A 56728-nucleotide genomic window follows, 5' to 3' on the forward strand; every position below is an offset into this window, starting at 1 on the left:
GGGAACGAGATCCTGGTGCCGGCGCCGGACTACCCGCTGTGGACCGGCGCGATCACGCTGTCCGGCGGCACCGCGGTGCACTACGACTGCGACGAGAGCAACGGCTGGAACCCCGACCTCGCCGAGGTCGAGTCCAAGATCACCGAGAACACCCACGGCTTGGTGATCATCAACCCGAACAACCCGACCGGCGCGGTCTACAGCGAGGCGACGGTCCGGGGCCTGGTCGACATCGCCCGGCGGCACCAGCTGGTGGTCTTCGCCGACGAGATCTACGAGAAGATCATCTTCGACGACGCGGTGCACCACCACGCGGCGACGTACGCCGGCGACGACGTGCTCTGCCTGACGTTCAGCGGGCTCTCCAAGGCGTACCGCGTCTGCGGCTACCGGGCCGGCTGGGTGATGATCTCCGGCCCCAAGGAGAACGCCCTGGACTTCATCGAGGGCCTGACCCTGATCGCCAACATGCGGATGTGTGCGAACGTCCCGGCCCAGCACGCGATCCAGACCGCGCTCGGCGGCTACCAGTCGATCGAGGAGCTGATCGTGCCGGGTGGGCGGTTCTACGAGCAGAACAAGCTCGCCGACAAGCTGCTCAACGACATCCCCGGCGTCAGCAACGTCGCGCCGCGAGGCGCGCTGTACTGCTTCCCGCGCCTGGATCCGGCGGTCTACCCGATCGAGGACGACGAGTCGTTCGTGATCGACCTGCTCCGGGCCAAGAAGATCCTGGTCACGCACGGCACCGGCTTCAACTGGCCCCGCCCCGACCACTTCCGGCTGGTCACGCTGCCCGACGTCCACGTCCTGGAGGAGGCGATCGGCCGGATCGCCGAGTACCTCCAGGTCCGCTACTGAGAGCGAGTCCCGTGCGCGACCTGACCTACCCGCCGGTCATCTGGACCGCGAAGACCGCCTTCCGCGTGCTCGGCCAGCGGTTCCACATGACCGGCGTCGAGCACGTCCCGCGCTCCGGAGGCGTGCTGCTCGCCTACAACCACATCGGCTACGTCGACTTCGTGTACGGCGGCCTGGCCGCGAACCCGTCGGGCCGGCTGGTCCGCTTCATGGCCAAGCGCGAGCTCTTCACGCACCGGTACACCGGACCGCTGATGCGCTCGCTGCACCACATCGAGGTGGACCGCGGCGCGGGCGAGGCGTCCTACCGCACCGCGGTGGAGTACCTGCGCGCCGGTGAGGCGGTGGGCATCTTCCCGGAGGCCACGATCTCCCGATCGATGGAGCTCAAGGAGTTCAAGACGGGAGCGGTCCGGATCGCGGCGGAGGCCGGCGTCCCGCTGGTCCCGGTGATCCTCTGGGGCACCCAGCGGATGATGACCAAGGACCAGCCGAAGGACTTCTCGCGCGGGAAGACGATCGCGATCCGGGTGGGTGAGCCGCTGCACCCGACCGGCGCCGACCCCGTCGCCGAGACCGCGGAGCTGCGCGCCACGATGGCAGCGCTCCTGGACACCGCGATCCGCGAGTACCCCGCCGACGAGCAGCCGCCCGGCTGTTGGTGGCTGCCGGCCTCCTACGGCGGGTCGGCGCCCACCCCCGACGAGGCACTCCGCCTGGACGCCGAGGAGAAGGAGCGCCGGCGCCGGTAGGTCGGCGAGTCGCTTTGTCGACATACTGACTTACCGGTTTATCGCTCGCTGGCCTCTGGGTCAGATCGGCCGGTCGCTGCGGTTGCGCGGATCCATGATGTCGACGATGCGCTGGAGGTCGTCCAGCGAGGCGAACTCCACGGTGATCCGGCCCTTGCTGCGCCCGAGGTCCACCTTCACGCGGGTTTCGAAGCGGTCCGACAGTCGCTCGGCGAGGTCCACCAGGCCGGGCGCCACCGGCTTCCTGCGGGCCACCCGCGGGGCCGGGGAGCCCGGGTCGCGGACGGCGACGATCTCCTCCAGGCCCCGGACGCTGATGCCCTCCGCGACGACCCGCTGAGCCAGCCGGTCCTGCAGGTCCGCGTCGTCGATGGAGAGCAGGGCGCGGGCGTGGCCGGCCGAGAGCACCCCGGCGGCGACCCGGCGCTGGACCGCCGGTGACAGGTTGAGCAGCCGCAGCGTGTTGCTGATCTGTGGCCGGGACCGCCCGATCCGCGACGCCAGCTCCTCGTGGGTGCACCCGAAGTCGTCCAGCATCTGCCGGTACGCCGCGGCCTCCTCGAGCGGGTTGAGCTGGGAGCGGTGCAGGTTCTCCAGGAGCGCGTCGCGGAGCATGTCCACGTCGTCGGTCTCGCGGACGATCGCCGGGATCGTCTCCAGCCCGGCCTCCTGGGAGGCGCGCCACCGGCGCTCGCCCATGACCAGCTCGAAGTCCTCCGGGCCGTGGCGACGCACCACCACCGGCTGCAGCACGCCGATCTCGCGGATCGAGTGCACCAGCTCGGCCATCGCGTCCTCGTCGAAGACCTGCCGCGGCTGCACCCGGTTCGGCGTGATCTGGCCGACCGGCACCTCCGCGAAGTACGCGCCCTCGATCGGCGCGAGGTGCTCGGTCTCCGCCGCACCCACGGCGGCCGCGCTCGCCCGGGGGGCGTCGTCCGCCGGACCGGTGGGAATCAGGGAGCCCAGCCCGCGACCGAGCCCGCGGCGCTGCGGCGGGCGGTTGGCGGCGTTCACGCGGCGCTCCCGAGGCGAGGTGAGCGGAGCGCGTGGTTCGCTGGCGTGATCATGACGGTGCTCCCTTGATCGCGATCTCGCGCGCCGCCTCGAGGTAGGACAGCGCACCGGGCGATCCGGGATCGTAGGTCATCACGGTCTGGCCGTACGACGGCGCCTCCGACACCCGCACCGAGCGCGGGATCGTGGTCTTGAGGACCTGGTCCCCGAAGTGCTCCCGCACCTCCTCCGCGACGCCCGCGGCCAGGCGGGTGCGGGCGTCGTACATGGTCACCAGGATCGTCGACACGTCGAGCCCGGGGTTCAGGTGCGCCTTGACCATCTCGACGGTCTCCAGCAGCTGGCCCAGCCCCTCGAGGGCGTAGTACTCCGCCTGGATCGGGATCATCATCTCGTTGCCGGCGACGAGCGCGTTCAGCGTCAGCAGGCCGAGCGAGGGCGGGCAGTCGATCAGGACGTAGTCGAACCGGTCCTCGCCCGCCTCGGCCGCGGCCCCCACCTGCGGGTGTCCGTGGATGGCCTTGCGCAGCCGGCTCTCCCGGGCCACCACCGACACCAGCTCGATCTCGGCACCGGCCAGGTCGATGGTCGCGGGGACCACCATCAGGTTGTCCACCTCGGGGCTCGGGCTGGCGACCTCGGCGAGCGGGACTCCGTCGACGAGGGCGTCGTAGGTCGAGGCCACCCCCCGCCGGTGCTCGACACCGAGCGCGGTGGACGCGTTGCCCTGCGGATCGAGGTCGACGACGAGCACCCGCTGGCCGAGCTGGCCGAGCGCGGCGGCGACGTTCACCGTCGAGGTCGTCTTGCCGACCCCGCCCTTCTGGTTCGCCACCACGAAGATGCGGGTCCCCTCCGGCCGGGGCAGGGCCGGCCGCATCCGGGCGCCGTGCCGGGCCAGCACCACGTGCTCGGCCGCCCGCGCCAGCGGGGTGGAGTGGTCCTCGTCGAAGTGCGACGCGGCCACCGCGATGTCCTCCGCGGTGCGCACGCTCGGCGCGTCCGACGGCCACCCGGTGCCCGTTTCACGTGAAACATCGACCTGTGGAGGAACATCGTCCGTCTGTGGATAACTACGCTCAGGAGGCGTCCCGCCACCGGTGGAAAACTCGCTCAAGGCCGACGCCTCCGCTTCGACTTGCTCTTCGGTTCGGGTGCCGTAAGCGGCCAAGATACCCGGCCGGGATCGGCCCAGGCCACCCGGACCGCGACCGTGGTGGACGGCACGACGCCCTCCCCCAGGACCAGCACCTCCGGTTCGGCGCAGCCCATCTGCTCCAGCACCGGGCGCGCCCCCTCGATCTCCTCGCGGATCGACGAGCCCTTCATCGCCACGAGGGCACCGGACGGTTCGACCAGCGGCATCGACCAGCCGAGCAGCCGGTCCAGGGGCGCCACCGCCCGGGACGTCACCACCGCGAAGCGGCGGCGCCCGTGCAGCGCGTCCGCCCGGCCCCGCACCACCTCGACGTGGTCGAGACCGAGCGCCTCGACCGCCTCCTCGAGAAACGTCGTCCGGCGCAGCAGCGGCTCGACCAGCGTCACCCGCAGGTCCGCCCGCGCGATCGCCAGGACCAGGCCGGGGAGGCCGGCCCCGGACCCGATGTCGCAGACCGTCGAACCCGGCGGGAGCAGGTCCGCGAGCAGCGCGCAGTTCACCAGGTGCCGGTCCCACAGCCGCGGCGCCTCCCGGGGGCCGATCAGGCCACGGACGACGCCGTCGGTCGCGAGCAGCTCGGCGTAGCGCTCCGCGAGCGGCATCCGGTCAGACGGAAACACCCTCCGCGCCACCTCGGGCACGGAGGGCGTTTCACGTGAAACATCACTCATCCAGGATCACCCGGGGAGCACCACCACGTAGCGCCGGGGCTCGACGCCCTCCGACTCCGAGGTCAGGCCGGCGGCCGCGACGGCGTCGTGCACGACCTTGCGCTCGAACGGCGACATCGGGGACAGTGAGACCGGCTCGCCCGACTCCCGGACCCGGGCCACGGTGTCCTCGGCGAGCTTCACCAGCTCCGCCCGGCGCTCGGCCCGGTAGCCGGAGATGTCCAGCATCAGCCGCGACCGCTCACCGGTCTCGCGGTAGACGGCGAGCCGGGTGAGCTCCTGCAGCGCGTCCAGCACCTCGCCCTTGGCGCCCACCAGCTGGGAGAGGTCGGCGCCGACGATCGAGACCGCGGCCCGGTCACCGTCGACGTCCATGTCCAGGTCGCCGTCGAGGTCCGCGATGTCGAGCAGCTCCTCGAGGTAGTCCGCCGCGATGTCTCCCTCCTGCTCGAGCTGCTGGATCCGCGACCCGGCCGCGACCGGGTGGTCCTGCTCGTCGCCGTCGATCTCGGCGGTCTCGGCGGTCTCGGCCTCGGCGGTCTCGATGTCGTGCGGGGCGTCAGTCATTCGTGCCTCCCTCGGGCTTCGGGGCGGGCCGCGGCCCGCTGGACTTCTTGCGCTTCTCGCGCGACTGCTTCTTGGGCTGCTGGCGCTGCTGCGGCCGGCGCTCCGGCTCGGGCTCCTCGACCGGAGCGGCCTCCACGACCTTGCCGTGCTTCTGCGCCTTCAGCCGGTCACGCTCCTCCTTGGCCTTCGCGGCCGACGTGCCGGGGGCCGGGTTGTTCCGGATCACGTAGAACTGCTGACCCATCGTCCACAGGTTGGAGGTGGTCCAGTAGAACAGCACGCCGATCGGGAACGCGATGCCACCGACGGCGAACACGACCGGGAGCACGTAGAGGAGCAGCTTCTGCTGCTGCGCGTACGGCCCGGTGAGCGCGTCCGGCGGCATGTTCTTGCTCATCAGCTGGCGCTGGGTGGTGAACGTCGTGGCCGTCATCGCGACGACCAGCAGCGCGGCCACGACCTGCACGGCGATCGACCCGCCGCTCTGCAGGAAGGTCGCCTTCAGCGGGATCACCCCGAACAGCTCGGCGCTGCCGAAGCTCTTCGCCAGGTCCGTGGTGAGGAACGCGATCCCGGAGCCGTTGGCGGCGTGGTGGTCCAGCAGCCGGAACAGCGCCAGGAAGATCGGCATCTGGATCAGGATCGGCAGGCAGGAGGCGAACGGGTTCGTGCCGCTCTCCCGGTACAGCTTCATCGTCTCCTGGGCGAGACGCTCCCGGTCGTGGCCGTACTTCTTCTGCAGCTCCTTGACCTTGGGCTGGATCAGCTGCATGTTCCGGCTGGACTTGATCTGCTTCACGAACAGCGGGATCAGCGCGGCGCGCACGGTCAGCGTCAGGCCGATGATCGACAGCACCCACGTGGCGCCGCCGTGCGGGTTCATCTGCAGGATGTTCGTCAGCGCCCAGTGCCAGGCGACGAGGACGGCGGAGATGGCGTAGTACAGCGGCGTCATGATGAAGTGGCCGATGTCGCCGAGGAATCCCACGGATCAGGCTCCTTGCTGGGGTGAGGGAGATGAGCCCGCGCGCAGGCGGGAGGGCCGAGGCGGGACCGGGTCGTAGCCGCCGGCGGCCCACGGGTGGCAGCGCGCCAGGCGGCGGACCGCCAGCCAGGTCCCGACCACGCTGCCGCGCTCCGTGACCGCCTCGAGCGCGTACGCCGAGCAGGACGGGTGGTAGCGGCAGACCTGGCCGTAGAGCGGGCTGATCAGCAGCCGGTAGGTGCGCAGGAACCCGATCAGTGCCCAGCGCAGCGGGTCGTACCTCACGCGTCCACCTCCTGGACCTGCACCCGACGGAGGCAACGTGCGAGGTCGGCGCCGAGTTCCGCCGCCGAGGCGGACCCGGCGGCCGGGAGGGCCCGGACCACGAGCACGGCAGAGCCCGGGAGCGACGAGACGTGCTCCCGGGCCAGGTGTCGAAGTCGGCGCTTCACGCGATTGCGGAGGACGGCGTTCCCCACGGCCTTGCTGACCACGAAGCCCACCCGCGGCGGCCCGTCCCCCGAGGGAGAGGTCGCCAGATGCACCACGACGGTGCGCGTCCCGCTGCGCCGGCCCGTGCGGACCGCTTCGCGGAACGACGCACCGTCGGTGAGGCGGTGAGCCGGGGGCAGCACGCGGCTGGCCTGGGTCCGGCCTGCCGGGCCGTCAGACGGCGAGGCTCTTGCGGCCCTTGCGGCGGCGCGAGGACAGGATCGCGCGGCCGGCGCGGGTGCGCATGCGCAGGCGGAACCCGTGCACCTTGTGACGGCGGCGGTTGTTCGGCTGGTACGTACGCTTGCTCACGAGCTTCTCTCCATGGTGTTGTCAGGGCAGCCACACCGGGCCGGAGCGGCGGCGCTCAGTCGGGCCCCGAGGGGGCCCTTTCGGCTGGCACCGCGCACCCACGAACGACCGCGCTGAGGCTGCTCTGTCGTGGACATGCGGCACCGGTCGACACCGGGTGACCGAGCAACGGTACGCGCAGCCGATCCACAGGGTCAAACCGGCGTGCGGGCCCTGTCAGACTACCTGTGGATGACGGGTTGCCGCGGCCCGCGGCGGCTTGTTACGTTCGCCGGCAACGAGGTTCCCCGCCACCCGGGGAACGGCCCGGGACACCAGCGGTTGTGACGACCGACACACTCGCGCCGACAGGCCGCTGACCTGCAGGAACACCCGTCCCGGACGCTTCCGACGGTGGTCTCGGACCGGTCTCTTCCACAGCGGGGAGGTCGGGTTCACAACCTGTGGACAAAGTTGTGGACGTACGACGGAGCCCCCGTCGCCCCGGAACTCGCACGGTTCTCCTGCGCGAGGGGCGGCAGGTCCCGGACGATGTCGCCATCGTCGGGGCCGACCGGGCGCCGAACGACCAGCACTGACCAGAAAGCGGGAACGGTGGAGCAGAGCACCTCGGACCTCAGCCCGGACCTTCAGACCGCCTGGCGCGGCGTGGTCGACGATCTCCAACCGAACCAGCGCGCCTGGCTGCGCGCCAGTGAGCCGGTGACCCTCCACGAGAGCACCGCGATCGTCGCCGTCCCCAACGACTTCACCCGCAACCAGCTCGAGGGCCGGCTGCGGGCCCAGCTGGAGGACGCGCTCACCGTGCGGTTCGGCCGCGAGATCCGGATCGCGGTCACCGTGAACCCGGCGCTCGAGGACACGGCGCCGCCGGTGCCCGTGCCGGGACTCGAAGAAGTGACAAGTCGAGATGTCAACATGTCGACAAATGCGGTGCCCGAGGTTCCGGCCCGGCCGACGCCGCCCAGCCCCGTCGAGCCGCCCCTCGACGCGGTCGGCACCCGGCCCACCGCCCTGGAGACCCGGCTCAACCCCAAGTACACGTTCGAGACCTTCGTCATCGGCTCGTCCAACCGGTTCCCGCACGCGGCCGCCGTCGCGGTCGCCGAGGCACCGGGCAAGGCGTACAACCCGCTGCTGGTCTACGGCGACTCGGGGCTCGGCAAGACCCACCTCCTGCACGCGATCGGCCACTACGTCCGCTCGCTCTACACCGGGGCGAAGGTCCGGTACGTGTCGAGCGAGGAGTTCACCAACGAGTTCATCAACGCGATCCGCGACGACCGGCAGGACCGCTTCAAGCGGCGCTACCGCGACGTCGACGTGCTGCTCATCGACGACATCCAGTTCCTGGAGGGCAAGACCCAGACCCAGGAGGAGTTCTTCCACACGTTCAACACGCTGCACAACGCGAACAAGCAGATCGTGCTGACGTCCGACCGCGCGCCCAAGCGGCTCGAGGCGCTCGAGGACCGGCTCCGCAACCGGTTCGAGTGGGGCCTGATCACCGACGTCCAGCCGCCGGACCTGGAGACCCGCATCGCGATCCTGCGCAAGAAGGCGGCGATGGACCGGCTCACCGCTCCCCCGGACGTGCTGGAGTTCATCGCCTCGAAGATCCAGACGAACATCCGCGAGCTCGAGGGCGCGCTGATCCGGGTCACCGCGTTCGCGAACCTGAACCGCCAGGAGGTCGACATGACCCTGGCCGAGATCGTGCTCAAGGACCTGATCCCCGAGGGCGGCGAGCCCGAGATCACCGCGGCGCTGATCATCGCCCAGACGGCGGCGTACTTCGGGCTCTCGATCGACGAGCTGACCGGTCCCAGCCGCGGCCGGCACCTGGTCATGGCCCGCCAGATCGCCATGTACCTGTGCCGCGAGCTCACCGACCTGTCGCTGCCGAAGATCGGCGCGCAGTTCGGCAACCGCGACCACACGACGGTCATGTACGCCGACCGCAAGATCAACCAGCTCCTCGCCGAGCGCCGCGCGGTGTTCAACCAGGTCTCCGAGCTGACCAACCGGATCAAGATGCAGGCCCGCCAGGTCTGACCGCCGAACCCTCCGGACGCTGTGGAGGACGTGTGGTTCGCCGACCGCCGGCCCGGGAGAGCCTGTGGACGAAGCAGCACACGAATCCGGCGGCCCCACGCCGCTCCACACGCCGCGCGACGTCCTCATTTGTCGTTCCACAGCCCCTGTGGAACCCGAATCGCCCGACTGACCTGCGAGAACACCGGTTCTCCACAGTGTCCACCGACGCTATGACTCCCACGTACCTCCCACCAGATCGATCGCCCGTGAACATCCATCCGGGCCCCTTCCTGGGGACAACTCCCGCCCGTCGGTCCCGCATGGCAGGATTCGCATCCCGAGAACTCGTGTCGTGCTCCCCGACGACAGACCCGACATTCGACCCGAAGGAACCATCGTGAAGTTCCGCGTCGAGCGTGACGTGCTCGCCGATGCCGTCGCGTGGGCTGCCCGCAGCCTCCCGGTCCGTCCCAGCGTCCCGGTCCTCGCCGGCCTGCTCATCGAGGCCAGCGACGACGGCCTGGTGCTCTCGACCTTCGACTACGAGACGTCGGCCCGCGCGACGCTCAGCGCCCAGGTCAACGACGAGGGCAAGGCCCTGGTCAGCGGCCGCCTGCTCGCCGACATCTGCCGCAGCCTCCCGGACAAGCCGGTCGACATGGTGCTCGACGGTGCGCGGGTGTCGCTGACCTGCGGATCCGCCCGGTTCAGCCTCCAGACCATGCCCGTCGACGACTACCCGTCGCTGCCGGACATGCCCTCGGCCACCGGAACCGTCGACGCCGAGGAGTTCGCCCACGCGGTCGCCCAGGCCGTCACGGCCGCCGGCCGCGACGACATGCTGCCGGTGCTGACCGGCGTCCGGATCGAGATCGACGGCAGCACGATCTCGCTGCTGGCGACCGACCGGTTCCGGCTCTCCCACCGGGAGCTCCCCTGGAACCCGCGCACGCCCGACGAGTCGGCCGCCGCGCTCGTTCCGGCGCGGGTACTCGGCGACACCGCCAAGTCGCTCACCGCCGGTGGCGAGGTCACGATCGCGCTCGCGACCACCGGCACCGGCGAGGGCATCATCGGCTTCGAGGGCCAGGCACCCGGCGGCGTCCGCCGCACGACGACGCGGCTGCTGGACGGTGAGTTCCCCAAGGTCCGCAGCCTGTTCCCCAGCGAGCACCAGACCACGGCGCTCGTCGACAAGGCCGCGCTCGTGGAGTCGGTCAAGCGCGTCTCGTTGGTCGCGGAGCGCAACACCGCGGTGCAGCTGGCGTTCAGCGACGGTGTGCTGACCCTCGACGCCGGGTCCGGTGACGAGGCTCAGGCGTCGGAGTCGATCGAGGCGACCATCGACGGCGAGGACATCACGACGGGCTTCAACCCGCAGTTCCTCCTCGACGGCCTGACCGCGATCGACCAGCCGGTCGTCGAGCTGGCGTTCACGCAGGCCTCCAAGCCGGTCGTCATCAGCGGCCGCGCCGACGGCGGCGAGGACGCGCCGTTCCGCTACCTGCTGATGCCGCGCCGGCTCCTCTCCTGACCCAGACGTCTCCCACCTAGGCTGGCCGGTATGGACATCGGACTCGTCGGACTCGGCAAGATGGGCGGCAACATGCGGACGCGGCTGCGCGACGCGGGGCACACGGTGGTCGGCTACGACCGCAACCCCGACCTCGCCGACGCCGACAGCCTGGCGGTGATGGTCGACCGGCTGCCCTCCCCGAAGGTGGTCTGGGTGATGGTCCCGGCCGGCGACCCGACCCGCGACACCATCCGCGAGCTCGGCGAGCTGCTCGGGGAGGGCGACCTCGTGGTCGATGGCGGCAACTCGAAGTGGACCGACGACCAGGCGAACGCCGCGATGCTCGCCGAGAAGGGCATCGGCTTCGTCGACTGCGGCGTCTCCGGCGGCGTGTGGGGCCAGCAGAACGGCTACGCGCTGATGTGCGGCGGCTCCGACGAGGACGTCGCGAAGGTGCGGCCGGCGTTCGACGCGCTGAAGCCGGCCGAGGGCGGGTTCGTGCACGCCGGCAAGAAGCCCGGCGCCGGGCACTTCGCCAAGATGGTCCACAACGGCATCGAGTACGCGATGATGCAGAGCTACGCCGAGGGCTGGGAGCTCCTGGAGAAGGCCGACCTCGTCGACAACGTCGCGGAGGTCTTCGACTCCTGGCGCTCCGGGACCGTGATCCGCTCCTGGCTGCTCGACCTGCTGGTGGCCGCGCTGGAGGAGGACCAGCACCTCGACAAGATCGCCGGGTGGGCCGACGACTCCGGTGAGGGTCGCTGGACGGTCCAGGCCGCGATCGACCTCGCCGTACCGGTGCCCGCCATCGCCGCGTCCCTGTTCGCGCGCTTCAGCTCCCGCCAGGACGACAGCCCCGCGATGAAGGCGGTGGCCGCGATGCGCAACCAGTTCGGCGGCCACGCCACCCGCACCGAGCCGCCGGTCGGAGGAGATGCAGGTGCCTGATGCGGAGAGCTGCGCGCGAGCGAAGCGAGCCAGCGCAGCCGTAGCCGAGTCGGTGGAAGCGGAGCGCAGCGACGCGAGCACCGCATGGCGCCGACTCGGCAGGCGCTAGAAGCCCGGAAGCCGACCACCCTGTGTACGTCTCGCACCTGACCCTCCACGACTTCCGCTCGTACGCGTCCGCCGACGTCGCGCTCGAGCCGGGGGTCACCGCGTTCATCGGGCGCAACGGTCAGGGCAAGACGAACCTCGTCGAGGCGATCGACTACCTCTCCCGGCTGGCGTCGCACCGGGTCGCGACCGACGCACCGCTGATCCGCGCCGGGGCCGACCAGGCGGTGGTCCGCGCGGCCGTGGTCCGGGACGGGCGGACGGCGGTGCTCGAGGTCGAGCTCAACCCCGGGAAGTCCAACCGGGCGCGGATCAACCGGTCGCCCCTCCCCCGGGCCCGCGAGCTGGTCGGCCTGGTGCGGACCGTGGTCTTCTCGCCCGAGGACCTGACCCTGGTCAAGGGCGACCCGAGCGATCGACGGAAGTTCCTCGACGACCTGCTGGTGCTGCGCACCCCGCGGCTGGCCGGCGTCCGCTCCGACTACGACCGGGTGCTCCGGCAGCGCAACTCGCTGCTCAAGACCGCGCGGCTGAGCAAGGGCGCGCTCGACACGCTCGGCGTGTGGGACGCCCACCTCGCGCGCACCGGCGCCGAGCTGCTCGCCGAGCGGATCGCGCTCGTCGACGCGCTGCGCCCGTACGTCGGCAAGGCGTACGAGACCGTCGCCCGCGGCGCCACCCGGGACGACGCCGACGTCGAGTACAAGCCGTCGTTCGACCTCGAGGGCCGCACGGAGCGCGACGACCTGACCGAGGCGCTGCTCGCAGAGGTCGAGCGCCGGCGCGGCGACGAGCTGGACCGCGGGATCTCGCTGGTCGGCCCGCACCGCGACGAGCTGCTGCTGCGGCTCGGCGAGCTCCCGGTCAAGGGGTACGCCTCGCACGGGGAGTCCTGGTCGTTCGCGCTGGCGCTGCGGCTGGCGTCGTACGACCTGCTCCGCGCCGACGGCGACGACCCGATCCTCATCCTCGACGACGTGTTCGCCGAGCTCGACACCGAGCGGCGCGCCCAGCTCGCCGACCTGGTCGCGGGCGCCGAGCAGGTGCTGGTGACCGCGGCGGTGGCCGCCGACGTGCCCGCGGCGCTGGCCGGTGTGCGGTACGCCGTCGCGAACGGCGAGGTCGTCCGTGAGCAGTGACGAGCCCGGGATCCCGGAGGCACCCGAGCACCGGGACGACGGCCTCGACCTGGCGCGGGCGCTGACCCGCGCGACGGCCAAGGCGTCGCCGGCCGCGCGGAAGAAGCTGCGCAAGAAGGACACCCCGCGGCGTGGCCGGGTCTCCGGCGCCCACCCCGACGACCGCGACCCGCAGCTGCTCGACGCCACCGTGAGCCGGCTGGTCGACGACCACGGCTGGGACCTCGACCTGCGGGTGCACGGCGTCTTCGGCCGCTGGGGGGAGCTGGTCGGCGGCGAGGTGGCGCAGCACTGCACCCCCGAGACGTTCGCCGACGGGCGGCTGGTGGTGCGCACCGACTCGACCGCGTGGGCCACCCAGCTGCGGCTGCTGACCCCCACGCTGGTCCGCCGACTCAACGAGGAGCTCGGCCACGGGACCGTGACCGTGATCGACGTCCAGGGCCCGCACCTGCCGACCTGGAAGAAGGGCCCGCGCTCGGTGCGCGACGGTCGCGGCCCGCGCGACACCTACGGCTGATCCGCTGACCGCGCCGGAGACGATCTGACGGCCGCTCCGACGTACAGGGCCCTGTCCGCACCCCTGTTCGTCCGCGTGAGCGGCGCGCAAGAGCCGCTCCGGGCCGGATTTCCTCCACAGACGCCCCACTCCTGTGGGGCAGGACGTGGAATCCGGCGTTCTGAGGGCTATCATGGACGTTGGCCGTCCAGCCCTCGTGCTGCGGCCTTCTCCATGTCAGAGGCCCGCAAGAAGAGGTGCGCGTGAGCGAGGACGGCAAGATCGAGACCCCCGCCGGAGAGGTGCAGTACGACGCCTCCGCGATCCAGGTGCTCGAGGGCCTCGAGGCGGTCCGCAAGCGCCCCGGCATGTACATCGGCTCGACCGGTGAGCGCGGCCTCCACCACTTGATCTGGGAGATCGTGGACAACGCGGTCGACGAGGCGCTGGCCGGTTACTGCGACCGGATCGTGCTGACCCTCCAGGCGGACGGCGGGATCCGGGTCGAGGACAACGGCCGCGGCATCCCGACCGACACCGCGCCCGGGCAGGAGCTGCCGGCGCTGACGCTCGCGCTGACCGTGCTGCACGCCGGTGGCAAGTTCGGCGGCGGCGGCTACAAGGTCTCCGGCGGCCTGCACGGCGTCGGCGTCTCGGTCGTCAACGCACTGTCCACCAAGGTGATCGCCGAGGTGAAGAACCGCGGGCACCTGTGGCGCCAGACCTTCTCGATCGGTGTGCCGGACGGGCCGCTCGAGGAGGTGCGGCCGATGGAGGACGGCGAGCGCACCGGGACCACGATCACGTTCTACGCCTCCCCCGACATCTTCGAGACCACGACGTACTCGCTGGAGACCATCACCGCCCGGATCCGCGAGTACGCGTTCCTCAACAAGGGCCTGGAGATCGTCGTCCGCGACGAGCGTCCCCAGGCCGACGAGCTCGCCGACGCGGTCGAGGACGACACGGTCTCCGACACCGTCGACTCCAACCGGCACGACAGCATCAAGCGCGGCGAGACCGGCGGGGTCGAGCAGGTGTTCCGCTACGACCGCGGCCTGGTCGACTACGTCGAGCACATCAACCGCAAGAAGCAGGCGGCCAACCCGTCCATCATCTCGTTCGAGGCCGAGACGCCCGACGGCGTCGAGAACCACATGAGCCTCGAGGTCGCGATGCAGTGGAACACCTCGTTCACCGAGTCGGTCCACACCTTCGCGAACACGATCAACACCCACGAGGGCGGCACCCACGAGGAGGGCTTCCGCGCCGCGCTGACCTCCCTGGTCAACAACTGGGGCTCGGAGTGGGGCCTGATGAAGAAGCAGGAGGACCGGGTGTCGGGCGACGACATCCGCGAGGGCCTGACCGCGATCATCTCGATCAAGCTCGGCGAGCCGCAGTTCGAGGGCCAGACCAAGACCAAGCTCGGCAACACCGAGGCCAAGGGCTTCGTGCAGCGGGTGGTCAACGACCAGCTCGGCGCCTGGCTCGAGCAGAACCCGGCCGAGGGCCGCGAGATCATCCGCAAGGCCCAGGCCGCGGCCCAGGCCCGGATGGCCGCGCGCAAGGCGCGCGACCTCGCGCGCTCGCGCAAGGGCCTGCTCGGCGGCGGCGGCCTGCCCGGCAAGCTGTCGGACTGCCAGTCGACCAACCCGGCCGAGTGCGAGGTCTTCATCGTCGAGGGCGACTCGGCGGGCGGCTCGGCGCGGCAGGGCCGGGACCCGCGGATCCAGGCGATCCTCCCGATCCGCGGCAAGATCCTGAACGTCGAGAAGGCCCGGATCGACAAGGTCCTGGGCAACCAGGAGGTGCAGTCGATCATCTCGGCGCTCGGCACCGGGATCCAGGACGAGTTCGACATCGACAAGCTGCGCTACCACAAGGTCGTGCTGATGGCCGACGCCGACGTCGACGGCCACCACATCAATACGCTGCTGCTGACCCTGCTGTTCCGGTTCATGAAGCCGCTGATCGAGGGCGGCTACGTCTACATGGCCCAGCCCCCGCTGTACCGGATCCGGTGGAGCAAGCCGCACGAGCACGAGTTCGTCTACTCCGACGCCGAGCGCGACGCCCTGCTGCGCGCCGGCCAGGAGGCCGGCAAGAAGCTGCCGAAGGAGAACCCGGTCCAGCGCTACAAGGGTCTGGGCGAGATGAACGCCAAGGAGCTGTGGGAGACCACCATGGACCCCGAGCAGCGGCTGATGCTCCAGGTGACCCTGGACGACGCGGCGCACGCCGACGAGATCTTCTCGATCCTCATGGGCGAGGACGTCGAGCAGCGCCGCTCCTTCATCCAGCGCAACGCCAAGGACGTCCGATTCCTGGATATCTAGGTGTCTAGCGACATCCCTAGATTCCGGTAGAAGCGACCAGAAAGATCAATCGTGACCGAAACCCCCACTGACGGCGGCACTCCCCCGCAAGGCCCCGGCGGCCGGATCGAGCCCGTCGAGCTGCAGACCTCGATGCAGCGCGCGTACATCGACTACGCGATGGCGGTCATCGTCGGCCGCGCGCTGCCCGACGTCCGCGACGGCCTCAAGCCGGTGCACCGCCGGGTGCTGTACGCCATGTACGACGGCGGCTACCGCCCCGACCGCGGGTTCTCGAAGTGCTCGCGCGTCGTCGGCGACGTCATGGGTCAGTACCACCCGCACGGCGACACCGCGATCTACGACACCCTGGTCCGCCTCGCCCAGCCGTGGGTGATGCGCGCGCCGCTGGTCAACGGCCAGGGCAACTTCGGCTCGCCGGGCAACGACGCCGCCGCGGCGATGCGGTACACCGAGTGCCGGATGGCGCCGCTGGCCATGGAGATGGTCCGCGACATCGACCAGGAGACCGTCGACTTCCAGCCCAACTACGACGGCCGCTCCGAGGAGCCGGTGGTCCTGCCCTCGCGCATCCCGAACCTGCTGGTCAACGGTTCGGCGGGCATCGCGGTCGGCATGGCGACGAGCATCCCGCCGCACAACCTGCGTGAGGTCGCCGACGGCGCGAAGTGGGCGCTCGAGCACCCCGACGCGAGCCGGGAGGAGCTCCAGGACGCCCTCATCGAGCGGATCAAGGGCCCCGACTTCCCCAACGGCGCCCTGATCGTGGGCCACCAGGGCATCGAGCAGGCCTACCGCACCGGCCGCGGCTCGATCACCCAGCGCGCGGTGATCGAGGTCGACGAGGACAGCCGCGGTCGCACCAACCTGGTCATCACCGAGCTGCCCTACATGGTCAACCCGGACAACCTGGCGCTGAAGATCGCCGAGCTCGCCGACTCCGGCAAGGTCCAGGGCATCTCCGACGTCCGCGACGACACCTCCGACCGCACCGGCCAGCGGCTGGTCGTCGTGCTCAAGCGCGACGCGGTCGCCCGGGTGGTCCTCAACAACCTGCTCAAGCACACCGAGCTGCAGACCAACTTCAGCGCCAACATGCTCGCGCTCGTCGACGGGGTGCCGCGCACCCTCTCGATCGACCAGTTCATCAGCAACTGGGTGGACCACCAGGTCGAGGTCATCCGCCGGCGCACGGAGTACCGCCTGCGCGAGGCCGAGAAGCGCGCCCACGTGCTGCGCGGCCTGGTCAAGGCGCTCGACCAGCTCGACGAGGTCATCGCGCTCATCCGGCGTTCGCCCGACGTGGCCGAGGCCCGCCAGGGCCTGATCGAGCTGCTCGAGATCGACGAGATCCAGGCGACCGCCATCCTCGACATGCAGCTGCGTCAGCTGGCAGCGCTCCAGCGGCAGAAGATCATCGACGACCTGGCCGAGATCGAGCTGCGCATCGCCGACCTCGAGGACATCCTGGCCAACGTCAGCCGGCAGCGGCAGATCGTCTCCGACGAGCTCAGCGAGATCGTCGAGAAGTACGGCGACGACCGGCGCACCCAGATCATCGCGGCCGACGGGGACCTCTCCATGGAGGACCTGATCCCGGACGAGGACCTGGTCGTCTCGATCACCCGCGGCGGCTACGCCAAGCGCACCCGCGCCGACCAGTACCGGACCCAGAAGCGCGGCGGCAAGGGCGTGCGCGGCGCGAGCCTGCGCGGCGACGACGTGGTCGAGCACTTCATCGCGACCACCAACCACCACTGGCTGCTGTTCTTCACCACCGCCGGCCGGGTCTACCGGACCAAGGCGTACAACCTCCCCGAGGCGTCGCGCGACGCCAAGGGTGGGCACGTCGCCGGACTGCTGTCGTTCCAGCCCGACGAGAACATCGCGCAGGTGCTGGCGATCCGCGACTACGACCAGGCGCCGTACCTGGTGCTCGCCACCCGCAACGGCCTGGTGAAGAAGACCCGCCTGGGCGACTACAACAGCCCGCGTCAGGCCGGCGTGATCGCGATCAACTTCCGCGAGGACGACGACGAGCTGATCGGCGCCGAGCTGGTCAGCGAGAACGACGACATCCTGCTGGTGTCGCGCAAGGGCCAGGCGATCCGGTTCCAGGCGAACGACGCGCAGCTGCGGCCGATGGGTCGCGCGACCTCGGGCGTGACCGGCATGAAGTTCCGCACCCCCGAGGACTCGGTGCTCTCGATGTCGGTGATCCGCGCCGAGCAGGTCGCCGCCGAGGAGGCCGCGGAGGCCAGGGCCGAGGCGGCGGGCGAGTCCACCGCGGCCGGCGAGCTGCCGGACGTCAAGGAGCAGTACGTCTTCACGATCACCGACGGCGGCTTCGCCAAGCGCACCCGGATCTCGGAGTACCGCATCACCAACCGCGGCGGCCTGGGCATCAAGGCGATGGCGCTGGCGAACGAGGACCGCGGCCAGCTGGTCGGCGCGTTCATCGTCGAGGAGGGCGACGAGGTCCTCTCGATCACCCAGAACGGCCAGGTCGTGCGCAGCCCGATCAACGCCGACTTCCGGCCCACCGGCCGCTCGACGCAGGGCGTGAAGTTCGTGTCGCCCAAGGCGGGCGACGCGGTCGCGGTGGTCGCCCGGTCGGTCGAGGCCCGCGAGGACGAGGAGAACGGCGAGGAGAACGGCGACGAGCCGGTCCAGCCGACCACCGGTGACGTTGGCGAATCGTCCGATGAGGGTACGGATGCAACAATCGACGTGACCGATCCCGCCCCGGAGCCCGACGGAGAGAGTGAGGGCTGATGACCGAGCGCCAGGAGACCGCCGTGCGCGCCCCCCTCGGCGAACGGATCTCGGCCAAGCTGTCGAACGCCGCCGACGAGCACCGCGCGAACGCTCAGCCCGAGTCGACCAAGGCCGCGAAGAAGGCCGCGGCGGGCAAGCGCCCGCCGCGCCGGGCCCGGCTCCGTCTGACCCGGATCGACCCGTGGTCGGTGATGAAGACGTCGTTCCTGCTGGCCATCGCCTTCGGCGTGGTCACCGTGGTGTCGGTCTTCATCATCTGGTCGGTGCTCGCCGCCGCCGGCGTCTGGGACTCGATCAACCAGACCGTGCAGGACGTGGTCGGCGGCCAGGACGCCGCCAACTGGGACGTCGAGAAGTACGTCGGGATGTCCCGCGTCATGGGCTTCACGATCCTGGTGAGCGTCGTCGACGTCATCCTGATCACCGCGATCGCCACCCTCGGCGCGTTCCTCTACAACATGTCGGCCGCGCTGCTCGGCGGCGTGGAGCTGACGCTGGCCGAGGACGAGCGGTAACCACCGGCCCCGTTTTGTCCGGCCCGCGCACGGTCCGGTAGTGTTCCCCCTCGGTTCGAGGGCCTATAGCTCAGACGGTTAGAGCGCTTCCCTGATAAGGAAGAGGTCACAGGTTCAAGTCCTGTTAGGCCCACCATCCCCGGCATCCACCCGCCCATCGAGGGAGCCAGCCATGAAGAAGATCCTGCTCCTCCTCCTGGCCGTCGGCGGCGCCGTCGTCGTCAAGCGCAAGCTCGACGAGGGCAAGAAGGAGCAGGCGCTCTGGGCCGAGGCGACCGACCCGGTCGAGCGCTCCTGACGCTCACCCGTGGGGCCACGCCCCGCACGGGGCCTTGGCGCAATTGGTAGCGCACCTGCTTTGCAAGCAGGGGGTTAGGGGTTCGAGTCCCCTAGGCTCCACGATCGACGAAGCTCAGTCCACGCGGGCGCAACGGCTCGTGCCCTGGGAGACGCCGCCTCGGCCTATCGCCCGCCCTGGCGAGCCAGTTCCGCGTACTCCGACGCGTCGTGCGCGCAGAAGATCGTGACCTCGGCACCGTGCGACCGCTGCAGCTCGCGGAGCCGCTCGGCGTTGGCGACCCGGCGCCGGTTCTGCACCGCCATCAGCGTCTGGAAGGCGCGCAGGGAGAACGGCGCCGCCGGCGGGGTCTGCTTCTCCGAGGCGTGGAAGTACGCGTCGCCGGCGTGCAGCAGCCAGCCGCCGTCCGGGCGGCGGACCGCGACGCCGCAGTGGCCGCGGGTGTGGCCCTGGAGCGGGATCAGCAGGACGTCGTCCGACAGCGCGGTCACCGACTCGAAGCCGGACCACGCGTCGCCGGGGACGTCGTGGGTGATCCAGCGCGGGCCGTGCGCCCGCTGGACCTCGAGGTAGCGGGCCCGCTCCCGCGCGGTGGGGTGCAGCGCGGCGTCGAGCTCGTCGGCGAAGACGTGCACCCGGGCCTCGGGGAAGTCCGCCAGCCCGCCGACGTGGTCGAGGTCGAGGTGGGTGAGCGTGATGTCGGTGACGTCGGCGGGGTCGTGCCCGAGCGCGCGCACCTGCGCCACCGCGGTCTCGGCCGGGTCCAGCACCGGCCGGACGAGTGCGCGGAACGGCTGCCCGAGGCGCTTCGGGTCCGCGCAGTCCGCGGCGCCGAACCCGGTGTCGACCAGCAGCAGGCCCTCCGGCCGCTCCACCAGCAGGCAGTGCGCGACCATCCGCGGCGCGGCGAGCGGGGTCATGGTCGCGCAGTTGAGGTGCCGGATCGTCATGCCGGCATCCTGCCGCGTCCAGACCATCCCGGCGACCGGGCCCCGACCGTGTCACGATCACGAGGTGAGACTCGGGGTGGTCGCTCTGGTCCTGGCCGGTCTGCTCGGCACCGGGCAGGTCGCGCCCGCGTCGGCCGACGAACCCACCGGCACGGTGCGGGTGACGGTGACGGACGCCCCGGGCGCGCCCGTGGCTGCGGCGATCGTGCTCCTGCCGGTCGGGGGCACGTGGACGGAGGCCTACCGCGCCAGCGGTGTGGCGACCGAGGACTTCGTCGTGCCGCCGGGGCGGTACGCCGTGACCGCGGTGACGCCCTGGGGCGGGCTGCGGTGCGCGGGCGTCGCGCCGTGCTCGCTGCCGGATCTGTCCGGCGACGACACGGTCGTCGACGACGTCGTCGACGTCGTGGCGGGCGGACTCGCGACGTACACCCTGACTGCGCCCCCGCCGGCCGAGGTGGAGCCGGTGTCGTGGGACCCGGGGCGGCTGGAGGTGTCCTTCTCCGGCCCGATGGAGCAGCTCGCCCTCTACCTGGCGGGCGTCGCCGAGTTCGGCCACCCCGAGGTGCAGTGGCTCCGCGACGGTGCCGAGATCGCCGGCGCGGCGGGTCCGTCGTACACGCCGACGGTCGACGACGTGGGGAGGCGGCTGTCAGTACGGCTGAGCTACCACCCGTTCGCCGCGGACTACCTCGCCGATCGCCTCGGCACCGACCCGAGCCCGGTGACGGTCGACGGGCCGGTCGTCGGCCCGGTCCCGAGCGCGGTGACCGCCCGCCTGCGGCCGGCCTCGGTGCCGCGGGGCCACCGGTCGGAGCTGGTCGCGCGCGTCGACGGCGCCACCGGCCGGGTCCGGGTGGACGTGGCGGACTGGGCCGGGTCGTGCCGGCTCCGGGACGCTCGCTGCCGGGTGCGGCTCCCGCGGCTGCGGCCGGGGACCCACGTGGTGGACGTGGCCTACCTCGGGTCCGCGGTGCTCGCCCCCTCGACGACGTTCACGGTGCTCACCGTCACGAAGGAGTAGCGCCCTCCCGCGCGTGCAGGTCGCGCACGGTCGGCGACGTCCGCACCGACGCCGGATCCGGGTAGGTGCCGAACAGCCGGTCCGCCGTGCCGGCCGTGGTCACGGTGAACCAGTAGTGCTCGTTCTTGTAGTGGTGCAGGCGGTGGTTGCGCCACACCGACCGGAACCACCGAGACCGCGGCCGGTAGTCGCTGTGCACGAGGTAGTGGGTCCACTCGTAGCCGAGCTTGATGCCGTACACCGACACCAGCAGCGTGAGCATGCTGGTCGTGGACGGCGTGGCCAGCCAGGCCACCACGACGTACGCCGGCAGCAGCCAGGCCAGCGCGGGCCACGGGATGAACACGAGCGGGATGTCGCGCGGGTCGGCGTGGTGGGCGCGGTGCTTGCGGGCCAGCAGCGAGTCGATCTCGACCGGACCGAGCCGGCGCGGCCGCCAGTGCAGGATGCAGACGTGGATGACCCACTCGATCACCGGGAACAGCGCGACCAGCCCGGCCGGGATCAGCAGCTCCCACCACGAACCGGGTCCGGCCAGCACCCGTCCGGCGACCGCGGCCACGAGGAACGCGGAGATCAGCCACGGGCTCGGCGCGCGCCAGAAGGAGCGCCAGGCCGAGCCCAGCGTGACGTTGGTGCGCCGGGACCCGGTGATGCGCTGCTCGTCGGCCGCCAGCCGCTCGGCGGCCAGCCGATCGATCTCCGGCGTGCTCTTGGTCATGACTCCTCCAGGGCGGACAGGCCGGACAGGATGCTGGTGGTGGCCGGCCGCAGCACCCGGTCGGCCGCGGCCCGTGCGGTCTCCGGGTCGCCGGCGCCGATCGCGGCGGTGAGCACCCGGTAGGCGCCGACCTGGCCCACCTCCTCGGCCATCACCGGCGCGAGCGCCTCCAGCGCGGGCTCGTACGCCGCGCGGAGGCTGTTGAACATCAGCCGGAAGACCATCGAGTCGGCGGCGTCGACGACGTGGTCCCAGAACGCGAGTGCCTGCAGCTGTCGCTCGACGTCGTCATCCGTCGCGGCCAGTGCGTCGAGCGTCTCGGTCAGCGTCGCCTCCAGCGCCGGGCCGCCGCGCTCGGCGGCCAGCGCCGCGACCCCGGGCCCGATCACGAGCCGGGCCTCGAGCACGCTCCGCGCGACCGCGGTGTCCAGGTCGCCGCCACGCACCAGCAGGCGCGGCAGCAGGTCGAGGCCGGCGTACCGCCGGAAGTCGCGGACCGTGGTCGCGCCGCCGTGCCGGACCTCGAGCAGCCGGGTCTGTGCCATCCGCTGCAGCGCCTCGCGGACCGCCGGGCGGGAGACGCCGAGCACCTCGGCCAGCCGGCGCTCGCTGGGCAGCGGCTCGCCGGCGCCGATCCCGCCGTCGACGACCTCGGACAGCACCTGGTCGAAGACCTCGTCGGGCACGGAGCGGCGGTGCACGGGCTGCAGCGGCATGCCGACGACGGTACGAACTGGTCAGACCAGTGGTCAAGTGGTCTGACCAGATGGTGGGACCGTACGCTGGCGGGGTGGCAGCGAGGGTGACGGCGAAGCTCGCCCCGCGGTTCTGGGGGGCGCACCTGCTGGCCCTCGTGCTCGTCGCGATCGCGGTGGGCCTCGGCCTGTGGCAGTACGGCGCCTGGCAGGCGCACCGGGAGGCGCAGGCCGCCGACCTCACCGACGCCGCGCCGGTTCCGCTCGACGAGGTGATGGGGCCCGACGACCCGTTCCCGGGCACGAAGGTGGGGCAGCCCGTCATCGTGCGAGGGAGCTGGGTGCCTACGGGCACCGTCTACGTCTCCGGCCGCGAGCGCGCCGGCCAGGACGGCTACTGGGCCGTGACGCCGCTGGCGGTCGGCGGACCGGGCGCCGCCGCGCTGCCCGTCGTCCGCGGGTGGGTCGCGCACCCCGGCGACGCGCCCGCCCCGCCGTCCGGCACGACCGAGCTCACCGCGTGGCTCCAGCCGCCCGAGGGCACCGGCCAGCCGGACGACGACCCGACCGACGACGTGCTCCCGCAGCTGCGGATCGCCGACGTCATCCAGCACGTCGACCAGGACCTGTACGGCGCGTACGGCGTCGCCGAGCAGCCCGAGCCCGGCCTCGAGCGGGCGGACCTCGCGCAGCTGCCGGACGTGGGCGCGCTCACCAGCATCCGCAACCTGCTCTACGCGATCGAGTGGTGGTTCTTCGGCGCGTTCGCGGCGTTCATCTGGTGGCGCTGGCTGACCGAGGAGCCCGAGCCGGAGCCCGCGGAGGAGCCCGCGGACACCCCCGTAGGCTGAGGGTCGTGAAGCTGTTCTCGACCTACCGGGTGCTCGCGTTCGTCGTGGGGGCCCTGCTCGCCTTCTGCTCGTTCGTGGCACTGCCGCTGCGCTACCTGCCCACCGAGGGCAGCAGCCTCCAGCAGCTCGGCGAGACGCTGAGCGTCCTGTGGGTTGCGCACGGCTGGGCCTTCATGGCGTACGTCGTCGTCACGTTCCTGCTGGCCCGCAAGCTGCGCTGGTCGATCGGCTTCACGATCCTCAACCTCGCCGCCGGCCTGATCCCGCTGCTGATCTTCTTCATGGAGCACCAGGTCAACCGCAAGGTGCGTGCCGAGCACCCGGAGCTCGTGACACCCTCCGCAGTGTGAGCCGCGCCGTGACCACCGCCTTCGTTCTGGGCGGGGGCGGCGTGCTCGGCGCCGTCGAGGTCGGCATGCTGCGCGCGGTCCTCGAGCGCGGCATCACCCCCGACCTGGTGCTCGGCACCAGCGTCGGCGCCCTCAACGGCGCGATGGTCGCCCGCGAGCCGAGGCTGTCGGTGATCGACAAGCTCACCGAGCTCTGGCAGGGCGCGTCGCAGCAGACCCAGCAGGTGTACGGCGACAGCCCGCTGCGCACGGTCCGCCGGGCGGTGGCGACCGGCACCCACCTCTGGTCGTCGAAGCCGTTGCGGCAGGCGCTCGAGGACGAGTTCGGCGACGTGACCTTCGAGGAGCTGCCGGTCCGGTTCCAGGTCTGCGCGGCCAACATCGAGCGGGCGGCCGAGCACTGGTTCGACAGCGGCCCGGTGGTGCCGGCGGTGGTCGCGAGCGCCGCCGTACCCGGCCTGCTGCCGCCGGCGCAGGTCGACGGCGAGCACTACCTCGACGGCGGCATCGTGAACTCGATCCCGCTCGGCCGGGCCGTCCAGCTCGGCGCGACCCGGGTGTTCGTGCTCCAGGTCGGCCGGGTGGACCGCCCCCTGTCGGTCCCGCGCCGGCCGTGGGAGGTCGCGCGGGTGTCGTTCGAGATCGCCCGTCGGCACCGGTTCAACCGCGAGCTCGCCGAGCTGCCGCCCGGGGTCGAGGCGCACGTGCTGCCGGCGCGCGGCACCTCCCGCAAGGACGACAGCCTGCTCGGCAGCCGGGACTTCACGCGGATCCAGCAACGCATCGACGAGACGTACGCCGCGTCGGTCGCCTACCTCGACGAGACCTTGTGACCCCGGGGGCGAACGGCGGCGGGGTGATCCGGGCGCTGCGGCGCCTGGTGACCGCGCCGCTGGTCGTCGCGCTCACCGCGCTGCTGTGGCTGACGCTGCCGCTGTGGTTGATCGGCGCGGCCGCGCTCTCGCCGGTGCTCCCCGGCCGGCTGCGGCCGTTGCGCATCCTGTGGGTCGCGATCGTCTACCTCACCTGCGAGTCGCTGCTGCTGGTGGTGATGCTCGGGCTCTGGATCGCCTCGGGGTTCGGGTGGCGGCTGCGCACGCCCTACTTCGAAGGGATCCACTACGACCTGGTGCAGGGCACCATGTGGGTCTTCTTCCGCGAGGCCCGGCGGGTGCTGCGGCTGCGGATCGAGACCGAGGGCCCGACGCCCGCGGCGCACCCCGGCCGGCCGATCCTCGTCTGCTGCCGGCACGCGGGCCCGGGCGACTCGTTCGTGCTGATCCACACGCTGATGGCGTGGTACGACCGCGAGCCGCGGGTCGTCCTCAAGGACACGCTGGCGTGGGACCCGGCGATCGACGTGCTGCTGAGCCGCATCCCGGCCCGGTTCATCACCCCGAACCCGCGCGATGGCGACCGGCTCGAGGACCAGATCGCGTCCCTGGCCAGCGGCCTGGACGAGAACGACGCGTTCGTGATCTTCCCCGAGGGCGGCAACTTCACCCCGCAGCGCCGACAGCGGGCGATCGACCGGCTGCGCAGGCTCGGGATGGAGCGGATGGCGCAGCGGGCGGAGCGGATGATCCACGTGCTCGCGCCGCGGCCCGGCGGCTTCCTCGCGGCGCTCGACGCCGCGCCCGAGGCCGACGTGGTGCTGGTCGCGCACACGGGACTCGACCACCTCGTCACGGTCGGCGACATCTGGCGCGAGCTGCCGATGGACAAGCGCATCGTGATGCGCTGGTGGCAGGTGCCTCGCGACGAGATCCCCGCCGGCCGTGACGAGCGGATCGACTGGTTGTTCGCCTGGTGGGAGCGGATCGACGTGTGGATCGAGGAGAACCGCCCCGAGCCGGTCGGCTGAGCCGGCTACTTCTTGTCGTCGTCGACGTCGACGACGTCGGCCGGGTCGTCCGGCGTGGTGACCGGGTGCGGCGCCTCGGCGGAGTCGGCGATCGCCTCGTCGGGGGACGCGCCACCCTCCTCGTTCGCCGGCCGCGGCGCGGGCGTCGGCGTGTACGACGACTGCCAGTTCTCGCTCTCGCCGCTGCCCTGCAGCTTCTTGGCGACGAACGCGACCGCGGCGGCGACGCCGGTGAGGATCAGCAGCTTCTTGAGCTTGCCGCCCTTCTTCTTCGGCGGGCTCGCGACCTCCTCGACCTTGTCGGCCGCGGCCTGGGCCGCCTCGGCGGCCTTCTCGGCCGCGATGCTGGCGCCGGCGGCGATCTTCTCGGCGGCGAGCGCGGCGCCGGACGCGACGACGGGTGCCGCCTTCGCGCGCGCGTCGGCGAGTGCGGGGCCGGCCTTGGCCTTCGCGTCGGCGAGTGCGGGGCCGGCCTTGGCCTTCGCGTCGGCGAGTGCGGGGCCGGCCTTCTCCTTCGCCGTCGCGACGGCCGACTCCAGGTGCGGCTTCACCTGCTCGGCGTACTGACTGACGCTCTCGGTCGTCTGGTCGAGGAGGGACTTGTTCTTGCGCAGGCCCATCGTCGGCACTTCCTCTCGTCGTGTCTTGTCATCCGATCATGACACCCGGGAGCCAACCACCGGCGCGTGCGCTTGGCGGTCGTGCGAGGATCAGGGACGCACATTCAGCCCGAGGTACGCCCACGGTGTACCCACCAGACGCGAGAGGCACTCATGGCTGACCAGGCCGTTCTGCACACCAACCGGGGCGACATCACCCTGAACCTGTTCCCGGACCACGCGCCCGAGACCGTCGCGAACTTCACCGGCCTCGCCGAGGGCACGAAGCCGTACGACGCGGGCAACGGCCGGACCGGTCCGTTCTACGACGGGCTCACCTTCCACCGGGTGATCTCCGGGTTCATGATCCAGGGCGGCTGCCCTCTCGGCACCGGCACCGGTGGCCCCGGCTACACGTTCAAGGACGAGCCGCACCCCGAGCTGACCTTCGACAAGCCCTACCTGCTGGCCATGGCGAACGCCGGCCCGGGCACCAACGGCTCGCAGTTCTTCGTCACCGTGGGCGCGACCCCGTGGCTGAACTTCAAGCACACGATCTTCGGAGAGGTCGCCGACCAGGCCTCGCGCGACGTCGTCGACACGATCGCCACGACCGAGACCGGCCCGGGCGACCGGCCCGCCGACCCGGTCGTGATCGAGTCCGTCGAGATCAAGCGCGGCTGACCGAGGCCCCGCCTTGTCGCAACCGCCGACCCCCGAGACCGGGGTGCCGACCTGCTACCGGCACCCCGGCCGGGAGTCGTACATCCGCTGCCAGCGCTGCGACCGGCCGATCTGCCCGGACTGCATGCGCGACGCCGCGGTCGGCTTCCAGTGCCCCGAGTGCGTGGCGGAGGGCAAGCGCACGACCCGCAGCGGCCGCACCGCGTTCGGCGGGCTGCGGCCCACCAACGCCGGCATCACCTCGTTCGTGCTCATCGGCATCAACGCCGTGGTGTGGCTGGCGATCGTCGCCACCGGCGGTGGCGGCAGCCGGCTGCTGGCGGCGCTGCAGCTGATCCCGCTGGGCCGGTGCGCCCCGACGGGTGCGCTGGAGAACTACTACCCGAACATCCACAGCGAGGCCGTCTGCCAGTCGGTCAACGGCACCTGGCTGCCCGGAGTCGCGGACGGCGCCTGGTGGCAGCTGCTCACCAGCGGCTTCACCCACGTCGCTCTGCTGCACATCGCGTTCAACATGTTCGCGCTCTACATCCTCGGGCCGCAGCTGGAGCTGGTCATCGGCCGCGCCCGCTTCCTCGCGCTGTACTTCCTCTCGCTGTTCGCCGCGTCGGCGCTGGTCCTGTGGGCCGCTCCCGAGCAGCAGGCGACCGTCGGCGCCTCGGGCGCGATCTTCGGCCTGATGGGTGCCCTGCTCGTCGTCGCGCTCAAGCTGCGCGCCCAGGTCCAGGGGATCCTGCTCTGGATCGGCATCAACTTCTTCCTGACGATCAGCGTCAGCGGCATCTCCTGGCAGGGCCACCTCGGCGGCTTCGTCGGCGGCGTCGTGATCGCCGGCATCCTCGTCTACGCCCCGCGCGGCCCGCGCCGGACCACGTTCCAGGTCTGCGGCCTGGTCGCCGTCGTCGCGCTCGTCGCGCTCGCGACCATCCTCCGCGTCGCCGCCCTCACCTGACGCCGAGTCGGCGCCAGTGCAGGCCCGGCGGGTGTCGAGTCGGCGCCAGTGCAGGCCCGGCGGGTGTCGAGTCGGCGCCAGTGCAGGCCCGGCGGGTGTCGAGTCGGCGCCAGTGCAGGCCCGGCGGGTGCCGAGTCGGCGCCAGTGCAGGCCCGGCGGGTGTCGAGTCGGCGCCAGTGCAGGCCCGGCGGGTGTCGAGTCGGCGCCAGTGCAGGCTGCCCGGACGGGGCGTCTGCATTCGCGCCGGCTCGGCGGGGTGGGCGTCTGCATTCGCGCCGGCTCGGCGGGGTGGGCGTCTGCATTCGCGCCGGCTCGGCGGGGTGGGCGTCTGCATTCGCGCCGGCTCGGCGGGGTGGGCGTCTGCATTCGCGCCGACTCGGCGGGGTGGGCGTCTGCATTCGCGCCGACTCGGCGGGTGGCCGGAAGTGCACAGCTGTGGACTGACCTGTGGAGAACTACATCCGTGTAGTTCTCCACACCCTTGTCCCCAGATGTGCAAAACCGGCCGGTCCCGAAGGACCGGCCGGTCTGTGGAGAACGGGCTGACTGCGCCGACTCACTCCCAGCGCGTCGCGAAGGTGAAGCCGACCGCCATGAAGCCGATACCGACGATCAGGTTCTTCTGGCCGAGGTCGTCGAGCACCGGGATGCTCGAGATGTCGTTGCTGAAGACGTAGTACGTGCAGATCCACAACAGGCCGATCAGGAAGCAGCCCAGCATGCCGACCACGACGCCGCGGCCACGACCGAGCGGGGTGGAGGGGTGCGCGGAGATCGCCAGGCCGAGCAGCAGCAGGCCGAAGCCGATGAGGTAGTTCCAGTTGCCGAGGTCGGCCATGAACTTCGGGCTGCCCGGGTCGGGGGCGGGGAACGCCGTGGGGTCGACCCGCACCGCGGTGTAGTAGTACACGATCCAGGCGATGCCCAGCACCATCATCACCAGCGCGATGATGAAGCGCGGCGTGAAGATCGGGCCCCGGACGGGGGCGAGGGGGTCCAGCTTGGCCTTGGCCACGGGTGCTCCTGGATCGTGGTGGGTCGACAACTGCCACGTACCCTAGTCGTCGTGACCGGAGGATCCCACGTGCAGCCCCCGGACGCCGAGGACGCCCGGCGCCCGCGGCCCCGCCTCCTCACCCCGCAACCCCGCCGGCCCCGCGGCGCGTGGCGGCTCGGTACGCCGGTCGTCGTGCTGCTCTGCGGCGCGCTGTTCATCGTCAGCGCTCACAACAGCGGCGGCACCGACCTGCGACCCGGCCGCTACACCGACCTGGCGTCGCTGGTGAAGGACGAGTCCGACCAGTACGACGCCCTGCGCCGGCAGGTCTCCGACCTCGACGCCCAGGTGCAGGCGCTGAGCGCCGGGATGAGCGACAAGGACGTGGACCGGATCCACCGCACCATCGACCGGCTCGAGGACCCCGCCGGCATGCGGCCGCGCAGCGGCCCCGGCCTGACGATCACGCTGTCGGACGCGCCCGAGGACGTCATCAACTCCACGACCGGCAACGTCAACCTGCTCCTGGTCCACCAGCAGGACATCCAGGCCGTGGTCAACGCGCTCTGGAACGGCGGCGCCACCGCGGTGACCGTCGAGGGCCAGCGCATCGTGAGCACGACCGGCATCAAGTGCGAGGGCAACGCCGTCCAGCTCCAGGGCGTGCCCTACCCGCAGCCCTACACGATCCAGGCGGTCGGCGACCAGGGCGCACTGCTCACCGCGATCGAGGAGGACCCGTACCTCCAGACCTACCGCGAGCAGGCCGCCGACCCGGCGATCTCGGTCGGCTGGGACCTCCAGCTCGAGCCGCTGGTCACCGCGCCGGCGTACGACGGCCTACGCGACCTCAGCTTCGCCGTTCCCCTGCGCTCGGCTCCGGCGAGCTGACCCGCGGCACCACCACGCTCGGGGACTCGGTCGGGGACTCGCTGGGGGACTCGCTCGGCGACGGGGACTCGGTCGGCTGGTAGCTCGACACCACGATCGTCACCGTGGTGCCCTGGTCGGCGGTCTGGCCGCCCTGCGGCGACTGGCTGAGCACGGTGCCGGCGGGCTCGGTGGTGTTCGGGTTCTCGATCACCTCGACCTGGAAGCCGGCGTTGCGGATCTTGTTCTTGGCCTCCGGCTGCTTCAGCCCCACCACGTCCGGGATCGCCTCCGGGCCGTCGGAGTAGTAGACGGTGACGGTGGTGCCCGCGGCGACGGACTGGCCCTGCGAGGGGTCGGTGCGGATCACCGTGCCCTGGTCCTCGTCGGAGTCCTCCTCCTGCAGGCGCACCTCGAGCCCGGCCTCCTCGAGCGTCGCCTTGGCCTCCTCCTTGGTCATGTCGACCACGAACGGGACCTGCACCTCCGGCTTGCCCAGCGAGATGACGAGGTTCACCGCGGTCTCGGGGTCGACGTACCGGTCGGGCGCCGGGTCCTGGCTGATCACCTTCCCGGCGGGGACGGTGTCGCTGTTCGCGCGGTCGATGCTCCCGACGGCGAGGCCGGCGTCGCCGATGAGCGACCGGGCCTGGTTCTCGGTCTTGCCGACGACGTCGGGTGTCGGCACCTGCTCGGGCGCCGACTCGAACAGCCGGGGCATCAGGTACGCCGCGCCCGCGATCAGCACGACGAGCAGCAGGCCGAGCGCGATGAGCAGGCCGGTGCGGCCGCGCGAGTCGTCGTCCTCGGGCGGCGGGGGGACGACGGCGGTGGCCGCGGTCGGGTACGACGGCGGCGGGCTCGCCGGCGCCGGCGACGGGATCGGGGCGTGCACCGGCCGGCCGGCGAGGTACCGCTCGATGTCGCTGCGCATCGCGGCGGCCGACTGGTAGCGGTCCTCGACCCGCTTGGCCAGCGCCTTCATCACGATCGCGTCGACCTCGGGCGGGAGGTCGGTGTCGTGGTCCGACGGGGGTACGGCGGGCTCGCGCACGTGCTGGTAGGCGACCGCCACCGGGCTGTCGCCGACGAACGGCGGCCGGCCGGTGAGCAGCTCGTAGAGCAGGCAGCCGGCGGAGTAGACGTCCGACCGGGAGTCGACGGTCTCGCCGCGGGCCTGCTCGGGGGAGAGGTACTGCGCGGTCCCGACCACGGCCGCGGTCTGGGTCATCGTCGACGAGGCGTCGCTGATCGCGCGGGCGATGCCGAAGTCCATCACCTTGACGTCGCCGCTGGGCGTGAGCATCACGTTGCCGGGCTTGATGTCGCGGTGGATGATCCCGGCGCGGTGGCTGTAGTCGAGCGCGGAGAGCACGCCGCTGGTGATCTCCAGCGCGCGCTCGGGCAGGATCTTGCGGCCCTCGCGGAGGATGTCGCGCAGGGTCCGGCCCGCGACGTACTCCATCACGATGTAGGGCTGGGAGATGCCGGAGCCGTCCGCGGCCGGCTCCTCGCCGGTGTCGTAGACGGCCACGATCGCGGGGTGGTTGAGCGAGGCCGCGGACTGCGCCTCGCGGCGGAACCGGGCCTGGAACGTCGCGTCGCTGGCGAGGTCGGTGCGCAGCCGCTTGACCGCCACGACCCGGCCGAGCCGGGTGTCGGTGCCCTTGCGGACCTCGGCCATGCCCCCGCGGCCCAGGAGCTCGCCGAGCTCGTAGCGGCCCCCGATCAGGGTCGGCTGTTGGTTGGTCATCGACGCTGGTTCCTTTGCCTCAACTGGTGGGGGTCGCGGCGGGTTCGGACGCCGGGGTTCCGGTCGGCGTGGGGGTGGGCGTGGGGGTGTCCGAGGGGGTCGGGGTGGGGGTGTCCGACGGGGTCGGCGTCGGGGTGTCGGACGGCGTGGGGGTGGGCGTCGGGGTCTCGGACGGCGTGGGCGTCGGGCTCGGCGTCTCGGAGGCCGGCTGCTCGCTGGGCGTCGTCGACGACCGCGTGTGCGCGGGCTTCGGGCTGTGCGTGGGCTGGTCGGTCGGGGTCCCGTCGTCCATCGCCTGGGCGATGAGGACCACCGCGACGACGACCGCGATGACCAGCGCGAGGACGGCGAGGGCCGGCCAGAGCGCGTTCCGGCGGCGGATCCGCGCACCGTCCTCCGGCTGGTGGCCGGCGGTCGGCCCGGCGTGGAGGGTCGGCTGCGGCGCCAGCACCGGTGCCAGCACCTGGGTGTTGTCGACGGGCGGGATCGCCGCGGCCTGCTGGGCCGCGGTGCGCGGGTCGCGGAGCGCGGCGGCCAGCGCCGCGCCGTCGGCGTACCGGTCCTGCGGGAGCTTGGCCATCGCCCGCCGGACGACGGCGGCCAGGTCGGGCGGCACCGAGTCCGGCAGGTCCGGCACCGGCTCGCGCAGGTGGGCCAGCGCGGTGGCCACCGCGGTGTCGGCGACGTAGGGCCGGCGGCCCGCGAGGCTCTCGAACGCGACGACGCCCAACGAGTACACGTCGGACGCGGGCGTCGCGGTGCGGCCCTCCGCCTGCTCGGGGGAGAGGTACTGCGGGGTCCCCATCACCTCGCCGGTCTGGGTCAGGCCCATTCCCTCGGCCGCGCGGGCGATGCCGAAGTCGGTGACCTTGACCTGCCGGTCCGGCGTGACGAGGAGGTTGGCCGGCTTCACGTCGCGGTGCACGATGCCGGCGGCGTGCGCGGCGGCCAGCCCGTCGGCGGCCTGGGTGAGCAGCTCGCGCACCGCGTCCGGGTCCATCGGGACGCCGGGCCGCAGCAGCGCCGAGAGCGGCTGCCCGTCGACGAGCTCCATCACCAGGTACGGGCGACCGGGGCCGGCGCCGTAGTCGTAGACCGTGGCGATGTTGTGGTGGTGCAGGGCGCCGGCGTGCTGCGCCTCGACCTCGAAGCGGGCGCGGAACGACGGGTCGTCGGCGTACTCGTCCTTGAGCAGCTTGACCGCGACCTCGCGGCCCAGGTTGGTGTCGGTCGCCCGCCACACCTCGCCCATGCCGCCGGTGGCGATGCGGCTGTCGAGCCGGTAGCGCCGGCCGTCGTCGGCGTACCTCGCCTCGGGTGTCTCGGTCACTTGATCACCGCCTCCATCACGGCCTTCGCGATCGGGCCGCCGAGCAGGCCGCCCGCGATCTCGCTGCGGGGGATGTCGGCGTTCTGGATCATCACGGCCACCGCGACCTGCGGGTTGTCGGCGGGCGCGAACGAGATGAACCACGCGTACGGCGACCGGTCCGTCCCGGTCTGCGCCGTGCCGGTCTTGCCGGCCACGGAGATGCCGGGGATCGCGGCCGGCGACGCCGTGCCGTTGTCGACCGTCGAGACCATCAGCTTGGTGACCTCGCTCGCCGTGGTCGACGACACGGCCCGGGAGAGCTCCTGCGGGTCGGTCTGGTCGAGCACGTCGAAGTCCGCGGACAGCTCCGAGTCGACCAGGTAGGGCCGCATCACGGTGCCGCCGTTGGCGAGCCCGGCCGCCACCATCGCCATCTGCAGCGGCGTGGCCGAGACGTCGAACTGCCCGAAGCCGGTCTGCCCCAGCTGGGCGTCGTCGAGCTCGGTCGGGAACACCGACTCCGCCTGCGGGGTCAGGTCGTCGAAGTAGTGGCTGTTGAAGCCGAAGCCCTCGGCGGTCTTGACCATGTCCTCGGCGCCGACCTGCTCCGCGATCTGCGCGAACGAGGTGTTGCAGGACTGCTCCATCGCCTGTGTGAACGGGATCTTCTGCCCGTTCGCGCCGCACGAGCGGCCCTCGTTGTCGATCAGGCCGGTCGGGCCGTGGGTCAGCGGCAGCTGGTAGGTCGAGCCGCCGGGCACCAGGTCGTCGGCGGTGTAGAGGCCCTTGTCGATCGCCGCCGCCGCGGTGACGACCTTGAACGTCGAGCCGGGAGGCAGCCGGGTCTGGATCGCCCGGTTGAGCAGCGGCTGGGTGGGGTCCTCGTTGAGCCGCTTGAAGTCCTGGGTGACCTCCTGGAGGTCGTGCGACGCGAGCTTGTTCGGGTCGTACGTCGGCAGCGACGTCATCGCCAGCACCTTGCCGGTCGCCGGCTCGAGCGCGACCACCGCGCCCTGCACGTTCGCGCCGAGGGCCTTCAACCCGTCGTACGCCGCGTCCTGCGCCTTCGGGTCGACGGTCAGCAGCACGTTGCCGCCCTGCGGCGGGTCGTTGCTGAGCAGGTCGACCAGCTTGGTGACGAACAGCCGGGAGTCCTCGCCGGAGAGCACGTCGTTCTCGGTGCGCTCGATGCCGGTGGAGCTGTAGTAGGAGAACCAGCCGGTGATCGGGGCGTACTCCATCGGCTTGGGGTAGGTCCGCTGGTACTTGTACTCGTCGTCGGACTCCACGCTCTTGGCGACCGGGTTGTTGCGGCCCACCAGGATCGCGCCGCGCTCGCGGGAGTACGACGCGACCAGCTCGCGCCGGTTGCGCGGGTCGTCGTTGAGCTTGCCGGCCTTCCAGTACTGGAGGTAGGTCGCGTTGACCATCAGCGCCAGGAAGAGCAGCAGGCAGAAGATCGAGATCGTCCGGATCGGCTTGTTCATGTCGTGACCACCACGCTGCTCATCCCAGCTTCACCACCTGAGTGGCGTCTGAGTCGATCGCCGTCGTGTCGTCGGAGAGCTGCGGGACGGGGCGCCGGGCCTGGTCGGAGATGCGGAGCAGCAGCGCGACGATCACCCAGTTGGCGATCAGCGACGAGCCGCCGTACGAGAGGAACGGCGTGGTGAGGCCGGTGAGCGGGATCAGGCCGGTCACGCCGCCGACGACCACGAACACCTGGAGCGCGAAGACGCTGCCGAGGCCGGTGGCGAGCAGCTTGCCGAAGCCGTCGCGGCAGATCAGCGCGGTGCGCAGCGCGCGCTCGACGATCAAGCCGTACATCATGATGATCGCGATCACCGCGGTCAGGCCGAGCTCCTCGCCGATCGCGGCCAGGATGAAGTCGGAGTTGGCGTAGGGCACGCGGAACGGGTCGCCGTCGCCGAACCCGCGGCCGATCAGCCCGCCCCAGCCCATGCCGAACATCGCCTCGACGGGCTGGTAGCTCTGCCCGCCCTGCTCGGCGGCGTAGTAGTCGAACGGGTGCAGCCAGATGTCGAAGCGGATCCGGACGTGCGCGAACAGGTAGTACGCCGTGGTCGCGCCGGCGACGAACAGCAGCCCGCCGACGACCAGCCACCCGGGGCGCTCGGTCGCGACGTACAGCACGATCAGGAAGAGGCCGAAGAACAGCAGGCTCGAGCCCAGGTCGTGCTGGAAGACCAGGATGCCGAGGCTGACCAGCCACATCGCGAGGACCGGGCCGAGGTCGCGGCCCCGCGGCAGGTCGACGAACACCACCCGACGGCCGGCGAGCGCGAGCGCGTCGCGGTGCAGCACCAGGTAGCCGGCGAACGCGATCACCAGCAGCACCTTGGCGATCTCGCCGGGCTGGAAGCTGAACGGGCCGAGGTGGATCCAGATCCGGGCGCCGTTGATGGTCCGTCCGATGCCGGGCAGCATCGGCAGCAGCAGCAGCACGATCGCGGCCAGCCCGCTGGTGTAGGTGAAGCGCTGGAGCACCCGGTGGTCGCGCAGGACCACCAGCGTCGTCACGAACAGGATCACCCCGAGCGTCATCCAGATCAGCTGCTGCTGGGCGAAGGCGTGCGGCTTGCCCTCCGCCTCGGCGGCCAGGTCGAGCCGGTGGATCACCGCGAGCCCGAGGCCGTTGAGGGCGCCGACCACGGGCAGCAGCACCGGGTCGGCGTACGGCGCGACCAGGCGGATCACCACGTGCGAGCCGATGAGCAGCGCGGCCAGCCAGCCGCCGTACGCGAACAGGTTGGCGGGAACCTCCTGGTCGACGCCGAGCCCGACGGCGACGTACGCGCCGATCCCGACCAGCAGCGCGAGGACCAGCAGGAACAGCTCCGCGCCCCGCCGGCGGCGGTGCACGAAGCCCATCAGCGCGCCCTGCTGCGCCATCACGAGGACGACTCCGGCTGCGGGTCTTCCTGGTGCGAGGCGAGGTCCTGGACCTTGGACTCCGCCTCGTCGAGGCTGTCGTAGGGGATGCCCTCCCGGATCCGGTCCGCCTCGATCTCGCTGAGCCGGTCCAGCCGGACGTCGGTGGTCTCGTACGGCTCGGACAGCTCGATGCCCCCGAGCTGGGTGTTGACGCCGCGGTAGATCACCACGGTGCCGTCCTGCTCGCCGACGTAGTACTGGTCCTGGGTCCAGGAGTACGCCCACGCGAGCCCGACCCAGGCGAGGCCGGCGACGAGCAGCAGGGCGAAGAGCCGCTTGAGCCACACGAACCGGCGCGGCGCCCGGGGCGCGTAGCGCGCCGCCTCGGGGTCGATCGGGTCGGCGGTGATGGCGTACGCCGGCAGGTCCTCGGGGATGTCGGCCCGCACCGGCTCCAGCTCGCCGGTGTCGCCGGAGCGGTGGCCGCGGAACAGCCCGCCCATGGCGCCGCGGCTGCGGTACGCCGAGCGCCGCTCGGCGGCCGCGCCGACCACCAGCGGCTCGGGGAGGGGGCTGCCGTCGTCGGGCACGACCTCGGCGACCAGGCACGTGACGTTGTCGCTGCTGCCGGCCTCCAGGCTGGCGCGGACCAGCTCGACGGCGGCGAACTCGGGGCTGCCGCTGTTGAGGATGTCGGCGAGCCGGCCGTCGGACAGCACGCCGCTGGCGCCGTCGCTGCAGAGCAGCAGCCGGTCGCCGACGGCGAGCTCGAGCACGAACAGGTCGGGCTCGGCCTCGTGGACACCGTCGAGGGCCTTGAGGATCAGGTTCCGGTGCGGGTGGACGCGGGCGTCCTCCTCGGTGATCCGGCCCTCGTCGATGAGCGTCTGGACGAAGGTGTGGTCGGCGGTGATCCGGCTGATCTCCCCGTTGCGGAACAGGTAGCCGCGGCTGTCGCCGACGTGGCCGACGCCCACCCGCGACCCGTCGAAGAGCGCCACGGTCGCCGTGGTGCTGGTGCCGTTGAGCGCGGGGTCCTCGTCGACGAGCTCACCGATCCGGTCGTGCGCGCGGTGCAGGGCGCCCGCGACCCGGGCCAGAAGGTCGTGGTCGGGGTCGTCGGTGGGCGGTACGTCGAGCTTGCGCAGCTGGGCGATCGCGGTCGCCGAGGCGATGTCGCCGCGGGCGGCGCCGCCGACCCCGTCGCACACGGCGATCAGCCACGGGCCGGCGTACCCGGAGTCCTGGTTGTCCTTGCGGACCCGGCCGACGTCGGAGACGGCGGCGTACCGCAGCCGCAGGGCGGCTCCGGACTGGTCTCCGGCCGGGGGCTCGGGGGTCGCGGTCATCGCGGCCTACTTCCTGAGCTCCAGGACCGTCTTCCCGATCCGGACCTGGGTGCCGAGGCTGATGGTGGTCGGCTGGGTGATCCGGACCGTGCCGACGTACGTCCCGTTGGTGGAGCCGAGGTCCTCGACGAACCACTGGTCGCCGGAGGCGGCGATCCGGGCGTGCCGGGTGGAGACGTAGTCGTCGTCGAGCCGGATCGCGGCGTCGGCGCCCCGGCCGATGAGAATCGGCGCCTGGTCGAGCTCGGCGCGCTCGCCGGTGTTGGAGCCGGCGGTCACCAGCACGTGCGTCGGGGCGCCCTTGCGGCGGCTGGGCTGCTTCGGGGGCTTGGGCGCCTTGCCGGTGCGGGCCCCGCGGGCGGCCTCGGGGACGCGCGCGCCGAACATGTCGGAGCGGATCACCGAGATGGCCGAGAGCACGAAGATCCACAGGATCGCCAGGTAGGCGATGCGGATGAGGAAGAGGGTCAGCTCGGACACGCTAGTGATCACGCTCCTCGAGGACCCGGACGGTCATCGTCGTGTTGCCGATCTTCACCTGCGACCCGTCGTGCAGGGAGGTCGAGGTGATCCGGTGGCCGTCGACCAGCATGCCGTTGGTCGAGCCCAGGTCGACCGCCTTGATCAGCAGTCCGGAGCCGCCTCCCTCGACCACGAATTCCACGTGCCGGCGGCTGACGCCAGGGTCGTTGATCCGGACGTCGGCGTCGGTGCCGCGGCCCACCACCAGCCCGGGCGGCTGGAGGGGGTGCCGGGTCCCGTTGACCTCGAGGACGGCGCGGGCGCGCCCGACCTGCGTCGGGGTGGCGTGGCTGGTGACCTTCGCCTGCGCGCGGCTGCGGATCCGGAACCGCCCGGTGGTCAGGTCCTCGGCCGGCTCGAAGGCGATCGAGATCGGCCCGGGGAACGCGTAGCCCTGCTGGTCGGCGTGGGCTTTCAGCTGCTGCGCCATCTCCTCGGCCAGCGCGACGTCGTACGCCGAGAGCCGGTCGAGGTCGGTCGGGGACAGCTCGACGTGGAAGTCGTTGGGGACCAGCCGGCGGTCGCGGGAGAGGATCTGGGCGTTGTTGTCGCACTCGCGCTGGAGCGCCGCGGAGATCTCGACCGGCTGCACCGCGGAGCGGAAGGCCTTGGCGAACGCGCCCGAGATCATCTGCTCGAGCCTGTGCTCGAGGCGCTGGAGTCCGCCCACACCGCCTCCTTCGCAGTCCCGGTGGTCGTGCCCGCTCGCGGGCCGGTCAAACCGCACGAGGAGGTCCCCCGACTGTCGACCTCGTCACGGCACGCAGTGCCACCCGGCACCCGCCGGGCTGCGTCGATCGTAACGGGATGGGCCGTACTGCCCCGGTTTGGGCCAAACCGACGCGCTGGGATACCGTTACCCCCGCTTCACGCGCGAGTGGCGGAATAGGCAGACGCGCACGGTTCAGGTCCGTGTGCCCGAAAGGGCGTGGGGGTTCAACTCCCCCCTCGCGCACGTGTGCCAAGGGCCGGACCCGATGGGTCCGGCCCTTGCTCGTTCTCGGCACCGCTCGGCGCGGCCGCCACGGCCGCCACGGCCGCTGCGCTACGCGCTGGCGGTGGCGTTGGCGACGACCCGGTACGCCTGGACCAGCTGCTGCTCGGCGCGCGTCAGGTAGGTGTCGAGCAGCGCCGCGGCCTCCTCGCCGCGGCCGGCCTGGACGAGGGCGCAGATCCGGGCGTTGTCCTCGAGGTAGGGCGCGTGGAACTTCTGGGGCGCCGCCATCACGTGGAAGACCAGGCGCAGCTCCGCCATCAGCTGCTCCATCAGCTCGTCGATCCGCGGGCTCCCGGCGAGGGCCCCCACCGCGAGGTGGAAGTGCATGTTGGCGGTGCCGACCTCCTGCCACTGCCCCTCGCGGGCGGCGGTCTCGCCCTCCGACACCGCCGACCGGAGCCGCGCCACCGCGGCCTCGGGCGGCTCCGGGGTGCGGACCGAGGAGCACTCGAGCACCCGGCGCAGCCGGAACAGGTCGGCGACCTCGTCGAGGGAGGCCTCCCGGACGAAGACGCCCCGGTTCAGCTCGTGCACGAGCAGCCGTTCGTGGACGAGGAGGCGGAACGCCTCGCGCAGGGTGTTGCGGGAGACCGAGACCGCGGCCGCGATGTCCTCCTCCGACAGCCGGGTCCCCGGGGGGATCCGGCCCTCGATGACGTGGGTGCGCAGCAGGCCCGCCACCCGTTCGGCGGTGCTGCGGCGGGAGAGCGCGGCGCTGCCCGAGCTCAGCTCGGCGAGCCAAGGTCCTGCGTTCATGGGTCCCACTCTCCCGTCGTGGACGCGAATCCGCATTCAATCAAACATTGACCGATTTGATTGCAGGATCGTTCAACAACTAATACGGTGGCGCAGCGGCGGTCGTGGTCGGGTCTGCAACCGCCTCCCTCCTCCTGGGCCCGCCCTCTGCGGCCCTCCGGGCGAAAGGCAAGACCCATGAACACGCACCTCTCCCGCCGCTGGTTCCTCAAGGGCACGCTGGCGACCGCGGCGGTCGCCGGGCTCTCCGCGTGCTCGGCATCGGGCGGCTCCGGCCAGAGCGGCTCCCGGACCCTCGTCTACGTGGACTCCGACACCCCGCCGAGCTTCGACACCGACACCAACGGCGCCCAGGACACCGGCGAGAACATCGTCGCGAACTGCTACGGCGGCGACATCGTCGCCTTCGACAAGGTCGCCGGCCCGGGCGGCGTGCTGATGGCCGACGTCCTGCGCCCCGGCGTGCGGGGCGGGATCGCCAACGGCTTCGCCGAGCAGATCGACGTCTCCGACGACCTGAAGACCTACACCTTCCACCTGCGCAGCGACGTCAAGTCCTCGCTGGGCAACACCCTCAGCGCCGACGACGTCGTGTGGTCCTACGAGCGCAACCTCGCGCTCAAGCAGACCGGCGCGTTCATGGCCAACGCCATGGGCGTCACCGCGGACAAGCAGGTCGTCAAGGTCGACCAGCACACGGTCCGCTTCGAGCTCGACAACCCCAGCCCGATCTTCCTCAAGGTCAACGCGGCCAAGCTCTACTCCGGGCTCGTCGACTCCGTCGCGGCCCAGGAGCACGCCACCTCCGACGACCCGTGGGCGCGCGACTGGCTGTCCCAGAACACCGCCGGGTTCGGCCCGTACGCGGTCACCGACTACCGCAAGGGTCAGTACGTCCACCTCGACGTGAACCCGCACTACTACGGCGAGAAGCCCGCCTACAGCAAGGTCGTGTGGAACGCCGTCCCGACCAGCGCCAACCGCGCGGCCCTGCTGCGCGCCGGCGACGCCGACATCGCGGTCAAGCTGACGCCGCCGCAGATCAAGCAGGCCGAGCAGGCGAAGCTCTCGGTGACCAGCTACGAGTCGAACCAGATCAAGTCGCTGCAGCTGAACACCAAGTACGGGCCGCTGGCCGACTACCGGGTGCGGCAGGCGATCGCCTACGCCATGCCCTACGACGAGATCCTCTCGAGCGTCTACCTGGGCACCGCCAAGCCGGTCCACAGCCCGCTGCCCACGTCCTACCCCGGCTACACCGACGAGTACTGGACCTACGCCACGAACGTGGACAAGGCCCGGGCGCTGCTCCGCGACGCCGGCGTGGACGGCTTCGACCTGACGGTCAGCTACGCGACCAACCAGTACGACGACCCGCTGATCGCCCCGATCGTGAAGTCGGCGCTCGGCGACATCGGCATCAACGTGACCCTCGAGGGCCTCCCGCAGGCCACCTACTTCGAGAAGGTGTACGCGCGCAAGGGCCAGGCCTACCTGATGAACAACTGGCCGTTCGTCGCCGATCCGGGTTACGCGCTCGGCGTCTACTGGAAGTCCACCGCCTTCAACAACGTCGGCTCGTGGAGCAACCAGCAGTTCGACCGGCTCGTGGACTCGATGCTGGTCGAGACGGCGGACGAGCGGCGGCTCGCCCTCGCCAAGCAGGCCCAGCAGATCTACGCCCGTGAGCTGCCGTGGATCCTGCTGGGGAACCCCGGCTGGCACGTCGCGCACTCCGCCGGGGTCTCCGGCCTGACCTGGTACCCCAACAACGGCGTGCGCTTCGAGGACGTCAAGCCCGCCTAGCCGACTCCCGGAGAGCTCCCATGATCACCACCGTCCTGCGTCGGCTGGCCATCGTCCCGTTGCAGGCGCTCGGGATCGTCACGATCGTCTTCTTCCTGTCCCGGCTGATGCCCGGCGACCCCGCCTATGCACTGGCGGGGTCGCAGGCCACCGACGAGCAGGTCGCGGCGATCCGGGCCGAGCTCGGGCTGGACCAGCCGATCTGGACGCAGTACGGGGAGTTCCTCGCGAACGCCGTCCGTGGGGACTTCGGGACCTCGACGCAGACCGGGAACACGGTCACCGCCGACCTGATGCAGCGGGCGCCCTCGACGTTCGCGCTGATCCTGATCTCGCTCGTGGTGATCACCGTGCTGACCGTGCTGCTGCTCGGCTGGTTCCTCGCCCGGCCGCGGGGTGTCGCGCGCCGGGCGATCGGCGGGTACGGCTTCCTGGCCGGTGCGGTGCCGGACTTCTGGATCGGGCTCGCGCTGATCTCCCTGCTGTACGCGAAGCTGGGGCTCGGCGCGGCCCCGAGCGGCCAGCTCGACGCGCGGATGTTCGTCCCGGACGTCACCGGTGTGGCCATCGTCGACGCGATGCTCTCCGGGGACGGTGCGGCCATCAGCGACGCGCTGGCCCACCTGCTGCTGCCCGTGCTGACCCTGACGATCGTCTACACCGCCGCCGTCGTGCGGGTGATGCAGGTGGTCTCCACGCAGACCCTGCAGAGCGACTTCATGCGGTTCGCCGACTCCTGGGGCATCCGGAGCTGGCGCCGGGTCGCCTACGTCCTGCACCACGGCGCCCCGACGATGATCACGGCCCTCGCCTCGACGGTGGTGTTCCTGCTCGGCGGCGCGGTGCTGGTCGAGACGGTCTTCTCCTGGGGCGGCCTCGGCCAGTACGGCGTGGCCGCGGTGACCCAGTCCGACTACGCCGCCGTCCAGGGCTTCGTGATCGTGGCCGGTGTCTTCACCGCCGTCGTCTACGCCCTCGGCGACGTCCTCCACACCGTGTTCGACCCGAAGCTGCGCGACTAGCGCAGCCGATCGCAGAAGGACAGTGATCTCGTGAACCGGTTCGGCCGACGCCTCGCCGTGGGATACGTGCTGCTCGCGCTGGTGTTCGCCGTGGTCGGGCCGTGGCTCGCGCCGTACGACCCCGAGCGGCCCACCGCGGACGTGCTCCTCGCCCCCTCGCTCGACCACCCGATGGGCACCGACGCCTCCGGCCTCGACGTGCTCTCGGTGACGGTCGCCGCCTTCCGGACCGACCTGCTGATCGCGGTGTGCGCGGTGGGGATCTCCCTGCTCGTCGGCATCGTGCTGGGCGTGCTCGCCGGCTACAGCTTCGGCGGCTCCCGCGTCTTCCGGACGGTCGGGGTGACGGTCGACCGGCTGCTCGACATCGTCCAGTCCATCCCGGTGGTGATCCTGGGCCTGGCCCTGGTCGCCACCTTCGGCCGGGGCGTGCCCAGCGTGGTCGCGGCGGTGGCCTTCGTCAACGTGCCGGTCTTCGCCCGCCTGCTGCGCGCCTCGGTGAAGAGCGTCGAGCGCAGCGGCATGGTGCAGGCCTGCCGCTCCATCGGCCTCTCTGAGCGCACCACGCTGCGGCGCCACGTGCTGCCGAACTCCCTGGACAGCACCCTGGCCAACGGGTCGATCGCCGTCGGCACCGCGATCCTGCTCACCGCGGCCCTCAGCTTCCTCGGCGCCGGCGTCCGGCCGCCGACGCCGGAGTGGGGAGCGCTGATCTCCAACGGCGCCAACTACGTGTCGACCGGTCAGTGGTGGATCAGCGTCTTTCCGGGCCTGGTCCTGTCGGTGACCGTCGTGACGTTCGCCGTGGCCGGCGAGGTGATCCGGGCCGCGGTGGCCCGGTCGCGCGGCAAGGCCGCCGCGGAGGACCCCACCTTCGAGGCAATCGTCCAGGACGAGATGAGGATGCCGTGAGCAGCCCACGACTGCAGATCGACGAGCTGGTCATCGGGGCCGGTGAGGGCGACCGGAGCAGCACGCCGGTCCGTGGAGCGTCGCTGGCCATCGGCGCCGGCGAGATCCTCGGGCTGGTCGGCGAGTCGGGGAGCGGCAAGACCCTCACCGGGCTCGCCTGTCTGGGCCTCTTCCAGCCCGGCGTCCGCCCCGTCTCCGGCACGGTCACCGTCGACGGCCAGGCGATCTCGGCGCTGCCGGAGCGGGAGCGGCGCAAGCTGCGCGGCCCCTCGGTCGCGATGGTCTTCCAGGACCCGCTGAGCAGCTTCCACCCCGGGCTGACCATCGGCAGCCAGATCGTGCACTCCCTCCTCGACCGCGGTGTCTCGCGTGCCGACGCCAAGAAGCGCTGCCTGGAGGTCCTCGGCGAGGTCGGCCTGCCCCGGCCCGACGCCCAGGCCAAGCGGTACCCGCACCAGCTCTCCGGCGGCATGCGCCAGCGCGCGATGATCGCCCTGGCGCTCGCGAACCGCCCGCGCGTGCTGATCGCCGACGAGCCGACGACCGCGCTGGACCCGACCGTCCAGGCCGGCATCCTCCGCCTGCTCCGCCGGCTGGCGGACGACGGGCTGGCGATCCTGTTCATCAGCCACAACCTCGGCGTGGTCGCGGGGCTCTGCGACCGCGTCGCCGTCATGTACCAGGGCCAGATCGTCGAGTCCGGTCCCACGGCGGAGCTGATCGGTGCGCCCCGCGACGCCTACACCAAGACGCTGCTCGCGGCGGCCCCGACGCTTCCCGAGCCGGGCGAGCTCGGCATCGAGGCGGTGCCCGTGGACGCTCCCCGGGTCGCCGCCGTGGTCGACGTGGACGCCGAGACGGCGCTGTTCGACCTCCGCGGGGTGAGCCGGCACTTCACGACCCGCAGCCGCGGACGACGCAGCACCGTGCACGCCCTCGACGGCATCGACCTGACGATCCGCCGGAACACGTCGGTCGGCGTCGTGGGGGAGTCCGGCTCGGGCAAGTCGACGCTGGCCCGGCTCCTCGGCGCGCTCGACCACCCCTCGACCGGTCAGGTGTCCTTCGACGGTCAGGACATCGCCACGCTGTCGAAGGAGCAGATGCGGTCCTTCCGGCGCCGCGTGCAGTTCGTCTTCCAGGACGCCACCTCCAGCCTCGACCCGCGCTACACGATCCGGGACACCCTCGCCGAGGCGCTCAGCACCCACGGCGTCCGGGAGCCGGGTGAGCAGAGCCGGCGCATCGCGGCCCTGCTCGACCAGGTCCGGCTGCCGCAGCAGCTGCTCGGCCGGCACCCGCGCGAGCTGTCGGGCGGCCAGCGGCAGCGGGTGGCGATCGCCCGGGCCCTGGCCCCGCGGCCCGAGGTGCTCATCGCCGACGAGCCGGTCAGCGCCCTCGACGTGTCCATCCAGGCCCAGGTGATGGAGGTCTTCCGGGACCTCGCCGAGAACGACGGCCTGACCCTGGTCATGGTCTCCCACGACCTGGCGCTGATCCGGGACGTGTGCGACACGCTGGTCACGCTCTACAACGGCACGATCATGGAGAACGCCGAGGCGGACACCTACTACGACCAGCCCCGGCACCCCTACTCCGCCGCGCTGCTCGACGCGATGCCGAACCCGCGTCACATCGGGCGGCTGCCGGAGGTGCTGGCCCTCGGGGAGCCCGCCGACCCGACGGCCCCGCCGAGCGGCTGCCGCTTCCACCCCCGTTGCACCCAGGCCCAGGACCTGTGTGCCAGCACCGTGCCGCTGCTCCGCCCGGAGCCCGGCCGCGAGCTGGCCTGTCACTTCCCGTTGCAGGTCGCGGCCCCGGCCCGGAAGGCGGAGCTCTGATGTGCACCCTCGTCGGCCGCGCCAGCGGCACCCGCTGGCGGCTCGCCAGCAACAGCGACAACCCCTACACGGTCCAGAGCCACGTCATCGGGGTCGTGGACGCGGCCGAGCCGTTCGTGGGCGCCGTCGTCCGCTGCCCCGGTGACGAGGTGGTGGCGTGGGACGGCATGGTCACCCGCGGGGTGAACCGTGCGGGGTTCGCCTTCACCTACGCCTACGTCCCGGACGAGGCAGCGGCGCCGGAGCGCAAGGACGAGAAGCTCCCCGCCCAGACGTGGTCCCACGAGATGATGGCGACCACGACCACCGTCGCGGGCGCGCTGGACTTCATGCGCGCCCGGCTGGGATCCATCCTGTCCGGCAACTACCTGATGGCGGACACCACGGGTGCGGCGGTCATCGCCGAGGTGTCGGCGGGCCGGCTCAGCCTGACCCACCCGCGTGGCGAGACGATCGCCTGCGCGAACGTGTGGCAGACCAGCGCCGACCCGGTGCCCCCCGGCTGGGGCGACGAGACCGCGTCGGCGGAGCGGTCCGGCCGGTCGTGGCACCTGCTGGGTGACGACGCCGCCCCGCCGGCGCAGGTGCTGACCGACCACGAGGGCCTGGCCGTCGACCCGAGCGGCCGCGGCCGCTCGATCTGCAACCACGGTGTCGAGATGGGCACGATCGCGAGCGAGGTGCTCGACGGCGGCACCGGCACCCTGTGGTGGTCCTACGGCTGGCCGTGCGGGCACGCCCAGGGGCACGAGCAGGTGCAGCGCGCGTCCTGGGGCAGGTTCCTCGGGTTCCGGGTCGACCGGCTCCGCGCGGACGCCGAGCTGACCACGGTCGACGGGCAGGTCACGGCCGCGGGCGTCCAGGCGCTGACCGACGAGCCGCGGCCATGACGCACTCCCGCAGCGTCGACCTCAACAGCGACGTCGGGGAGTCCTTCGGTCGCTGGCGGTTGGGCGACGACGCCGCCCTCCTCGAGGTGGTGACCAGCGCCAACGTCGCGTGCGGGTTCCACGCGGGCGACCCGTCGACGCTCCGGGAGACCTGCGGGCACGCGGCGGCCCACGGCGTGACGATCGGGGCCCAGGTCGGCTACCCGGACCTGGCCGGCTTCGGCCGGCGCTTCATCGACATGGACCCCGCCGAGCTCACCGACGCGGTGCTCTACCAGGTGGGAGCCCTGGAGGCGATGGCCCGGGTGGCCGGCGCGCGGGTCGCCTACGTCAAGCCGCACGGCGCCCTCTACAACGCCGTCGTGCACCACGAGGCGCAGGCCGCCGCCGTCGTCCGAGCCGTGCGTGAGCACGGCGGGTCGCTCCCGGTCCTGGGGCTGCCGGGCTCGCAGCTGCTCGCGCAGGCCGCCGACGCGGGCCTGCCGACGGTGTCCGAGGCGTTCGCCGACCGCGCCTACACGCCGCGGGGCACCCTGGTCCCTCGCACCGAGGCCGGTGCGGTCATCACCGACCCCGCGGTCGTCGCCGCCCGCGTCGTGCGGATGGTGGTCACCGGAGAGGTCGAGGCGGTGGACGGCACCGCGGTGCCCGTGCACGCGGACTCGATCTGCGTGCACGGGGACACCCCGGATGCGGTGGCCATGGCCCGGGCCATCCGGGAGGCGCTGCTCGACGCCGGCGTGCGCCTGGGGGCCTTCGCGTCGTGACCGCTGCCCCGACCTCGACCGCGGCGCCCGTCCCGGTCGACGCGGCGGCTCCCCCGGAGGCGCCCGTCCCGACGATGCGCTTCCTGCCCTGCGCGGACGTGGGCGTCCTGGTCGAGCTCGAGAGCCTCGCCGACGTGCTGGCACTCCACGAGGCGCTCGCCGGCGACCTCCCCGACGGCGTGGTCGACCTGGTCCCGGCCGCGCGCACGCTGCTGCTGCACCTCGACCCCGGCCGCACCAGCGTGCCGGAGGTGATCCGCGCCGTCTCCGAGCTGCGGCCGACGCGCCGCACCCGGTCGGCGGCGCGGAGCGTGGAGATCCCCGTCGTGTACGACGGGCCCGACCTCGACGTCGTCGGCGAGCTCACCGGACTCGGGGCCCGGGGAGTCGTGGCGGCGCACACGGGCCAGCTGTGGACGGTGGCGTTCACCGGGTTCACGGCCGGGTTCGGCTACCTGGTGGGTGAGGACGACCGGCTGCACGTGCCCCGGCGCGCGACCCCGCGGGTCAGCGTCCCGGCCGGTGCCGTCGCCCTGGCGGGCGAGTTCAGCGGCGTGTACCCGAAGGCCTCGCCGGGTGGGTGGCAGCTGCTCGGCCGCACCCCCCTGGAGATGTGGGACCTGCACCGGGACCCGCCCGCGCTGCTGTCCCCGGGGACCCGGGTCCGGTTCGTCGAGGTGGACGCGTGAGCGGCGCCGGGCTGGAGGTCCTCTCCGCCGGGCCGCTCACCACCGTGCAGGACCTCGGGCGTCCCGGCCATGCCTCGTGGGGCATCGGGCGGAGCGGAGCCGCGGATCGCCGGTCCCTCCGGCTGGCCAACCGGCTGGTCGGCAACGCGGCGGAGGCGGCCGGACTCGAGGTGCTGCTCGGCGGCCTCGAGCTGCGGCCGGACCGAGACGTCGTGGTGGCCCTGACCGGCGCCCGCTGCGCGGCCACCATCGGCGGCCGGGCCGCCGACCACAACACCGTGCTGCGGGTGCCGGCCGGGTCGCCCCTGCGGCTCGGCACCGCGTCCGCGGGGCTGCGTACCTACGTCGCCGTGCGGGGCGGCATCGACGTCCCTCCCGTCCTCGGGTCGCGCTCGTACGACGTGCTGTCCGGCCTCGGCCCGCCGGTCCTGGCGGCCGGGACGGTGCTCGCCGTCGGCGCGCCCCCGGCCCGCTTCCCGTCCGTGGACATGGCGCCGGTGCCCGACCCCCCTGCCGGCCCGGTCCGCCTCCGGGTGATGTCCGGCCCGCACGACGACTGGTTCACGGCCGACGCCCTCGGGCTGCTCGAGCGGACCGCGTGGACGGTCACGACCGCGAGCGACCGGATCGGCATGCGCCTGGCCGGTGCCGAGCTCCCGCGGGTCCGGAGCACCGAGCTGCCGAGTGCGGGCGTCGTCCGCGGCGCGCTGCAGGTCACCCCCGCGGGGCAGCCCACCCTGTTCATGTCCGATCATCCTCTCACCGGGGGATACCCGGTGATCGCGGTCGTCGTCGACGCCGACGTCGACCGCGCGGCCCAGGTCCGACCCGGTCAGGACCTGCAGTTCACGATCGTCCCCAACCCCCCGCGAGGTACCTGATGACCAGCGCCGTCCCCGGCACGACCCACGACGACATCGCAGCCCTGACGCCCGCCCGGGCGCGCGAGCGGTTCCGAGCGGGGGAGCGGGTCGCGACGAGCGGCTGGTGCGCGGGCTTCACCCAGGCCAACCTGATCGCGGTGCCGCAGCAGTACGCCTACGACGTCCTGCTCTTCACGCAGCGCAACCCCAAGGCGTGCCCCGTCATCGACGTCACCGATGCCGGCAGCGTGGAGCCCGGCATCGCCCCCGGGGCCGATCTCCGCACCGACCTGCCCGGCTACCGGGTGTACGAGGAGGGCCGCCTGGTCGCCGAGACCGGCGACGCGCGCGAGCACTGGCGCGACGACATGGTCACCTTCCTCATCGGCTGCAGCTTCACGTTCGAGCGGGCCCTGCTCGAGTCCGGCGTCCCGGTGCGCCACCTGACGGCCGGCACCAACGTGCCGATGTACCGGACCAACCGGGCTTGCCGGCCGGCCGGGCGCCTGCACGGGCCGATGGTGGTCTCCATGCGCGCCGTGCCGGCCGACCAGGTCGCCGCCGCGGTCCAGGTGACCAGCCGGTTCCCGAGCATGCACGGTGGCCCGGTGCACGTCGGCGACCCCGCCGCCCTCGGCATCGCGGACCTGGCCCGGCCCGACTACGGCGACGCGCCGGTGCTGGCCGACGGCGACGTGCCGGTGTTCTGGGCCTGCGGGGTGACCCCGCAGGCCGTCGTCGCGGCCGCCGGCATCCCCTATGCCGTGTCCCACGCGCCCGGCCAGATGTTCATCTCCGACGTGCCCGAGGCGACCTGGGCGCTGGCGTGACCCGCGGCTGAGGCCCGTGCTCGGGGCCGGCCGCCGCTGACGGTCCCCGGTCCCGAGCACCGTCATGTGCAACAGGCCGTCCGACCGGCCCCTCAGTTGGCACATTGCACATGGCCGTCCGGATCGCCGGCGCGCACGATGGACGCACCCACTCCTGAGAGGTGCGTCCATGAAGCTCACTGTCGTCAGCCCGTTGCTCGGCGAGGAGTTCGCCGACGGCGTTCGCAAGGAGGTCGCCCAGTGGGCCGGCCCGGACACCGTGATCGACGTCGTCAAGGTCGAGCGAGGCGTCGCCTCCATCGAGTCCGAGTACGACGAGGCCCTGGCCGGGCCGGGGATCCTCGAGCAGGTGGCGCTGGCGGTCGAGCGGGGTGCGGAGGGCGTCTTCGTCACGTGCTTCGGTGACCCCGCGGTCCACGCGGCCCGCGAGATCGTGGACGTCCCGGTGGTGGGCGGCTTCGAGCCGGCCATGCTGAACGCCCTGTCCCTCGGCGAGTCCGTCGGCGTGATCACCGTCCTGGACAACGTGGTGCCGATGATCCGCGGCCTCGTGCGCCGCTACGGGCTCACCGACCGCTGCCAGTCGGTGCGCGTCGTCGACCTCCCCGTGCTGGCCCTCGACGCCCACGAGGAGCTGCTGGAGCGCCTGTACACCGAGGCCCGCTCCGTCGTGGACAGCGGCGAGGCCGACGTGATCGTGCTGGGCTGCACCGGGATGATCGGCGTCGCGGCCGCGGTGCAGGCCCGACTGGAGGCCGACGGGGTGTTCGTGCCCGTCGTCGACCCGACCGGCGCCGCCATCCTCTGGCTGGAGTCGCAGATCCGGCTCGGCGTCCGCCCCAGCCGGGCGACCTACATGCCGCCGCCGCCCAAGGACCGCCGCATGTGACTCCGCCCGCAGCGGCACTCCCGACGTTCGGCTCGAGATCCACATAGTTCGGAAAGGCAGCACATGCGCATCGGGATCGATGTGGGAGGCACCAACACCGATGCCGTCCTGATGGACGGTCACCAGGTGATGGGCGCGGTGAAGTCGGCGACCCAGCCCGACGTCTCCTCGGGTATCAAGGCGACCCTCGAGAGCCTGCGGAAGCAGCGTCCGTTCGCGCCGGAGGACATCCGGGCCGTGATGATCGGCACCACGCACTTCATCAACGCGCTCGTCGAGGCCCGGCACCTGGCCCCCACGGCGGTGCTGCGGCTGGGGCTGCCCGCGACCAGCTCGCTGCCGCCGCTGGTGGACTGGCCGGAGCGGTTGGTGGACGCCATCGGTGGGCGGGCGTACCTGGCGCACGGTGGCCACGAGTTCGACGGTCGGCACATCGCGGAGCTCGACGAGGACGAGCTGCGCCGGCACGTCCAGGACATGGTCGCGCACGGCATCCGCTCACTGGCGATCTCGTCGGTGTTCTCCCCGATCAACTCCGAGTTCGAGCTGCGGGCCGCCGAGATCGTCGCCGAGGAGGCGGGGCCGGAGATGGCCGTCTCGATGTCCCACGAGATCGGTCGCGTCGGGCTGCTCGAGCGCGAGAACGCCACGATCATCAACGCGGCCCTGCGCGAGCTCGCGCTGGGCATCGTGGACGGGCTCGCCGGCACGCTCGCGAGCCTCGGCATCGACTCGCCGCTCTACCTCAGCCAGAACGACGGCACGCTGATGGACATGGACTTCGCCCGCCGCTACCCGGTGGCGACCTTCGCGTCCGGGCCCACCAACTCCATGCGCGGCGCCGCCATCCTCTCCGGGCTCAAGGACTGCGCCGTCGTCGACGTCGGTGGGACGACGAGCGACGTCGGTGTCCTGACCAACGGCTTCCCGCGCGAGGCGACCACCGAGGTCACCGTGGCGGGGGTGCGCACGAACTTCCGGATGCCGGACGTGCTGAGCATCGGCATCGGCGGCGGCAGCCTGGTGCGCGGCAACGAGGCCGGCGTGACCGTGGGCCCCGACTCCGTGGGCTACCGCCTGACCCAGGAGGCCCTGGTCTTCGGGGGCAGCACCCTCACGGCCACCGACATCGCCGTCGCATCCGGACGCGCCGATATCGGCGACCGCTCGCTCGTGGCGCACCTCGACCGCGCCACGATCGAGGCGGCGCTCGCCCGGATCGGCAGCGACGTCGCCGACGCGGTCGAGCGGATGCGCACCTCGGCGGACGCCCTGCCCGTGGTCGCCGTCGGAGGCGGCTCGATCCTGCTTCCCGACCGGCTGGAGGGCTGCGGCGACGTCCACCGTCCCGAGCACTTCTCCGTCGCCAACGCGATCGGGGCCGCGATCGCCCAGGTCGGCGGCATGGTCGACCGGATCTACTCCATCGCGCCCGGGCAGCGCGACGCGATCTGCGACGAGGCCCGGCAGGAGGCCAAGGACCGCGCCGTCGCGGCCGGCGCCGACCCCGAGACGGTCTCGATCGCCGACTTCGACGAGGTCCCGATCCCCTACCTGCCCGGCAACGCCACCCGGATCCGCTGCAAGGCGGTCGGCGACCTCTGGATGGAGCGATGAGCATGCGCGTGACCCCGACCGACCTGATCCCGATGGCCCGCGGCGCGGCCGTGCTGGGCGGCGGCGGCGGCGGCGACCCCCACATCGGGCGGCTGCTCGCCGCGAGCGCCATGCGCGAGCTCGGCGACGTCGAGATCGTCTCCCCCGACGAGGTGCCCGCGACCGCCTGCGTGCTGCCCATCGCGATGATGGGTGCGCCGACGGTGATGGTCGAGAAGATCCCGTCGGCCGGCCAGATCTCCCTGGCGCTGGAGACGCTCGCCCGCTACCTGGGCCGCACGCCCACCCACGTCGCCTGCATGGAGGCGGGCGGGGTGAACTCCATGGTGCCGTTCGTCGCGGCCGCCCGCCTCGGGCTGCCGCTGATCGACGGCGACGCCATGGGCCGTGCCTTCCCGGAGCTGCAGATGGTGCTGCCCACCATGTCCGGCGTCTCGGCGACCCCGATGTCGATCGTCGACGACAAGAACAACAAGGGCGTCTTCGACACGATCGACAACAACTGGGCCGAGCGGCTGGCCAGGTCCGCGACCATCGACATGGGCTGCGCCCCGATCGTCTCGCTCTACGCGATGTCCGGGAGCGAGGTGCGCGACTGCTTCGTGCCCGGCACCCTCAGCCTCTGCCTCTCGATCGGTTCGGCCATCGAGAGCGCGCGGGCGGCCAACCAGGACCCGGTGGAGGCGCTGGTCGGCGCCCTGCGCGGGAAGCTGATCCACACCGGGAAGGTCGTCGACGTCACCCGTCGTACCGTCGCCGGGTTCGCCCGCGGGGAGGCCGTCGTCACCGGGCTGGACGCCGCCGCCGGGAGCCAGCTGGTCCTGAAGTTCCAGAACGAGCACCTGATCGCCGAGCTCGACGGCGAGGTGCTCGTCACGACGCCGGACCTCATCGTCGTCGTCGACGCCGAGACCGGTGAGCCGATCACGACCGAGACCCTGCGCTTCGGCCACCGGGTCGCGGTCGTCGCCGCCCCGATGGACGAGCGGTGGCACACGCCGGCGGGCATCGAGCTGGTCGGGCCCCGCTACTTCGGCTACGACCTCGACCCGATCCGGTTCGACGGCACCCCCTCGGAGGGCGCGCGCCTAGGAGCCTGCTGAACAATCCGCGCGGCTACGCGACATCCGGTGGAGCGTTGGCTGCGTTCACCTCGGTCGGAGTGACGCTGCCACGCCTTCCCTCGGCAGCCTTGCCACCGCACGCACCGGACGCCGCTCGCGTTCGCCCGTCTTGTTCAGCAGCCACCTAGCCCACGTCTGACGGCGGGATCCAGATCGTCCGGCAGGCGAGGTGCAGCGCCAACCGTTCGGAGGGGTCGGCGAGGTCGACGGCGAGCAGGGACCGGATGCGGGCCAGCCGCTGCGCGACCGTGTTGCGGTGGATGCCCAGGATCGCGGCGGTCTCGGAGACCGACGACTCCTCGTCGAGGTACGTCGTGAGCGTGTGCAGGAGGTCGCCCGGCTGTCCCTCCAGCGGCGCGAGGAGGGACCGGGCCGCGGGCTGGAAGGTGTCGGTCCGGGTCCAGGCCAGGAGCGTCTGGCCGAGGCCCAGGCGGTCCACGTGCAGGAACCGCCCGCTGGCGACCCGGCCGGCCGCCAGCCGCGCTGCCTCCCCGGCCTCGCCCAGGGTTCGCGCGACACCCCGCGGGCCCGCGTGGTAGCGACCGACGCCCACGGCGGTCGGGGTGGTCGCCGCGAGCCGGCGCTGCGCGCTGCGGATCTGGCCCGCTCGCGCCTCGACGTCGGCGCCGCGTGGCTCGTCCTCGGACGTGATCCAGGCCGACCACCCGTCGCCCTGCTCCACGACGACGGCGTCCAGCCCCTCCTCCTGGAGCGCGCCGATCACCTCGGGACGCTGGGCCACGGGGTCGACCTCGGGGCCGGTGTCGATCCGGATGCCGAGGTGCCAGCCGTCCAGGCGCCAGCCGGCCTCGAGCGCGCGACGCCGGGTGGTGGGCGCCACGTCGTCGGGGGCGTTGAGCAGCTCGCCCAGCAGTGACGCGCGGGCCCGGGCGTCCCGCTCGACGGCCAGCCGGCGCAGGCTGGCGCGCTGGCCGATCACCGCCGCGGCCACGGAGAGGGCCGCACTCGCGGCGGCGCTCTCGGCGGGCAGGTCGTGGGGGAGCCGGGTGACCAGCCACACGGTGGCGTCCCGCGCCGTCGTCGGCGGCACCGGGTGGGCGATCAGCAGCGCCGAGCCGGAGAGCTCGACCCGCTGGGTGACGCGGTAGCGGGCCGCGCCCGCGGTGAGGGTCCCGGCCACGGTCTCGCGGTCCTCCTCCGCGACCACGTCGGCGCCCAGGAGGGTGTCGCCGCCGGCGGCCACCAGGGCCAGGGGCCGGTGCAGGACCGAGCCGACGGCCTTCATCACGTCCTCCACCCCCTCTCCGGACCGGGTGGCCGCGGACGTCACCCGCAGCACGGTGTCGGACACGTGCAGCTCCACCTCGGCGACCAGCCTCCGGGCGGCCAGGGCGGCCGCCAGAGGGTCGTCCGCCCCGAGCACGGTCAGGCCGACGCGCGCGGCCAGGGCCGACGACGGCTGCGAGAGCGGGGACGAGTCGCCGATCAGCAGCGCCGAGGCACGGCTGGCGGCGGCCGTCTGGATCAGGACGTCGATGTGCCAGTCGTCGCGCAGCGGTGGCTGCAGCACGGTCAGCAGGTTCCCCTCGAGGTCGGCCGCCCGGCCGCGGATGTCGGCCACCATCGCGACCCCGCCGACCGTCAGCGTCGGCGCCGGCGGTGCCGCGAGCACGCTCACCTGCTGCCAGTCGGCGTGGGCCAGCAGGGCGACGAGCGGGACGGGCGAGGCGGCGCTCACGGCCGCCCGCCCAGGAGCAGGGGCGGGCTGTCGATGGCGAACGCGGCCGGCGACACCCGGTCGAGGCGGCCCGGTGCGAGCCACCACGCGGGAGCCGGCAGGACCACCACGAACACCTCGTCGCCGCGCCGGAGGGCGTCGACCGCCAGGGGCCGGTTCGTCCGGCGGTCCAGCAGGCAGATGAGGTCGGGGACCGTGGCCCGGGGCTCGCCGTCCACGAGCACCATCAAGAACTCGTTCTCCGTCTCGATCCGCAGCACGGGGCCGTTCCGGTCCAGGACCGTCACCGACGACTCGGGTTGCAGCCCGCCGCCCGCGCTGTGCCGCAGCACGTCGTGCACGCGGCCCTCACCGAGGACCTCGCCCCCCAGCACCTCCGCGACCTCCGCGGCGTCCGCCAGCACGCGCAGCGAGCCGTGGGCGCGTCCGAGCTCGAGCGCCCGGCCCAGGGTCCCCACGCAGGCGGTCTCGTCCAGCAGAGCGGCGGGGCTCGGCGGGAGCGCGAGGGCCGCCCAGCCGCCGGTTCCCGCCAGCGCGGCCCGGATCGTCCTCTCCACCTCGGTGGCGGAGGCGCTGTCGACGAGCAAGGTGTGGCCGCCCGGGAACGCCAGGGCGCACGGGGTCAGGGGCAGCTGCGCGGTCACCCAGGTCAGCTGGTCGAGCCGGGGCAGCCCGCGTCCGGCCAGGTCCGCGTCGACGTACGGCAGCTCCAGGCGCAGCGCGGCCACCAGCGCGGTGACGCCGTTCAGGCCGGCCGTCTCGATCCCCATCACCGCGTCCGGCGCCGCGCCGGTCCACCGTCCGGTCGCGGCGACGGCCGCGCCGAACTCACCGCCGTGGGGGAGCTTCTCGGTGAACACGCTGGTGGCCCCCACCATCCCCACCGGCACGACGCTCGCGCCCCCGAGCCCGCCGGGAGCGTGCAGCACCAGCTCGCCGCTCCCGAGCTGCGAGCGCAGCACGGAGGCGAACGGCTGCGGGTCGCCGGCGCCGCCCGAGCCCAGCAGGCACAGGCCGACCGCCAGCGCCTCGAGGTCGGCCGCGCGCAGGGTCCGGGAAGCCGGGGGGCTCATGCCCGCATTCTCGCATCCGGCCGCCGGTCCGGGGGGCGATCCGTGTGCAGGTGGCCTTGCCCGTGAGACGCGACCGAGCGATGTGCACATATGTCCGAGGATCCGACGTTGGGACCATGAGGTAGTCGCAGCACCAGTGGGGTGCCGGCCACCGGCAGTCGCCGCGGATGACAGTGGAGGAACGCAAACGATGAAGAAGCAGATCCGGTCTGCACCGGGCGTGCGGCCGCGGCGGCTCGCGGTCGTCGCGCTCCTGCTGCCCCTCGTCCTGGCGGCCTGCTCCAAGCCGGGCGACCCGGCGTCGGGCGGCGGCGAGTCCGCGACGGGCGAGGTCTCACAAGCCGCCTCCGACACGGTCGAGAAGTTCAAGGCGGTCCCGGAGTTCGTCTCGCCGGGTCCCGCGGTGGACGTCGCGAGCCTGGCCGGCAAGAGCGTCTTCGTCATCCCGCTGCTGACGACCAACGACTACAACATCCAGATCAACGCAGCGATGGAGCGCGTGGCCAAGGCCGCGGACGTCGACTTCGAGGTCTACACCAACGAGGGCCAGCCCAACCAGTGGGTCGCCGGCATGAACCAGGCGATCGCCAAGGGCGTCGACGTCATCATCCTCAGCGGCGGCACCGACCCCCGCGCGCTGGAGCCGCAGATCAAGGAGGCCCGCGACCGGGGCATCAAGGTCGTGGTGAGCATGTTCTGGGACACCTCGGCCCAGTTCGCCCCCGACTGCTCCGGGCTCAGCGTGGACTGCGTCGACGGCGTGGACGCCATCGTGGCCGCGCCGTACCAGACCGCCACGCGCCTGGACGCCGACTGGATCGCCGTCGACTCCGAGGGCGCCGCGAAGATCCTGGTGGTGACGTCGAACGACGCGGGTCCGAGCCCGGGCCAGGAGGCCGCCTTCAAGGACGAGATCGCGACCGCCTGCCCCTCCTGCGAGGCGACGTTCGCCAACGTGCCGATCAGCAAGTGGACGACCTCCGTGCAGTCGACCGTGCAGTCGGAGCTCGTCCGCAACCCCGACATCGACTACGTCGTGCCGCTCTACGACAACATGGCCAGCTACGCCGTCGCCGCCATCACCGCGGCCGGCAAGCAGGGCCAGGTCAAGGTCGTCACCTTCAACGGCACCCCCGCGGTGCTCAAGATGATCCAGGACGGCGACATCGTGACCATGGACGTCGGGGAGTCCCTCGAGGGTGCCGGGTTCGCCGCGATGGACAACGCCTTCCGGCTGATGGCCGGCATGGAGCCCTCGCAGGTGGCCGACATCGTGCCGGTGCGGATCTTCGACACCACCAACATCGACGAGGCCGGCACCCCGCCGGAGGTCAACAAGGGCTACGGGGACGACCTGGAGGCCCAGTACCTCGAGGTCTGGGGCCTCGGGTGACCGATCCGGCCCGCCCGGTCCTCCGGATGAGGGGCGTCGCCAAGACGTTCGGCCTCACCCGGGTGCTCCAGGACGTGGACCTCACCGTTCGCCGCGGTGAGGTCCACGGCCTGCTCGGCCAGAACGGGTCGGGCAAGTCGACGCTGATCAAGATCCTCGCCGGGTTCCACACCCCG

General features: G+C 72.1%; 56 protein-coding genes and 3 tRNA genes (2 of these 59 running past the window's edge). 36 read left to right on the plus strand and 23 right to left on the minus strand.

The features are described 5' to 3' along the window. Window positions 1-861, plus strand: partial view of a pyridoxal phosphate-dependent aminotransferase gene (locus ABD086_RS00525; protein ID WP_343904682.1) — the 3' portion only. It extends 354 nt beyond the left edge of the window; the window shows 861 of its 1215 coding nt (coding positions 355-1215); its start codon lies beyond the left edge, outside the window; the stop codon is at window positions 859-861. An 11-nt stretch (window positions 862-872) separates the two neighbouring features. Beyond that, the gene (locus ABD086_RS00530) at window positions 873-1613 is read left to right on the plus strand and encodes a lysophospholipid acyltransferase family protein (protein WP_343904683.1); all 741 of its coding nucleotides are present in this window, start codon (window positions 873-875) and stop codon (window positions 1611-1613) included. A 60-nt stretch (window positions 1614-1673) separates the two neighbouring features. Here ABD086_RS00530 and ABD086_RS00535 read toward each other — a convergent pair whose 3' ends face one another. The 8 genes from ABD086_RS00535 to rpmH all read right to left on the minus strand — a co-directional run bounded on the left by ABD086_RS00535 (window position 1674) and on the right by rpmH (window position 6816). Then, the gene (locus ABD086_RS00535) at window positions 1674-2630 is read right to left on the minus strand and encodes a ParB/RepB/Spo0J family partition protein (RefSeq protein WP_343904684.1); all 957 of its coding nucleotides are present in this window, start codon (window positions 2628-2630) and stop codon (window positions 1674-1676) included. Between the two features lie 49 nt (window positions 2631-2679). Continuing rightward, on the minus strand, window positions 2680-3621 hold the full coding sequence (locus ABD086_RS00540; RefSeq protein WP_343904685.1) for a ParA family protein: 942 nt from the start codon (window positions 3619-3621) through the stop codon (window positions 2680-2682). A 122-nt stretch (window positions 3622-3743) separates the two neighbouring features. Then, complete coding sequence (gene rsmG, locus ABD086_RS00545; RefSeq protein ID WP_343904686.1) at window positions 3744-4391, minus strand: 16S rRNA (guanine(527)-N(7))-methyltransferase RsmG; 648 nt, start codon at window positions 4389-4391, stop codon at window positions 3744-3746. 75 nt (window positions 4392-4466) lie between these two features. Next, window positions 4467-5027 carry a Jag family protein gene (locus tag ABD086_RS00550; protein WP_343904687.1) on the minus strand — a complete coding sequence of 187 codons (561 nt, stop codon included), beginning with the start codon at window positions 5025-5027 and terminating at the stop codon, window positions 4467-4469. After that, window positions 5020-5982, minus strand: a complete 963-nt coding sequence (gene yidC, locus ABD086_RS00555; protein WP_425571514.1) for a membrane protein insertase YidC — start codon at window positions 5980-5982, stop codon at window positions 5020-5022. The genes ABD086_RS00550 and yidC overlap by 8 nt, the downstream gene beginning before the upstream one ends. A 36-nt stretch (window positions 5983-6018) precedes the next feature. Then, complete coding sequence (yidD, locus tag ABD086_RS00560) at window positions 6019-6297, minus strand: membrane protein insertion efficiency factor YidD (protein ID WP_343904689.1); 279 nt, start codon at window positions 6295-6297, stop codon at window positions 6019-6021. Further along, entirely contained in the window at window positions 6294-6647 is a 354-nt protein-coding gene (gene rnpA / locus ABD086_RS00565) for a ribonuclease P protein component (RefSeq protein ID WP_343904690.1), read from the minus strand. Before rnpA ends, yidD begins: the two co-directional genes overlap by 4 nt. A gap of 31 nt (window positions 6648-6678) precedes the next feature. Then, complete coding sequence (gene rpmH / locus ABD086_RS00570) at window positions 6679-6816, minus strand: 50S ribosomal protein L34 (protein WP_011758123.1); 138 nt, start codon at window positions 6814-6816, stop codon at window positions 6679-6681. Between the two features lie 531 nt (window positions 6817-7347). Between rpmH and dnaA the strand changes: the two genes are divergently transcribed. From dnaA to ABD086_RS00625, 11 genes are all read left to right on the plus strand, one after another. After that, window positions 7348-8871 carry a chromosomal replication initiator protein DnaA gene (dnaA, locus tag ABD086_RS00575; protein ID WP_343904698.1) on the plus strand — a complete coding sequence of 508 codons (1524 nt, stop codon included), beginning with the start codon at window positions 7348-7350 and terminating at the stop codon, window positions 8869-8871. A 379-nt stretch (window positions 8872-9250) separates the two neighbouring features. Continuing rightward, window positions 9251-10387 (plus strand): DNA polymerase III subunit beta, encoded by a 1137-nt coding sequence (gene dnaN / locus ABD086_RS00580; RefSeq protein ID WP_343904700.1) that lies wholly within the window; start codon window positions 9251-9253, stop codon window positions 10385-10387. Window positions 10388-10408: 21 nt separating this feature from the next. Next, entirely contained in the window at window positions 10409-11320 is a 912-nt protein-coding gene (gene gnd, locus ABD086_RS00585; RefSeq protein ID WP_343905304.1) for a phosphogluconate dehydrogenase (NAD(+)-dependent, decarboxylating), read from the plus strand. A 131-nt stretch (window positions 11321-11451) separates the two neighbouring features. Continuing rightward, the gene (gene recF, locus ABD086_RS00590; RefSeq protein ID WP_343904702.1) at window positions 11452-12567 is read left to right on the plus strand and encodes a DNA replication/repair protein RecF; all 1116 of its coding nucleotides are present in this window, start codon (window positions 11452-11454) and stop codon (window positions 12565-12567) included. After that, a complete protein-coding gene (locus ABD086_RS00595; RefSeq protein ID WP_343904704.1) occupies window positions 12557-13087 on the plus strand; it encodes a DciA family protein in 531 nt (176 codons plus the stop codon). Before recF ends, ABD086_RS00595 begins: the two co-directional genes overlap by 11 nt. Window positions 13088-13329: 242 nt before the next feature. After that, on the plus strand, window positions 13330-15405 hold the full coding sequence (gene gyrB, locus ABD086_RS00600; protein ID WP_343904705.1) for a DNA topoisomerase (ATP-hydrolyzing) subunit B: 2076 nt from the start codon (window positions 13330-13332) through the stop codon (window positions 15403-15405). 132 nt (window positions 15406-15537) lie between these two features. Next, the gene (gene gyrA / locus ABD086_RS00605) at window positions 15538-18180 is read left to right on the plus strand and encodes a DNA gyrase subunit A (RefSeq protein WP_425571515.1); all 2643 of its coding nucleotides are present in this window, start codon (window positions 15538-15540) and stop codon (window positions 18178-18180) included. Further along, window positions 18180-18698: a DUF3566 domain-containing protein gene (locus ABD086_RS00610; RefSeq protein WP_343904708.1), complete on the plus strand. Its 519-nt coding sequence runs from the start codon at window positions 18180-18182 to the stop codon at window positions 18696-18698. The genes gyrA and ABD086_RS00610 overlap by 1 nt, the downstream gene beginning before the upstream one ends. A gap of 59 nt (window positions 18699-18757) precedes the next feature. Further along, a tRNA-Ile gene (locus ABD086_RS00615) sits at window positions 18758-18834 on the plus strand. A 36-nt stretch (window positions 18835-18870) separates the two neighbouring features. Beyond that, the gene (locus ABD086_RS00620; RefSeq protein WP_343904710.1) at window positions 18871-18996 is read left to right on the plus strand and encodes a DLW-39 family protein; all 126 of its coding nucleotides are present in this window, start codon (window positions 18871-18873) and stop codon (window positions 18994-18996) included. 28 nt (window positions 18997-19024) lie between these two features. Further along, window positions 19025-19097, plus strand: a tRNA-Ala gene (locus tag ABD086_RS00625). A 63-nt stretch (window positions 19098-19160) separates the two neighbouring features. Here ABD086_RS00625 and ABD086_RS00630 read toward each other — a convergent pair. After that, a complete protein-coding gene (locus tag ABD086_RS00630) occupies window positions 19161-19946 on the minus strand; it encodes an MBL fold metallo-hydrolase (RefSeq protein ID WP_343904712.1) in 786 nt (261 codons plus the stop codon). Window positions 19947-20010: 64 nt separating this feature from the next. Here ABD086_RS00630 and ABD086_RS00635 point away from each other — a divergent pair, with 64 nt between their 5' ends. Next, window positions 20011-20970, plus strand: a complete 960-nt coding sequence (locus tag ABD086_RS00635) for a hypothetical protein (protein ID WP_343904714.1) — start codon at window positions 20011-20013, stop codon at window positions 20968-20970. On the opposite strand, the gene ABD086_RS00640 is transcribed toward ABD086_RS00635, so the two are convergent. Next, entirely contained in the window at window positions 20957-21691 is a 735-nt protein-coding gene (locus tag ABD086_RS00640; RefSeq protein WP_343904716.1) for a sterol desaturase family protein, read from the minus strand. The genes ABD086_RS00635 and ABD086_RS00640 overlap by 14 nt on opposite strands. After that, window positions 21688-22407, minus strand: a complete 720-nt coding sequence (locus ABD086_RS00645) for a FadR/GntR family transcriptional regulator (protein ID WP_343904718.1) — start codon at window positions 22405-22407, stop codon at window positions 21688-21690. The genes ABD086_RS00640 and ABD086_RS00645 overlap by 4 nt, the downstream gene beginning before the upstream one ends. A 74-nt stretch (window positions 22408-22481) precedes the next feature. Between ABD086_RS00645 and ABD086_RS00650 the strand changes: the two genes are divergently transcribed. From ABD086_RS00650 to ABD086_RS00665, 4 genes are read left to right on the plus strand one after another with little or no spacing between them, the layout of a single operon-like run. Next, window positions 22482-23237 (plus strand): SURF1 family protein, encoded by a 756-nt coding sequence (locus ABD086_RS00650; protein WP_343904720.1) that lies wholly within the window; start codon window positions 22482-22484, stop codon window positions 23235-23237. A 5-nt stretch (window positions 23238-23242) separates the two neighbouring features. Next, window positions 23243-23587: a DUF3817 domain-containing protein gene (locus ABD086_RS00655; protein ID WP_343904722.1), complete on the plus strand. Its 345-nt coding sequence runs from the start codon at window positions 23243-23245 to the stop codon at window positions 23585-23587. Continuing rightward, a complete protein-coding gene (locus ABD086_RS00660) occupies window positions 23584-24420 on the plus strand; it encodes a patatin-like phospholipase family protein (RefSeq protein WP_343904724.1) in 837 nt (278 codons plus the stop codon). Before ABD086_RS00655 ends, ABD086_RS00660 begins: the two co-directional genes overlap by 4 nt. Next, on the plus strand, window positions 24417-25451 hold the full coding sequence (locus ABD086_RS00665) for a 1-acyl-sn-glycerol-3-phosphate acyltransferase (RefSeq protein WP_343904726.1): 1035 nt from the start codon (window positions 24417-24419) through the stop codon (window positions 25449-25451). The genes ABD086_RS00660 and ABD086_RS00665 overlap by 4 nt, the downstream gene beginning before the upstream one ends. A gap of 5 nt (window positions 25452-25456) precedes the next feature. Here ABD086_RS00665 and ABD086_RS00670 read toward each other — a convergent pair whose 3' ends face one another. Further along, window positions 25457-26071, minus strand: coding sequence for a DLW-39 family protein (locus ABD086_RS00670; protein ID WP_343904728.1), 615 nt, complete (start codon window positions 26069-26071; stop codon window positions 25457-25459). 153 nt (window positions 26072-26224) lie between these two features. On the opposite strand from ABD086_RS00670, the gene ABD086_RS00675 reads away from it, so the two are divergent. Together ABD086_RS00675 and ABD086_RS00680 are read left to right on the plus strand one after the other, a co-directional pair. Next, the gene (locus ABD086_RS00675; RefSeq protein WP_343904730.1) at window positions 26225-26734 is read left to right on the plus strand and encodes a peptidylprolyl isomerase; all 510 of its coding nucleotides are present in this window, start codon (window positions 26225-26227) and stop codon (window positions 26732-26734) included. A 13-nt stretch (window positions 26735-26747) separates the two neighbouring features. Further along, complete coding sequence (locus tag ABD086_RS00680) at window positions 26748-27686, plus strand: rhomboid family intramembrane serine protease (protein WP_343904732.1); 939 nt, start codon at window positions 26748-26750, stop codon at window positions 27684-27686. A gap of 556 nt (window positions 27687-28242) precedes the next feature. On the opposite strand, the gene ABD086_RS00685 is transcribed toward ABD086_RS00680, so the two are convergent. Next, a complete protein-coding gene (locus tag ABD086_RS00685; protein WP_343904734.1) occupies window positions 28243-28701 on the minus strand; it encodes a cell division protein CrgA in 459 nt (152 codons plus the stop codon). A 51-nt stretch (window positions 28702-28752) separates the two neighbouring features. Between ABD086_RS00685 and ABD086_RS00690 the strand changes: the two genes are divergently transcribed. Beyond that, window positions 28753-29574, plus strand: a complete 822-nt coding sequence (locus tag ABD086_RS00690; protein WP_343904736.1) for a DUF881 domain-containing protein — start codon at window positions 28753-28755, stop codon at window positions 29572-29574. Here ABD086_RS00690 and pknB read toward each other — a convergent pair. Genes pknB through ABD086_RS00725 form a run of 7 tightly spaced genes read right to left on the minus strand, consistent with a single transcriptional unit; the run spans window position 29534 to window position 38054 of the window. Beyond that, on the minus strand, window positions 29534-31306 hold the full coding sequence (gene pknB, locus ABD086_RS00695; RefSeq protein ID WP_343904738.1) for a Stk1 family PASTA domain-containing Ser/Thr kinase: 1773 nt from the start codon (window positions 31304-31306) through the stop codon (window positions 29534-29536). The two genes, ABD086_RS00690 and pknB, sit on opposite strands and share 41 nt — an antisense overlap. A gap of 19 nt (window positions 31307-31325) precedes the next feature. Next, window positions 31326-32636: a protein kinase domain-containing protein gene (locus tag ABD086_RS00700; RefSeq protein ID WP_343904740.1), complete on the minus strand. Its 1311-nt coding sequence runs from the start codon at window positions 32634-32636 to the stop codon at window positions 31326-31328. Continuing rightward, window positions 32633-34105, minus strand: coding sequence for a peptidoglycan D,D-transpeptidase FtsI family protein (locus tag ABD086_RS00705; RefSeq protein ID WP_343904742.1), 1473 nt, complete (start codon window positions 34103-34105; stop codon window positions 32633-32635). Before ABD086_RS00705 ends, ABD086_RS00700 begins: the two co-directional genes overlap by 4 nt. Before the next feature lie 19 nt (window positions 34106-34124). Next, window positions 34125-35531 carry an FtsW/RodA/SpoVE family cell cycle protein gene (locus ABD086_RS00710; protein ID WP_343904744.1) on the minus strand — a complete coding sequence of 469 codons (1407 nt, stop codon included), beginning with the start codon at window positions 35529-35531 and terminating at the stop codon, window positions 34125-34127. After that, a complete protein-coding gene (locus ABD086_RS00715) occupies window positions 35531-36862 on the minus strand; it encodes a PP2C family protein-serine/threonine phosphatase (RefSeq protein ID WP_343904746.1) in 1332 nt (443 codons plus the stop codon). Before ABD086_RS00715 ends, ABD086_RS00710 begins: the two co-directional genes overlap by 1 nt. 6 nt (window positions 36863-36868) lie before the next feature. Continuing rightward, window positions 36869-37342 carry an FHA domain-containing protein FhaB/FipA gene (locus tag ABD086_RS00720; protein WP_343904748.1) on the minus strand — a complete coding sequence of 158 codons (474 nt, stop codon included), beginning with the start codon at window positions 37340-37342 and terminating at the stop codon, window positions 36869-36871. 1 nt (window position 37343) lies between these two features. Continuing rightward, entirely contained in the window at window positions 37344-38054 is a 711-nt protein-coding gene (locus ABD086_RS00725) for an FHA domain-containing protein (protein WP_343904750.1), read from the minus strand. A gap of 201 nt (window positions 38055-38255) precedes the next feature. Here ABD086_RS00725 and ABD086_RS00730 point away from each other — a divergent pair. Then, a tRNA-Leu gene (locus tag ABD086_RS00730) sits at window positions 38256-38339 on the plus strand. Between the two features lie 90 nt (window positions 38340-38429). On the opposite strand, the gene ABD086_RS00735 is transcribed toward ABD086_RS00730, so the two are convergent. Continuing rightward, on the minus strand, window positions 38430-39137 hold the full coding sequence (locus tag ABD086_RS00735) for a GntR family transcriptional regulator (protein WP_343904751.1): 708 nt from the start codon (window positions 39135-39137) through the stop codon (window positions 38430-38432). A gap of 177 nt (window positions 39138-39314) precedes the next feature. On the opposite strand from ABD086_RS00735, the gene ABD086_RS00740 reads away from it, so the two are divergent. The 12 genes from ABD086_RS00740 to ABD086_RS00795 all read left to right on the plus strand — a co-directional run bounded on the left by ABD086_RS00740 (window position 39315) and on the right by ABD086_RS00795 (window position 52366). Continuing rightward, on the plus strand, window positions 39315-40943 hold the full coding sequence (locus tag ABD086_RS00740; RefSeq protein ID WP_343904752.1) for an ABC transporter substrate-binding protein: 1629 nt from the start codon (window positions 39315-39317) through the stop codon (window positions 40941-40943). 20 nt (window positions 40944-40963) lie between these two features. Beyond that, window positions 40964-41965 carry an ABC transporter permease gene (locus ABD086_RS00745; RefSeq protein WP_343904753.1) on the plus strand — a complete coding sequence of 334 codons (1002 nt, stop codon included), beginning with the start codon at window positions 40964-40966 and terminating at the stop codon, window positions 41963-41965. Window positions 41966-41995: 30 nt separating this feature from the next. After that, entirely contained in the window at window positions 41996-42877 is an 882-nt protein-coding gene (locus ABD086_RS00750; RefSeq protein ID WP_343904754.1) for an ABC transporter permease, read from the plus strand. Next, window positions 42874-44718, plus strand: a complete 1845-nt coding sequence (locus ABD086_RS00755; RefSeq protein ID WP_343904755.1) for a dipeptide ABC transporter ATP-binding protein — start codon at window positions 42874-42876, stop codon at window positions 44716-44718. The genes ABD086_RS00750 and ABD086_RS00755 overlap by 4 nt, the downstream gene beginning before the upstream one ends. Next, entirely contained in the window at window positions 44718-45608 is an 891-nt protein-coding gene (locus tag ABD086_RS00760; RefSeq protein ID WP_343904757.1) for a C45 family peptidase, read from the plus strand. Before ABD086_RS00755 ends, ABD086_RS00760 begins: the two co-directional genes overlap by 1 nt. Then, entirely contained in the window at window positions 45605-46375 is a 771-nt protein-coding gene (locus ABD086_RS00765) for a LamB/YcsF family protein (RefSeq protein ID WP_343904759.1), read from the plus strand. Before ABD086_RS00760 ends, ABD086_RS00765 begins: the two co-directional genes overlap by 4 nt. Beyond that, the gene (locus ABD086_RS00770; RefSeq protein ID WP_343904760.1) at window positions 46372-47064 is read left to right on the plus strand and encodes a 5-oxoprolinase subunit B family protein; all 693 of its coding nucleotides are present in this window, start codon (window positions 46372-46374) and stop codon (window positions 47062-47064) included. The genes ABD086_RS00765 and ABD086_RS00770 overlap by 4 nt, the downstream gene beginning before the upstream one ends. After that, on the plus strand, window positions 47061-47945 hold the full coding sequence (locus tag ABD086_RS00775) for a 5-oxoprolinase subunit C family protein (protein WP_343904762.1): 885 nt from the start codon (window positions 47061-47063) through the stop codon (window positions 47943-47945). The genes ABD086_RS00770 and ABD086_RS00775 overlap by 4 nt, the downstream gene beginning before the upstream one ends. After that, entirely contained in the window at window positions 47945-48757 is an 813-nt protein-coding gene (locus ABD086_RS00780) for a putative hydro-lyase (RefSeq protein WP_343904764.1), read from the plus strand. Before ABD086_RS00775 ends, ABD086_RS00780 begins: the two co-directional genes overlap by 1 nt. Window positions 48758-48926: 169 nt before the next feature. Next, the gene (locus tag ABD086_RS00785; RefSeq protein ID WP_343904765.1) at window positions 48927-49646 is read left to right on the plus strand and encodes an aspartate/glutamate racemase family protein; all 720 of its coding nucleotides are present in this window, start codon (window positions 48927-48929) and stop codon (window positions 49644-49646) included. 63 nt (window positions 49647-49709) lie between these two features. Continuing rightward, the gene (locus ABD086_RS00790; RefSeq protein WP_343904766.1) at window positions 49710-51263 is read left to right on the plus strand and encodes a hydantoinase/oxoprolinase N-terminal domain-containing protein; all 1554 of its coding nucleotides are present in this window, start codon (window positions 49710-49712) and stop codon (window positions 51261-51263) included. After that, window positions 51260-52366: an S-methyl thiohydantoin desulfurase family protein gene (locus ABD086_RS00795; RefSeq protein ID WP_343904768.1), complete on the plus strand. Its 1107-nt coding sequence runs from the start codon at window positions 51260-51262 to the stop codon at window positions 52364-52366. Before ABD086_RS00790 ends, ABD086_RS00795 begins: the two co-directional genes overlap by 4 nt. Before the next feature lie 145 nt (window positions 52367-52511). Here the strand turns inward: ABD086_RS00795 and ABD086_RS00800 are convergent, their stop codons facing one another. Further along, window positions 52512-54086, minus strand: coding sequence for a helix-turn-helix domain-containing protein (locus ABD086_RS00800; RefSeq protein ID WP_343904770.1), 1575 nt, complete (start codon window positions 54084-54086; stop codon window positions 52512-52514). Continuing rightward, window positions 54083-55159: a DUF917 domain-containing protein gene (locus tag ABD086_RS00805; protein WP_343904771.1), complete on the minus strand. Its 1077-nt coding sequence runs from the start codon at window positions 55157-55159 to the stop codon at window positions 54083-54085. Before ABD086_RS00805 ends, ABD086_RS00800 begins: the two co-directional genes overlap by 4 nt. A gap of 190 nt (window positions 55160-55349) precedes the next feature. On the opposite strand from ABD086_RS00805, the gene ABD086_RS00810 reads away from it, so the two are divergent. Beyond that, on the plus strand, window positions 55350-56552 hold the full coding sequence (locus ABD086_RS00810) for a sugar ABC transporter substrate-binding protein (RefSeq protein ID WP_343904773.1): 1203 nt from the start codon (window positions 55350-55352) through the stop codon (window positions 56550-56552). Continuing rightward, a protein-coding gene (locus ABD086_RS00815; RefSeq protein WP_343904774.1) for a sugar ABC transporter ATP-binding protein crosses the window boundary here: on the plus strand, window positions 56549-56728 show its 5' portion. 1404 nt of this gene lie beyond the right edge of the window; the window shows 180 of its 1584 coding nt (coding positions 1-180); it begins with the start codon at window positions 56549-56551; its stop codon lies off the right edge, out of view. Before ABD086_RS00810 ends, ABD086_RS00815 begins: the two co-directional genes overlap by 4 nt.

It is taken from the genome of Nocardioides aquiterrae (genome assembly GCF_039526625.1).
GTDB lineage: Bacteria > Actinomycetota > Actinomycetes > Propionibacteriales > Nocardioidaceae > Nocardioides > Nocardioides aquiterrae.

What these genes read in the sequence shown, in the direction of transcription:
- ABD086_RS00550 (WP_343904687.1), bottom strand. Translation starts at nt 5,027, where the DNA reads ATGACTGACGCCCCGCACGACATCGAGACCGCCGAGGCCGAGACCGCC.
- ABD086_RS00785 (WP_343904765.1), top strand. Translation starts at nt 48,927, where the DNA reads ATGAAGCTCACTGTCGTCAGCCCGTTGCTCGGCGAGGAGTTCGCCGAC.
- dnaA (WP_343904698.1), top strand. Translation starts at nt 7,348, where the DNA reads ATGTCGCCATCGTCGGGGCCGACCGGGCGCCGAACGACCAGCACTGAC.
- ABD086_RS00790 (WP_343904766.1), top strand. Translation starts at nt 49,710, where the DNA reads ATGCGCATCGGGATCGATGTGGGAGGCACCAACACCGATGCCGTCCTG.
- ABD086_RS00640 (WP_343904716.1), bottom strand. Translation starts at nt 21,691, where the DNA reads ATGACCAAGAGCACGCCGGAGATCGATCGGCTGGCCGCCGAGCGGCTG.
- ABD086_RS00805 (WP_343904771.1), bottom strand. Translation starts at nt 55,159, where the DNA reads ATGAGCCCCCCGGCTTCCCGGACCCTGCGCGCGGCCGACCTCGAGGCG.
- pknB (WP_343904738.1), bottom strand. Translation starts at nt 31,306, where the DNA reads ATGACCAACCAACAGCCGACCCTGATCGGGGGCCGCTACGAGCTCGGC.
- ABD086_RS00745 (WP_343904753.1), top strand. Translation starts at nt 40,964, where the DNA reads ATGATCACCACCGTCCTGCGTCGGCTGGCCATCGTCCCGTTGCAGGCG.
- ABD086_RS00810 (WP_343904773.1), top strand. Translation starts at nt 55,350, where the DNA reads ATGAAGAAGCAGATCCGGTCTGCACCGGGCGTGCGGCCGCGGCGGCTC.
- ABD086_RS00705 (WP_343904742.1), bottom strand. Translation starts at nt 34,105, where the DNA reads ATGAACAAGCCGATCCGGACGATCTCGATCTTCTGCCTGCTGCTCTTC.
- ABD086_RS00675 (WP_343904730.1), top strand. Translation starts at nt 26,225, where the DNA reads ATGGCTGACCAGGCCGTTCTGCACACCAACCGGGGCGACATCACCCTG.
- yidC (WP_425571514.1), bottom strand. Translation starts at nt 5,982, where the DNA reads ATGACGCCGCTGTACTACGCCATCTCCGCCGTCCTCGTCGCCTGGCAC.
- rsmG (WP_343904686.1), bottom strand. Translation starts at nt 4,391, where the DNA reads ATGCCGCTCGCGGAGCGCTACGCCGAGCTGCTCGCGACCGACGGCGTC.
- ABD086_RS00630 (WP_343904712.1), bottom strand. Translation starts at nt 19,946, where the DNA reads ATGACGATCCGGCACCTCAACTGCGCGACCATGACCCCGCTCGCCGCG.
- ABD086_RS00735 (WP_343904751.1), bottom strand. Translation starts at nt 39,137, where the DNA reads ATGAACGCAGGACCTTGGCTCGCCGAGCTGAGCTCGGGCAGCGCCGCG.
- gyrA (WP_425571515.1), top strand. Translation starts at nt 15,538, where the DNA reads ATGCAGCGCGCGTACATCGACTACGCGATGGCGGTCATCGTCGGCCGC.
- ABD086_RS00715 (WP_343904746.1), bottom strand. Translation starts at nt 36,862, where the DNA reads ATGACCGCGACCCCCGAGCCCCCGGCCGGAGACCAGTCCGGAGCCGCC.
- ABD086_RS00670 (WP_343904728.1), bottom strand. Translation starts at nt 26,071, where the DNA reads ATGGGCCTGCGCAAGAACAAGTCCCTCCTCGACCAGACGACCGAGAGC.
- ABD086_RS00795 (WP_343904768.1), top strand. Translation starts at nt 51,260, where the DNA reads ATGAGCATGCGCGTGACCCCGACCGACCTGATCCCGATGGCCCGCGGC.
- ABD086_RS00740 (WP_343904752.1), top strand. Translation starts at nt 39,315, where the DNA reads ATGAACACGCACCTCTCCCGCCGCTGGTTCCTCAAGGGCACGCTGGCG.
- ABD086_RS00765 (WP_343904759.1), top strand. Translation starts at nt 45,605, where the DNA reads ATGACGCACTCCCGCAGCGTCGACCTCAACAGCGACGTCGGGGAGTCC.
- ABD086_RS00645 (WP_343904718.1), bottom strand. Translation starts at nt 22,407, where the DNA reads ATGCCGCTGCAGCCCGTGCACCGCCGCTCCGTGCCCGACGAGGTCTTC.
- ABD086_RS00620 (WP_343904710.1), top strand. Translation starts at nt 18,871, where the DNA reads ATGAAGAAGATCCTGCTCCTCCTCCTGGCCGTCGGCGGCGCCGTCGTC.
- ABD086_RS00780 (WP_343904764.1), top strand. Translation starts at nt 47,945, where the DNA reads ATGACCAGCGCCGTCCCCGGCACGACCCACGACGACATCGCAGCCCTG.
- ABD086_RS00760 (WP_343904757.1), top strand. Translation starts at nt 44,718, where the DNA reads ATGTGCACCCTCGTCGGCCGCGCCAGCGGCACCCGCTGGCGGCTCGCC.
- ABD086_RS00610 (WP_343904708.1), top strand. Translation starts at nt 18,180, where the DNA reads ATGACCGAGCGCCAGGAGACCGCCGTGCGCGCCCCCCTCGGCGAACGG.
- ABD086_RS00710 (WP_343904744.1), bottom strand. Translation starts at nt 35,531, where the DNA reads ATGGCGCAGCAGGGCGCGCTGATGGGCTTCGTGCACCGCCGCCGGCGG.